The 57,671-nt window shown below is 55.5% G+C and carries 29 protein-coding genes and 1 tRNA gene (2 of these 30 only partly in view); 18 read left to right on the top strand and 12 right to left on the bottom strand.

What is annotated here, in order from left to right; all coding sequences use genetic code 11:
• The 3 genes in view from ACR3ZL_RS27200 to ACR3ZL_RS27190 are tightly spaced (at most 21 nt apart) and all read right to left on the bottom strand, a layout consistent with a single transcriptional unit that may run on beyond the window.
• On the bottom strand, window positions 1–1,280 hold the 5' portion of the coding sequence (locus tag ACR3ZL_RS27200) for a hypothetical protein (RefSeq protein ID WP_473653444.1). The gene continues 940 nt to the left of window position 1, outside the view; the window shows 1,280 of its 2,220 coding nt (coding positions 1–1,280); its start codon is at window positions 1,278–1,280; the stop codon falls past the left edge of the window.
• A gap of 21 nt (window positions 1,281–1,301) precedes the next feature.
• Entirely contained in the window at window positions 1,302–2,471 is a 1,170-nt protein-coding gene (locus tag ACR3ZL_RS27195; protein ID WP_473649950.1) for a PDZ domain-containing protein, read from the bottom strand.
• Window positions 2,458–3,738: a S1C family serine protease gene (locus tag ACR3ZL_RS27190; protein ID WP_473649951.1), complete on the bottom strand. Its 1,281-nt coding sequence runs from the start codon at window positions 3,736–3,738 to the stop codon at window positions 2,458–2,460. Before ACR3ZL_RS27190 ends, ACR3ZL_RS27195 begins: the two co-directional genes overlap by 14 nt.
• A 370-nt stretch (window positions 3,739–4,108) precedes the next feature.
• Between ACR3ZL_RS27190 and ACR3ZL_RS27185 the strand changes: the two genes are divergently transcribed.
• Both ACR3ZL_RS27185 and uvrB read left to right on the top strand, forming a co-directional pair.
• Window positions 4,109–5,068: an SDR family oxidoreductase gene (locus ACR3ZL_RS27185; protein WP_473649952.1), complete on the top strand. Its 960-nt coding sequence runs from the start codon at window positions 4,109–4,111 to the stop codon at window positions 5,066–5,068.
• A gap of 118 nt (window positions 5,069–5,186) precedes the next feature.
• Window positions 5,187–7,313 (top strand): excinuclease ABC subunit UvrB, encoded by a 2,127-nt coding sequence (uvrB, locus tag ACR3ZL_RS27180; protein WP_473649953.1) that lies wholly within the window; start codon window positions 5,187–5,189, stop codon window positions 7,311–7,313.
• A 46-nt stretch (window positions 7,314–7,359) separates the two neighbouring features.
• Here uvrB and ACR3ZL_RS27175 read toward each other — a convergent pair whose 3' ends face one another.
• Window positions 7,360–8,760: a tRNA modification GTPase gene (locus ACR3ZL_RS27175; RefSeq protein WP_473649954.1), complete on the bottom strand. Its 1,401-nt coding sequence runs from the start codon at window positions 8,758–8,760 to the stop codon at window positions 7,360–7,362.
• Window positions 8,761–8,801: 41 nt separating this feature from the next.
• Between ACR3ZL_RS27175 and ACR3ZL_RS27170 the strand changes: the two genes are divergently transcribed.
• From ACR3ZL_RS27170 to ACR3ZL_RS27155, 4 genes are all read left to right on the top strand, one after another.
• Window positions 8,802–9,611 carry a ThuA domain-containing protein gene (locus ACR3ZL_RS27170; RefSeq protein ID WP_473649955.1) on the top strand — a complete coding sequence of 270 codons (810 nt, stop codon included), beginning with the start codon at window positions 8,802–8,804 and terminating at the stop codon, window positions 9,609–9,611.
• Between the two features lie 48 nt (window positions 9,612–9,659).
• Window positions 9,660–9,744: transfer RNA gene (locus tag ACR3ZL_RS27165), tRNA-Leu, on the top strand.
• 738 nt (window positions 9,745–10,482) lie between these two features.
• Window positions 10,483–11,694 (top strand): cellulase family glycosylhydrolase, encoded by a 1,212-nt coding sequence (locus tag ACR3ZL_RS27160; protein ID WP_473649956.1) that lies wholly within the window; start codon window positions 10,483–10,485, stop codon window positions 11,692–11,694.
• A 443-nt stretch (window positions 11,695–12,137) separates the two neighbouring features.
• Window positions 12,138–12,821 carry a rhamnogalacturonan acetylesterase gene (locus ACR3ZL_RS27155; RefSeq protein ID WP_486173121.1) on the top strand — a complete coding sequence of 228 codons (684 nt, stop codon included), beginning with the start codon at window positions 12,138–12,140 and terminating at the stop codon, window positions 12,819–12,821.
• Window positions 12,822–12,851: 30 nt separating this feature from the next.
• On the opposite strand, the gene ACR3ZL_RS27150 is transcribed toward ACR3ZL_RS27155, so the two are convergent.
• Window positions 12,852–13,466, bottom strand: a complete 615-nt coding sequence (locus ACR3ZL_RS27150) for a uracil-DNA glycosylase family protein (protein ID WP_473649958.1) — start codon at window positions 13,464–13,466, stop codon at window positions 12,852–12,854.
• A 48-nt stretch (window positions 13,467–13,514) separates the two neighbouring features.
• Complete coding sequence (locus ACR3ZL_RS27145; RefSeq protein ID WP_486173120.1) at window positions 13,515–15,998, bottom strand: excinuclease ABC subunit UvrA; 2,484 nt, start codon at window positions 15,996–15,998, stop codon at window positions 13,515–13,517.
• 468 nt (window positions 15,999–16,466) lie between these two features.
• Between ACR3ZL_RS27145 and ACR3ZL_RS27140 the strand changes: the two genes are divergently transcribed.
• Window positions 16,467–16,994 carry a hypothetical protein gene (locus ACR3ZL_RS27140; RefSeq protein ID WP_473649961.1) on the top strand — a complete coding sequence of 176 codons (528 nt, stop codon included), beginning with the start codon at window positions 16,467–16,469 and terminating at the stop codon, window positions 16,992–16,994.
• Between the two features lie 342 nt (window positions 16,995–17,336).
• Here the strand turns inward: ACR3ZL_RS27140 and ACR3ZL_RS27135 are convergent, their stop codons facing one another.
• Window positions 17,337–38,078 carry a pre-peptidase C-terminal domain-containing protein gene (locus tag ACR3ZL_RS27135; protein WP_486173119.1) on the bottom strand — a complete coding sequence of 6,914 codons (20,742 nt, stop codon included), beginning with the start codon at window positions 38,076–38,078 and terminating at the stop codon, window positions 17,337–17,339.
• Between the two features lie 297 nt (window positions 38,079–38,375).
• Here ACR3ZL_RS27135 and ACR3ZL_RS27130 point away from each other — a divergent pair, with 297 nt between their 5' ends.
• A complete protein-coding gene (locus ACR3ZL_RS27130) occupies window positions 38,376–39,722 on the top strand; it encodes an Lpg1974 family pore-forming outer membrane protein (RefSeq protein WP_473649964.1) in 1,347 nt (448 codons plus the stop codon).
• A gap of 53 nt (window positions 39,723–39,775) precedes the next feature.
• Here ACR3ZL_RS27130 and ACR3ZL_RS27125 read toward each other — a convergent pair whose 3' ends face one another.
• On the bottom strand, window positions 39,776–40,834 hold the full coding sequence (locus ACR3ZL_RS27125; RefSeq protein WP_473649965.1) for a hypothetical protein: 1,059 nt from the start codon (window positions 40,832–40,834) through the stop codon (window positions 39,776–39,778).
• Window positions 40,835–41,050: 216 nt separating this feature from the next.
• On the opposite strand from ACR3ZL_RS27125, the gene ACR3ZL_RS27120 reads away from it, so the two are divergent.
• Window positions 41,051–41,812: an NAD(P)H-binding protein gene (locus ACR3ZL_RS27120; protein WP_486173118.1), complete on the top strand. Its 762-nt coding sequence runs from the start codon at window positions 41,051–41,053 to the stop codon at window positions 41,810–41,812.
• A 181-nt stretch (window positions 41,813–41,993) separates the two neighbouring features.
• On the opposite strand, the gene ACR3ZL_RS27115 is transcribed toward ACR3ZL_RS27120, so the two are convergent.
• The 4 genes from ACR3ZL_RS27115 to ACR3ZL_RS27100 form a co-directional block, all read right to left on the bottom strand.
• Window positions 41,994–44,126: a right-handed parallel beta-helix repeat-containing protein gene (locus tag ACR3ZL_RS27115; RefSeq protein ID WP_486173117.1), complete on the bottom strand. Its 2,133-nt coding sequence runs from the start codon at window positions 44,124–44,126 to the stop codon at window positions 41,994–41,996.
• Window positions 44,127–44,245: 119 nt separating this feature from the next.
• On the bottom strand, window positions 44,246–46,243 hold the full coding sequence (locus ACR3ZL_RS27110) for a glycoside hydrolase family 97 protein (RefSeq protein WP_473649968.1): 1,998 nt from the start codon (window positions 46,241–46,243) through the stop codon (window positions 44,246–44,248).
• Between the two features lie 246 nt (window positions 46,244–46,489).
• Complete coding sequence (locus ACR3ZL_RS27105) at window positions 46,490–47,698, bottom strand: aminotransferase class V-fold PLP-dependent enzyme (RefSeq protein ID WP_486173116.1); 1,209 nt, start codon at window positions 47,696–47,698, stop codon at window positions 46,490–46,492.
• 6 nt (window positions 47,699–47,704) lie between these two features.
• Window positions 47,705–47,851, bottom strand: a complete 147-nt coding sequence (locus ACR3ZL_RS27100) for a hypothetical protein (protein ID WP_473649971.1) — start codon at window positions 47,849–47,851, stop codon at window positions 47,705–47,707.
• Window positions 47,852–47,862: 11 nt separating this feature from the next.
• Here ACR3ZL_RS27100 and ACR3ZL_RS27095 point away from each other — a divergent pair, with 11 nt between their 5' ends.
• The 9 genes from ACR3ZL_RS27095 to ACR3ZL_RS27055 all read left to right on the top strand — a co-directional run.
• Window positions 47,863–48,837, top strand: a complete 975-nt coding sequence (locus ACR3ZL_RS27095; RefSeq protein ID WP_473649972.1) for a phosphotransferase — start codon at window positions 47,863–47,865, stop codon at window positions 48,835–48,837.
• Between the two features lie 250 nt (window positions 48,838–49,087).
• Window positions 49,088–49,402 carry a TMEM14 family protein gene (locus ACR3ZL_RS27090; protein WP_473649973.1) on the top strand — a complete coding sequence of 105 codons (315 nt, stop codon included), beginning with the start codon at window positions 49,088–49,090 and terminating at the stop codon, window positions 49,400–49,402.
• A 251-nt stretch (window positions 49,403–49,653) separates the two neighbouring features.
• Complete coding sequence (locus ACR3ZL_RS27085) at window positions 49,654–50,793, top strand: Re/Si-specific NAD(P)(+) transhydrogenase subunit alpha (RefSeq protein ID WP_486173115.1); 1,140 nt, start codon at window positions 49,654–49,656, stop codon at window positions 50,791–50,793.
• Window positions 50,793–51,092: an NAD(P) transhydrogenase subunit alpha part 2 gene (locus ACR3ZL_RS27080; protein ID WP_473649975.1), complete on the top strand. Its 300-nt coding sequence runs from the start codon at window positions 50,793–50,795 to the stop codon at window positions 51,090–51,092. The genes ACR3ZL_RS27085 and ACR3ZL_RS27080 overlap by 1 nt, the downstream gene beginning before the upstream one ends.
• Window positions 51,089–52,465 carry an NAD(P)(+) transhydrogenase (Re/Si-specific) subunit beta gene (locus ACR3ZL_RS27075; RefSeq protein WP_473649976.1) on the top strand — a complete coding sequence of 459 codons (1,377 nt, stop codon included), beginning with the start codon at window positions 51,089–51,091 and terminating at the stop codon, window positions 52,463–52,465. Before ACR3ZL_RS27080 ends, ACR3ZL_RS27075 begins: the two co-directional genes overlap by 4 nt.
• Window positions 52,466–52,696: 231 nt before the next feature.
• Window positions 52,697–53,578: an RAD55 family ATPase gene (locus ACR3ZL_RS27070; protein WP_473649977.1), complete on the top strand. Its 882-nt coding sequence runs from the start codon at window positions 52,697–52,699 to the stop codon at window positions 53,576–53,578.
• 238 nt (window positions 53,579–53,816) lie between these two features.
• A complete protein-coding gene (locus ACR3ZL_RS27065) occupies window positions 53,817–54,353 on the top strand; it encodes a hypothetical protein (protein ID WP_473649978.1) in 537 nt (178 codons plus the stop codon).
• A gap of 77 nt (window positions 54,354–54,430) precedes the next feature.
• Window positions 54,431–56,110, top strand: coding sequence for a type II secretion system protein GspD (locus ACR3ZL_RS27060; RefSeq protein WP_473649979.1), 1,680 nt, complete (start codon window positions 54,431–54,433; stop codon window positions 56,108–56,110).
• A gap of 11 nt (window positions 56,111–56,121) precedes the next feature.
• Window positions 56,122–57,671, top strand: the 5' portion of a protein-coding gene (locus tag ACR3ZL_RS27055; RefSeq protein ID WP_486173114.1) for a COG1470 family protein. It continues 31 nt past the right edge of the window; only the first 1,550 of its 1,581 coding nucleotides appear in the window; the start codon lies at window positions 56,122–56,124; its stop codon lies off the right edge, out of view.

Raw genomic sequence — 57,671 nt, 5'->3', positions numbered from 1 at the left:
AAGAAATCGGCAAGCGGGTAACCGTCGGATTGAATCGCGACACGAAATTTCAATGCGTTGGGGATGTTCACCTTCTGAGGCGGCGTGGCCAAAATCATGGGGTCGATCATCGCATCGGCAGCCTGGTCGACACGAAGGTCTTCCACGTTGGCATCGGATGGTTGCACAGGCGGCGCGTCAGGAGCATTGCCAGGAACATCGAGTAAACGAGTGAAGGCTTCCAGTTCTGGAGGTAGGCCCATCAGCGGATCGGCGACGGTGTCTTCACCGCCATCGCGTATGACTTGCTGGTCGTTTGGTTTTTCTTCTTCACTATCACGCAGTGGATCGATGGGCAGCAACCCGCTTGGGATCATCGGGGCTGGATCAGTCGCCGATGACGTCGTTTTGTCCGGTGCAGATTCTGGTTGCGTTAACTTGGGTGTCGTTGGAGAAGCGTTCGGATCGTCCGGCGTGATCGCAGGGACGGTTTCGTTATCGGTTGATTCGGTGTCCGAAGTTGCGTCGATCGATGCGAGCGATGGGGCCGGCGTCGGCGCAGGGTCTGGCGTAGTCGCCGGATCTGTCGTGGGTGGTGGTTCAGTCGTGGGTGGTGGTTCAGTCGTGGGCTGCGGATCGATCGTTTCCGCTAGCTGAGTCGGTGTCGAAGATTCAGTGCTGCCGAACAGCCACATGGCTAAGATGCCCAGAACAACGATGGCGCCCAGACTGATTGCACCGATCATCAACCGTTGTCGTGAACGGCGTGCTGGTTCAGCCAACCATTTCAATTGGTCTGCGACTTCAGCATTCGAATCGGTCGTGGACTGATCAAGAGCAGAATCGGCAGCATCCGCGATCGGTGGTTCGGTGCCCATCGACTGAACCGATCCAGACTCCTGTGACGAGGGGGATAACGGATCGCCAGCCGATGACTGCGGAAACGGTGGTGGCCCGGCGTGTGGGAATTCGGCTTGCGAGAAGTCGTCTCGCGTCATTTCCTGGCTGTCAACGTTCTCATCACCAGCCACCATCGGAGTGGAACGCGGTGGGGCAGCGGATTGGGGACTAGGCGGCGAACCGGATTGAGAATTGGGTTGCGAACCTGGTACCGAACCCGATGGCGAACTTGGGGGAGGTTTCAGGGAAGCGACCGGTTCGGTCTGGTCAGGGGCGGTCGCTGGTTCGTCGATTTGAACCATCGATCCACAACGAGGGCAGGCGACAATCGTGCCGACGATCGATTCGTCCGTGACGCGCAATCGGCCATGACAACTGACGCACTGAACGGCAAACGGCACAGCCAAGAGGGTTAACCTGAATTACTTTCCGCCGGCTTCGGCGATCATGCTGGAAACTTCCGACGCCACCAAGGAAGCTGGCAACGCGTAACTGACCACGCGTCCGGCGCGGGCGATGTTCAGACCAATGACACGGCTCTCGGTATCAAGAATCGGGCCGCCACATTGTTCTGGATTCAGTACCATATCGTGCTGGATCGCTTGCTCGAACCCCGACAGTCGAATGTTGCGAGCACCGTTGACGCGGGCGTCGTTCTCGGACTCCTGCATCACGGCGAGTTCACCCATCCGAGCGGGGATATCAACGGTGCTGCCATCACGTTCAATGGTCAACTGAACGACTTCACCGGGGAACATGCCGTTCAGCGTGCTGACGACTTGGCGGACATCGTTTTGGTTACGACCGTCAATGGCGATGATTCGATCGCCCCGTTCTAGGCCCGCTTCGTCGGCGCCACTGTCGGGAATGATGTTGCGAACACGAGCACCCGCTTGGCTGATGCGTTCGAGTTCGATGCCCAGTCGTCCTTTGTGAGAAACCTTACGGGGTGCCGCGCCAACGACACCCAAGCCGATCACACGTCCGGTTCGATCGGGGCTAATCAGAAAGCTCCCGATCAGCGGAACGTATCGATCAAACCGCACAGGTTTCAACGATTGAATTTTTGTGGCTTGATCGACCTGGGCGACAAGTAGAGCCAAGTCACTGCGTCGCCGAACGGCGGCCACACGCGCCGGGATCAGACGACCGTCGGCAAGACGGATGCGGATTGGATCGCCGGAAAGTTCGCTGCGTTTGGTGACGATGTATGCGTCTTGCAAAAGCGATGGATCAGATGAGGTCGCTGCGGGTGAACTGGGGGAGGAACGCTCGCTTGACGAGTCGCTGGATACGACGGTGCCCAACGCGACCGGACGCCCGCCACTGATGACCTCAACGACGCTGGCTTCCGATTCTTCCGCGATCGGGTTCATCAATCGCATCATTTCGTTGCTATCGCGACGATGCAGAACGCGATCCACCAATCGCTGTTTCAGCCAGTCCGGAATGGGCGAATCGTCTTGTGCCCAAACCGTTGTTTGGCAACACGTCAACAAAGCCAACGCCATCGCGAGGCACTGTGACGCTTGAAAACACTGTGGAAATTGAATTGAACGGTTGTTAATGCGGTTGTCTTTAACGAAGGTCATTGGCTCTTCCAATCTCTACAACGACTTGAACCAAGTTGCCTTGACGGCGAACCCAAACTTTAACGCGTTCGCCAGGCATGGTGTCGGACACCGCCTTCTTCAGCGATTCGAATCCCGTGATCTGAATGTCACCAAACCGTTCGACCACGTCGCCCGGTTCGATGCCAGCGTCTTCGGCCGGCGAACCTGCCGTGACTTCTTTAACGGACGCTTTTACGTCGGAACTGTTACCGCGGACGCCCAAGGCCGGCTTGAATCCCGGCAGGAATCCCCACGATTCGCCTTGGTCCATCCGGCTCCAAGAGTCGTCGTAGTGGTTGATCGGCACGTGTAAGTTGTCGGCGACATCGTTGCCAATGCGGCTGTGAACGGCGATCAAGCGACCGGAAAGATCAAACAGCGGGCCACCTGAATCGCCGCCGATCAACGCACAATCAGTGACTAGCGAACCGGGGCGTACGTCCAAAATTCGGCCCACGCGGGTCACCATTCCGCGGCCTCGGTCGTAGCCACCGGGGTGGCCGGTGGCGATGCACCACATGCCAGTTTTTAAATTCGAGCTGGAGCCGAGCGTAGCGTGCGGCCAAGGCTTGCCGCTGTTTTGGTTGGAATCAATTTTCATCAGTCCGGCGTCAACGTTGCGGTCCATGCCACGCGTGGTCGCGGTGACCGTGCGGCCGTCGGCCAGCGTGAGAACCGCGGACTTACCAGGCCGCATGGCAACGTGAGCGGCGGTCAAGACGTAGCCGGTGGGAGTGATGATCACGCCACAACCTTGCGCCGGGCCGATCTGAACGCTGACCGTGCATTCCGCAGCCCGTGCGGCAATCATTTGCTGTTGTCGCTGAAGCAGTCGCAGCGTCACCAAAGAATCTGGCACGCCGCCATGATTCAGAAGGCTCAATAACGCCGGCGGCGGTTCCACCCAGGTGTCTCCCTTGGGCACGCGGCGGACGCGGTCAACTTGCGTGGCGTCTTGTTCTTGGTCGCCGAGCGGATTTTGCTGGGTCGTATTGGATGACGAGCGCGGAAGCGTTTGAGATCCGGAAATCACCACGCCGTTGTTTCCCGAATTGGGAACCACTTGGCCCGAATTGGGAACCACTTGGTTCGGGATGACCTGGTTAGGATAAGGTTGTCCCTGGATCACTTGCCCCGGAAAGATAGTTCCCTGAGCGACAACTTCGGGGGCTGTTTTCCAAAAGGAAACGTGAGCAACGCCCAGAGCGACGGCCAGAAAAGCCACAAGCCGGGTCGATCGGTTCATGGATTGGCTGAAAAACGTCAAATCAGGTGTTCCCGCTCGCAAGAGAAGCAATTCGAAGAAGCTGTTCGATCGTGAATGTTGGGCGACAGCCACACACGCTCTCGGTCGGAGCTTGCCCACCATTGTAGCCAGTAGAGAACCACTGGCCCATTGTGCAGTCCCCCCGTTTTCGCGTTGACGGCGGTCGAGGAAGATCAATGGTTCGGTTATTCGTGTCAGCTCGGTTATTCGAGCTCACACGCTTCTTCGCATTATTGTACCGGAATTGCCTTCGATGCCAAATTCTTCACCGGGGTCTGTGATAACGGAGTCCGAAATACCAGAACCTGTGTCACCAGGGGCTGTGCCGTCCATCGCTAGCGGGTCTGGCGTGACTGCCGAACCGGACTCGCCCAGTTTGTTGGTGGTTGGGTGTGGATATCTGGGCCAGCGAGTCGCTCGTCAGGCGATTTCGGCTGGTTGGAAGGTTGCCGCGACGACCCGCAGTCCGAATTCTGGCACACGAGGGGGCAAGTTCGACGAGCTCTGTCAGGCTGGGCTCAAGCTGATTCGCTTTGACTGGAACGACTCCCGCGATTTGAGCCGGCTGCAGGAGGCGATGGCGGCGTATCAAATTGACCGGGTGCTCGTCGCCGTCAGCCATGACCGCAACGGTCCGTACGACCGATACGCGTCTCAGGTTGATGGTTTTGCCCGATTGTTGGGCGTGGTGCGGCAAGCGGGCCAATTGCATGGGACGGTTGCCCCGGATGTCGCCTATATCAGCACCACGGGGGTCTATCATCAAACCGGCGGTTTATGGGTGGACGAGGCTTCACCGACCCAACCAACGCGTGAAGGCGGGAAGGCTCACTTGCAAGCCGAAGCGAAATTGCGAGTTCATTTGCCCGATTCCCCTTGGTGCATTTTGCGGCTTTCAGGCATATACGGTCCCGGTCGCGTCCCTCGCGCGGCCGACGTGCGGGCGGGGCGTCCGATTGCCTCACCGCCGACTGGACACTTGAATCTGATCCATGTTGACGATGCTGCTGCGGCCGTGATTTCGGCTTTGTCTTGGTCAACCCAGTTTCCAACAGCGAACCGCCGGAAGCTGTACGTCGTCAGTGATGATGAGCCGGTGGTTCGTCGCGAGTTCTATCAGCAGATCGCTCGTCAGACGCGTTCGCCGCTTCCCAGCTTCATTGATCCGGCGAAGGATTCGGGCGTCCGTTTTCGCAGCGAGACCGATAAACGAATTTGGAACCGCCGTTTGAAGCGAGACCTGTTACCAAAGTTGAACTATCCCACCTATCGCGAAGGCTTGGCCCAAATTCTCGTCGCGACTTCCTGAGCCCGGCACCGCGTGACCCCCTGTGTGATCCTTGCACGGCATGATTCTCGCACAATGTGATTCTTGCCCAGTGTGATTCTTACGCGGCAAACATCGACACGAACGCTACACTACTTGCATGACCAATACCAAATCGCCTGCCGACGTTTTTGATCTGAACCAGCCGTTCGCCCCATCGGGCGATCAGCCGCACGCGATTGAACAATTGACCAAAGGGTTCCTTGCCGGCAAGACGGCGCAAACCCTGCTTGGTGCGACGGGTACGGGCAAGACGTACACGATGGCCAACGTAATCGCCAACCTGGGCCGACCCGCGTTAATCTTGAGTCATAACAAGACCTTGGCGGCGCAGTTGTACGGTGAGTTTAAAGAGTTCTTTCCAAACAACGCGGTTCATTACTTCGTTAGCTATTACGACTACTACCAACCCGAAGCCTACATCCCGCAGCGAGACGTTTACATCGAAAAGGACTCTTCGATCAATGAAGAGATTGACCGATTGCGGTTAGCAACAACCAGTTCGCTAGTGAGCCGGCGAGATGTCGTGATCGTTGCGTCGGTCAGCAGTATCTATGGTCTGGGCTCACCGGAGGACTACAAACAACTGGTGATCGATGTCCATGTTGGCGAGCAAACTCGCCGCGATCATTTGCTGCTCAAGTTGGTTGACGTGCAGTACGACCGAAACGACTTTTCATTCGAACGTGGCAAGTTTCGTGTACGCGGTGACTCGATCGAAATCTGGCCAACGTACGAAGAGTTCGCCTATCGCATCGAAATGTGGGGTGATGAAATCGAGAGGATCTCGCTGATCAAGCCGGTCAGTGGCGAGACCATCAAAACGGTCCAGGATCTATACATCTATCCGGCAAAGCACTTCGTGATGCCCGAAGATCGTATCCAGCGAGCATTGAAGATGCTGCGGCAAGAGCTTGCCGATCAACTGGAGGTTTTTCAAAGTCGCGGCAAGTTGCTGGAAGCACAGCGGTTGTCGGCACGCACCAAGTTCGATCTCGAGATGCTTGCTGAGGTAGGGCATTGCCCCGGCATTGAAAACTATTCGCGACCGTTGTCGGGAAAACCGCCTGGTGCGACGCCTGACACGCTGTACGAGTTTTTCCCGAAGGACATGGTCACGTTTGTTGACGAGTCGCACGTCACCGTGCCTCAGGTTCGCGCCATGTATGCGGGCGACCGCAGTCGCAAGATGACTTTGGTCGAACACGGTTTTCGCTTGCCTAGTGCGTTGGATAACCGGCCGCTGAAGTTTGAAGAATGGGTGGAGCGAACCGGGCAAATTTGCTTCGTCAGTGCCACGCCGAGTGATTACGAATTGGAACGAACCGGTGGTGAAGTCACCGAGCAAATCATTCGTCCCACCGGGTTGCTCGATCCGATCGTCGAGGTTGTGTCGGCGCGAGGGCAGGTCAATCACCTGCTTGGCGAAATTCGCTTGCGTGCTGAACGGAACGAGCGTGTCTTGGTGACGGCGTTGACCAAGCGGCTTGCCGAAGATTTGGCGAACTACTTCCAAGAACAGGCCGTGCGTTGCCGCTGGTTGCACAGCGAACTGAATGCATTCGAACGTGTCGATTTGTTGCAAGAATTGCGGACCGGGCAGTTCGATTGTTTGATCGGCGTTAACCTGTTGCGAGAAGGCTTGGACCTTCCCGAGGTATCGTTGGTCGCCATCCTCGATGCAGACAAAGAAGGCTTCCTGCGTAGTGAAACGAGTTTGATCCAAACGATCGGTCGTGCAGCTCGGAACGCGAATTCGCGAGTCTTTCTATATGCCGATCGAATCACTGACTCGATGCAGATGGCGATGGACGAGACCGAACGCCGCCGTGCGATTCAGATCGCGTACAACAAAGAACACGGCATTGTCCCCAAGACAATCTTCAAGAAACTGCGTGCCGGAATCGAGTCCGACGCGGCCAAGCATCGCGAGGCGGAGCGCAAGGCAAACGAAGAGAGTGCGATCACGTACATCACGCTAGAATACGTCGAAGCGTTAGAACGTGAAATGCTGTCCGCAGCCGAAGACTTGGAATTCGAACGGGCTGCGAAACTTCGTGACCGGGTGACGCAGTTGAAGGAGCATATCGGCAAACCGCTCTCGGATATTGAAATTTCCGATTCCAAAGCGACCTCGGGCGGACAAGGCCGTGGACGCCGTGGTGGTAAGAAAGCTAAGGGTCTGAACCCAAATCGAACCAAGATTCCTCGGCCCAACCGTGGGTAATGGTGAGGCCCTTTTTAATAGCTGAACGGCGGTTGCCTCGCGTTCTTTATTTTCCGATGCAAAAGCGGCTGAAGACCCGATCCAAAATGTCGTCGGTGTAGACCTCACCGGTGACTTCGCCGAGTTGTTCGACGGCCAGTCGCATTTCAGCGGCCACGATCTCGTGACCGATTTGGTTTTCGGTCGCGTCGATCGCGGTCGCCAAGTGGTCGATCGATTGTCGTAAGGAATCGCGACATCGGGCGGCCGTGCCCATCACGCCACCTGTTTCATTGCTGTCGTGTTGTTGAGCGATGGTAAAAAGCATGTTCCATAGCTCATCGATCCCTTCGCCCGAAACCGAACTAACGGTGAGGCTGGGCGTGGAGCCTGTCCACATCGGCGGTGAATCCAAAAGATCGGCCTTCGTCAGCACGACTCGGTCCGTTGCGGTCCGTTTGCGGCCATCCGAGAGTGACGGGATAGTCGGTTGGTCGGATGTCGCGGACGAGTCGCTCGCGTCGATGCACCATAAACAAACATCGGCAAGTTGAACGGCACGGTTAGCCTGTGACTGCGCCTGGGACATGACTTGCCAGTCCGGCTCGTCTTGGCCGCGGTGTTCTAAGCCAGCGGTGTCGGTCAGTGTGAAGGCGTGATCTTCGTACTCCACTTCCACGGTGATCAGGTCGCGCGTTGTGCCTGCCTCGTCGGCCACGATAGCCGCGTCAATTTCAGAGAGCCGATTTAAAAGACAGCTTTTTCCCGCGTTGGGTAGTCCTCGCAGGACGACGTTCAAAGTGGCGTGCTGTGCGTTGCGTTCACGTAATTGGTCGGCGGCTTGGCCGAGCTCGAGTCGGAGCTCAGTTAAGCGTTCGATCAATGCACTGTCTTCGATGAATTCAATGTCTTCGTCAACGAAATCAAGCCCGGCTTCGACATCGGCAAGCATATTCAGCAGCGAGTCCCGAGCGTGTTGCAGTGGACGAGAAAGATTCCCGGCCAGTTGTGACAACGCACGCTCCAGCGTGCTCGCGTCCTCGGCATCGATTACGCCCAACACCGCCTCGGCTTGGGTTAGATCCAAGCGTCCAGCCAAGAACGCCCGCATCGTGAATTCGCCTGGACGAGCGGGACGTGCTCCCGCTTCGATCATGTTGGCGACGACCGCATCCAGAATGGGTAGCGAGCCGATTAGGTGTAATTCGGCTGACGGTTGCCCGGTGTAACTCCGCTTGGTTGGCCACACCAGAACACTAACGTCGACCTCGCCGAGAGATTGCCCTAAGTCCAGTGTGGTCTCGATTCGCCGTGTCGTCTGGGGCCCGCCGTTTGTTTCGATCAGTCCCCGGCTCTCGAGAATCTGCATCACTTGGTCGCCCGACATCCGCACAATTCCGCGTTGCGCCGGCGCTAGCGGAGACGCAATCGCTACGATGGTGTCGTCGGCAGTAATGATGTCGGACAAAGTGGTGCTTTCTATCGAGCCGTTAAAGAGAACGTAGGGTCATGAAGTTGAATCGTGATGGGGTAATATTTGTTGTTGTCAGTATGCTGGGCGTGTTCAGTAGCGTGAAAGTTTGCGACGCCGTGGAGCCTTTGGAGCGTCCTGTTTTGGCAATGCTAATCGGCGAAGTGGAGTACGAAACCGCGGTGACACTGCCGCGGTTTGCGGCCCAGCACCTCGGTGATGATTACCGCGTCATCACAATCCTTGAAGACCCCGAACGTGAAAACCATTTTCCAGGGATCGCACAGATTGACGATGCTGATGTTTTGTTGGTCAGCACCCGCCGGAAAACGCTACCCACCGATCAGCTCGATCATGTCCGTCAGTTCGTTCGAGAGGGAAAGCCAGTCGTGGGCATTCGCACGGCCAGTCATGCCTTTTGTCTGCGGAAAAAATCTCCACCAGCCGGTCTCGATGCCTGGCCTGAATTCGATGCCGCGGTTCTAGGTGGCCACTATACCAACCATCACTCCAATGAGTTGAGCTCGATTGTCCAGGCGAATCCCAAAGCAATCGGACATCCCATCTTGAGTGGTCCCGTTTTGAATGATTCAGGCGTCAACGGATCAACCGGAATCACGTTTCCGCAGGGTGGCTCGCTATACAAAACGTCGCCTTTGGCCGCCGGAACCGAACTGTTGTTGATGGGAGTCGCCAGCGGGGTCGATCCTGAGCCGGTCGCTTGGACTTTTTGCCGATCTGACGGTGGAGTCACGTTTTACACCTCGCTGGGGCATCCACGGGACTTCGCGAACACGAAATTCGTCACATTGCTGCGCCAAGGGATTGCTTGGGCAGCAAGCCAATGATGCGGCTTGCCGAAGGTCCCTGCAGCGGATATCTTCACCCGTCCACATGCGGATGTGGCGGAATTGGCAGACGCGCTAGACTCAGGATCTAGTGTCCGATAAGGACGTGGAGGTTCGAATCCTCTCATCCGTACTATGTTTTCCCGGTGATTTAGCGGGGAAACGACGCTCAAACAAAACGCCGACGGCTCACCGCTGCTGGCGTTTTTTCGTTCCTGGGCCACAAATGATGCTGATCGCCGGCAAAAGGTAGGGCGAACCAGTTCCGTTTGGTGATTCTTGTAGCTAGAGCGACGGGGAAGACTGACACTTCGGCGGAAGCAGCGACTTCATCGGCTCGTTTTCGCGGTGTCGGGTGGTCCAGTGGTTTGAGTGCGACTTTCAAGCTCAACGACCACCGCCGGTGTATGGCTGTCCCTTCTTATACCTTTCGCCGATCACACATCTGCGAATGAATTGGAAGTGTTGCCGTTGATACATTCCGAACGAGTAACCCCGCCCGACGAAGTTGGGAGAGGGCGAGCAGAGCCGTTCAGGCAAATGGGAGTGAGGGGGGGACAAGCACGGCAAACCCGCTCAAGAAGAAGCGATCCCATTTGCAAGTTCTAAGATCGTGCTCCACTCAATTCATTATCCCTGAATCCACCCGTCAAGGTTCGCCATCTAAAAAGTCCTTCAAACACCTTGTTGCGGAGTCGCCTGTTCGAGCCATCCCAAGCAATTGTGTAGCGTTAGATGGCTCCAGCAGAAACTAAAAACGAGGTAGAAAGATGAGGCAGGAAAACAGGCTCTTACTGGGGGCGTGGCACCGATCACCGCGTGTAAAGCGTATCGCAACGAGGCCAGTCAACATCGTAGGAAAGTGTTTCCAATGGATTTGAATCTCCGCACAACCACTTTACGATTCCGCATGATTGCGGCGGTCGTGTTGCCAGTTCTATCGCTAGTCGCGATGACCAACGCTCGCGTGGCCACGGCGGCGGATGAATCATCCATGCTGCGCGTGCGGATTGCCGACGATGGTCGACACTTTGTATTCGCCGACTCAGGCAAGACGTTTACGCCTTGGGGGGTTAATTACCTCGGCAAGTTTGGTGAATTGGTTGAGGAGTCGTGGGGCGAGGATTGGCAGCGCGTCGAGCGTGATTTTCGTGAGATGCAGAAACTGGGGGCGAACGTCGTACGCGTCCACCTGCAGTTCGGCACCTACATGACAGGGCCGGACCAGTTTGATCAAGCCGAGCTCGATCGATTGAAGAAGATGCTCGATCTGGCCCAGGAAGTCGGTCTGTACCTGGATATCACCGGCCTAAGTTGTTATCGACTCAATCAGATCCCGCAGTGGTACGACGCCATGGACGAAGGCCAGCGATGGGATACCCAGGCGAGATGGTGGAAGAGAATCTCGCAAGTCTGCGCCGGCCATCCCGCTGTCTTTTGCTACGACTTGATGAATGAACCCATCGTCGGTGGAACACCCAAGCCAGGCGAGCCGAAATGGGTTGGTGGCGAACTGGGCGGCTTCTACTTTGTCCAGCGACTCTCACATCAGCCGCGCGGTCGGTCGAGTCACGAGATCGCCGCAGCCTGGGTTAAAAAATTGACCACAGCGATCCGTAGCGAAGATTCTCAGACACCCATCACGGTCGGTGTGATCCCGTGGGCGCCGGTGTGGCCCAATGCCAAGCCACTGTTCTACTCACCCGACATCGCCAAACACTTTGACTTTGTCAGCATTCATGCCTACCCCGGTGCAGACAAGGTGGAAGCCGCGATCGCCGCACTAGCTATATACGACATCGGCAAACCAATGCTGGTTGAAGAGACGTTCCCACTGACCTACACGCTCCAAGAGATGGACGAATTCATTGAGGGCGGGAAGGACCGTGTGGACGGTTGGATCAGCCACTATTTCGGCTACACGATCCAACAGCATGCCGATGGTGCCCAGCCGACCGCCTCGACGCCGGACACACCCTTCAAGCCAGCCGTCGCCGAATTCCTCCAATACTGGAGTGACAAAGGAAGGGCGATCCAATCCAATCAACAGCCCGCTACCGAAAAGAGCCCCAGTCCAAAATGACGGCCATCGATAGGTGTGATTGGCCCTACGACGAGTACCGAAAAGCGGAAGGAAATCTGTTCGGTGCCATCCAATGAGTGGCACGAATCGAATCACTCGCCTGATTCGACAGTGCGTTAGAATTCTTCTCCAGCTTGTCATCCTCCGTCATCGATTCGTCTCTCTATTCTCGCCAAGGCACTTTTATCCAAGACGATCGATCACGAGATCGCTAGTCTGCCTGAGCTGCGTATCGACGACACTCGTGTTTACACCGATGTGAACCAGTGCAAAAACGGGACGACCGAAATGTTGTTCAGGGTATTGGAACAACTCGACATCCAGATCGCTGAGGCGTTGGCGGATCACCGCCGATAAGTTGTGTATGATTTCGCTGGTTCAACACCCGTTAAAGTGTTTCCTGTCGAATTCCGTCGCCCCCTCTGCCATGGCCGAGCTGTCCGATGTTCCAAAAACTCACCCTACTGATCTGCTCCTTGCCCTTCGTTTGCGTTCTGCCGACGACATCGATGGCCAGCGACGCGTTGACGATTGGCCTGATCGGCGACTCCACTGTCGCGGACACGTACGGCTGGGGGCCCGCAATTGAAAAGCGTTTCAATTCCGATACCACGGTTCTCAATTTCGCCAAGAACGGAGCCACCTTAGACTCACTTTCCAATCGGCTGGACGAACTGCTGAAGCTGGCCCCGGATTATGTGTTCATCCAATTTGGGCACAACGATCAAAAACGCTATGGCACAACCGAATACCAGCAAAAGCTGACATCGTACATTCAGCGTATTCGCAAGGCGGGATCCAAGGCCGTCGTCTTCAGTTCGGTGACTCGCCGCCATTTCGGGAAGGACGGTAAAATATTACCTCGCGAATCGGGCTTGAAAGCTAGCTTAGTGGTGTTCGCTAGTGCCGCCCAAGCGGTCGCGAAAGAACAAAACGTCGCGTTCATCAATCTGTATCAGATCAGTGTTGAGCACCACAATGCGATCGGCCCCCAAGCTAGCGCGGCCTACAATTTCGACGAAAACGACCGAACTCATTTCAGCCCCAGTGGTGCCGATGCGATTGCCAACCTGATTGCTGAACAATTGAAATCAGTCGACGCTTCGATCGCCAAGCACCTAATCTGATAAACGCGTGGCCCAACTCAGTGATTTTGCCTACGGCTCAACCGTGATCAGGTCAACTGTTGCTTGTCGCAGTGTGGGCAGCAGGTCGCTTGCGAACCAGGGATTGCGTTTCAACCATCCGTTGTTTCTCGGACTGGGATGTGGGAGCGGCAGAATCGCGGGCGCGTAGGTTCGCCAGTTCTTGACGTTGGTGGTCAGTGGGTTGCTTCGCTCGTCAGGCAAGTATTGCGATTGTGCGTAGCTGCCGATCAACAACGTCAGCTCAATCGACGTGAGCTGTTCCAAAAGCGGTTGATGCCACAGTCGGGCGCATTCTTTTCGGGGCGGTAAGTCGCCAGAGGCTCCGCTACCTGGATAACAAAACCCCATTGGCATGATGGCGACGCGCTTCGGATCATAAAACGAGTCACGACCGATGCCCATCCAGTCTCGCAGACGATCACCGCTGGCATCGCCCCAGGGGATCCCTGATTGATGGACACGACGACCGGGAGCTTGCCCGATGATCAGGATTCTCGCACCCGATGCGGCCTGCACGACTGGCCTGGGTCCCGCCGGAAGATGTGCTTCACATTCTCGGCACTGGCGAATTTGCTTCAGCAACACGGGAAGTTCCATCGATGGGGGTCCGCTCAGTCTGTTCATGCGATCTCCTGCCGTGGCTTGCTTATCTCGGGTGCGACGAAAATCGACTTAGGTCAACAAGAACGGAGCGGTTCGGCTGCGTTTGGACTTGACGACTTTGGCAGGTGGCCCTTGGACGACGATTCGTCCGCCTTCATCGCCCGCGCCGGGTCCAATGTCGATGATCCAGTCGCTGCTACTGGCGACCTGCATGTCGTGTTCCACCATGATGACGGTGTTGCCGGCCTCGACGAGTCCATTCAATTGCGACATCAACATCGACACGTCCGCGGGGTGCAGACCCGTGGTGGGTTCATCCAGGACATACAGCGTGTCACCTCGCTGCGCACGCTGAAGCTCGGTTGCCAATTTGATTCGCTGGGCTTCGCCACCGGACAACTCGGTCGCCGGCTGACCAAGTCGCAGGTAGCCGAGTCCCACTTGCAGCAACGCATCCAACGCACGCTGAACCGGAAGTTCTGCGGCGAAAAATGCGTGTGCGGATTCGACGGTCAAGTCGAGTACTTCGGCGATGTTCTTGTCTCGGTAGGTGATTTCGAGCGTCTTGTCGTTGTAACGCTGACCGCGACAGACCGGACACGGCGTGTAGACGCTGGGCAGAAACAGCAACTCGACGCTGACAAAGCCCGCGCCCTCGCAGTTGGGGCAGCGTCCTTTGGCAACATTAAACGAAAACCGACCGGCATCGTAACGGCGTGTCTTCGCTTTACGAGTCGACGCGAACAGCTTACGAACGTGGTCGAACAGCCCGGTGTAGGTGGCCAGGTTCGATCGCGGTGTGCGACCGATTGGCTTCTGGTCAACGGTTACCAATCGCCGCACCTGATTCATGCCGGCAACGATCCGCCCTCCCGTCGACGTCTCGAGCTCTCGTTCCAGCAGATCGGCTTCGCCACTCGGGGCATCCACCTCCTTCTTCTGGCCCCGTGACTCGCCGACGAGTTCGACTAGGGCCTGACTGACCAGACTTGATTTACCCGAACCCGAAACGCCGGTCACGGTCGTCATGACGCCGAGCGGAAACTCGGCGTCGAGACCTCGAAGATTGTTTCGTTCGATTTGCTGCAACTTCAGCCAACCCGTCGGCTGTCGCGGCGTGTGTTCGGCTGCGGGATTGTTCGAGAACAGATATCTCGCCGTTTGTGATTTCTTGACGTGACGCAAACCGTCCAGTGGCCCGCTGTAAACCACTTCGCCGCCATGGGTTCCCGCGTCCGGCCCGATGTCCACGATCCAGTCGGCATGTCGGATCACACTGACATCGTGCTCGACGACAAATAACGAGTTGCCGGATTGTTTCAATTCATCCAACGCACCTAGTAGTGCTTGGGTGTCGGCAGGATGCAGGCCCGCCGAGGGTTCGTCGAGGACGTAGACGACGCCGAACAGCTGAGAGCGAATCTGCGTGGCCAATCTCAACCGCTGCAGTTCGCCCGGTGACAAAGTCGGCGTGCTGCGTTCGAGTGACAGGTACCCCAAACCAAGCGTCGTTAATGCTTCGACTCGGGCCAGAATGTCGCTGGCGATTCGCTGAGCAACGATCGCTTTTTCGCGATGCCGATCACTCGCGACCGGTTTCGCATGGGCAGCTTCCCGTAGTCGCCCTGCAAGTTCGGTCAACGTCAACTGTGCCAACTCGCCAATGTCCAGTCCCGCAAACTTGACAGATAGCGATTCACGTTTCAGCTTTTTCCCATCACAGTCCGGGCACTGCGAAATCTGCATGAACTGGGACACCCGTTTCTTGGTACGGTGACTTTGCGTCGTCGTGAAGGAGTGCAGCACGTAGCGCCGGGCGCTCGCGAACGTCCCCATGTACCTGGGCGATGCATCCTGTTCCTTCGCCTGACTCTCTTTCGCCAGCCCCGCTTCGTTCAGCCCCGACCTTGTATAAACCGGGACAACGGGTGTCTCATCGGTAAACAGAATCCAGTCGCGAGTCTTCTTGGGCAGCTTCTTCCACGGCTTGTCGATGTCGTGTCCGAGTGAAACAAGAATGTCGCGAAGGTTCTGGCCTTGCCACGCTGGCGGCCAGGCCGCGACGGCTCCTTCTCGAATTGTTTTGGTGCCATCGGGCACCAGCAACTTTTCAGTCACTTCGAATACGCGACCGATACCGTGGCATCGCGGGCAGGCTCCCTCGGGAGTGTTTGGCGAAAACGAATCCGCATACAACAATTTCTGGCCACGCGGATACTGCCCGGCACGCGAATACAGCATACGAAGGCCGTTGGAAATCGTGGTGACGCTGCCCACCGATGACCGCGCCGACGGCGTTCCCCGCTGCTGTTGAAGTGCGACGGCGGGCGGCAGTCCATCAATCGCATCGACGTCCGGCTCGCCCACCTGGTCAATCAATCGCCGCGCGTAGGGCGACACCGAATCGAGATAGCGACGCTGCGATTCGGCAAACAGTGTCCCGAAGGCCAACGAAGATTTTCCGGATCCAGAGATACCTGTAAATACGACCAACGCGTTGCGAGGCAGATCGACGTCGATGTTCTTTAAATTGTGGACGCGTGCTCCCCGCACTTGAATGCAGTGGTCGGGGTCGCACAGAACGTTCTTCGATTTTTTAGGAGCGATGATTGAGACTTTTCTTGAGTGGGTTGGTCGCGATCACATGATCGCCACCTTGGTTCCGCGGCAATCTTCTTGGCGCAGCCGGGACAGCAAATGTAAATCGCCTTGCTATGGTGCATAGAGTGCTTTAGGTGTCATGCATCTGCTGTCGCGGTTGATGACGCAAAGATTGGTCCAGAGATTCTCTTGGGATGGAGGATGGCAGTGACTTGGACTTCGCGGCAGGTATCACTTCGAGTCGAGGTCCAAGTTCGGGGGATGAAAACAGTCCTCGGCCCTAAAATAACGTCGCTTAGAAGGCCAGCAATTGCGATCCAGTTCGAAAAACTGGGTGTCGCTGCTGAAGATGCATTATCGTAGTGATTGTTGAACCCGCCCGCCGGATCGTTGCTTAACCTACAGTCGAGATCCATTTCGATGCGAAATCCAATAGGTCCAGGATCGTTGATGATTTTCGCGGTTTTGTTAAGCCTGATCGGGTGCAGCAATCAAGTCAGCCAACGAGAAACGGGATCCGACGCGCCCGCCCAAACCGATCGACCTCGTTTGCGTTGGACCCCGCATACCGTTGGCATGGTCGACGCAACTGTGGCCCAATATGAGATTGCCATCGTCAACTTTGGATCGGAAGACGGTCCAGGCAAACCGAATCAGGGATACGCTCGCAACGAAGCGCTCCTCCAGCAGCCTGACCTGCAAGAATTCTTTCGTGATCACCACGTCCAGTTATTCCATGGCCAGGAAAGCTACCTGACTCCGCCAAGAGGTCTTAGCGTGGACGACTACAACGCGGGTGACGACAAGGCCACGATCGCTTTGTACTCGGCACGAACCCCGTACAAGCCAACCATCCTTTCGCCCACAACCAAAGACGAGATCATCCAAGCTGTTGAAGGTCTGCAAGAATGGCTTGATTACAACCGACCGAAGACCGCAGCCGAATGATGTCGCCGGATGGCGTTGAAAGGACCCGGTTGGTCGGCGGGAACACCAGGAATGCATTGTTGCACGACTTCCGAACCAAGGTGCCCCCCAAAAAAGAACGCCTCACTGGTACCGACCAGCATGCATCGTCGCTTAATCAAGCCAATGACACCACGCCCTATTGATCGCTACGTTCCAAGCCGTATTCGCATGGACGCTGGCCCTGCGTTCGTGATTTTAGGGACGTCAGACAGATCGATCTCTTCGGACATGTCACCATAGCCGCACGCCAACTTTGAGGGGCACTTCACTGACACCGTGGCGGAGAAAAATGCGGGGTTTGGTCGGCCAGGTAATGCTCGGTTAGAACAGCGTGACTAGGTCGGTTTCTCGGCGGTCTTTTCGGAGGTTATCGGTGGACTGACTGAAGTACCAATCGACGCCGCCGTCTCCGTCGAGGGTGTCGGTGGATCCGTCGCCTCGAATGGATGCCGAAAGATCGCCGATGAGGTCGAGCATTCGATCCGCTGGGGAGTCTTCGGAATGGGACCAACGGGCCAGCAGGGAATCGGCGTCGGTGAGGTTGTCTTGAGGCGTGAACGCTTCGCCGATCAGCAAATCGTCTCCGTCGCCACCGTTCATGCGGTCTTCGCCCCATCCACCGATCAGGATGTCATCACCCAGTTGACCATTCAGGCGATCGTCGCCAGTTCCGCCATCGATGTAGTCGCTCGCCGCTCCACCTCTTAGGTCATCATTGCCCGCCCCGCCGTACAGATGAAGTGGGATCAATAGTCGACGGTCGGCGTTCACTTCGTCATCACCCTCGCCACCATGGACTTCAACACGACTGATGTTTTCGTAGTTGATGCGAGACCAGTTTCCGCGGCTGATCAGTTGTCGAATCTCAACTGAGTTGGGCTCGTTGCGCACGTCGAATAGACGGAAGTGATCGTCTTGATCGGTGCCACCCATTATCAAGATCGACATGCCAGGGTGATCCGGATCCGGAATTAGGCGTCGATCAAGCACTTCAAGACTGGACGATTGCGTTCCTAAACCGTTATCGCTGTCACGCGTGGTGACTTGCACCGTGTAGGATCCGGTCGACGCGACGGTTACCTCAAATTGTTGGCCGGTTCCTACGGCAATTACGACGCCATCGGAATTGGTCACTTCCCACAAGAACAAGACCGTTGCATCGGTGGGCAACTGATCCACTTCGGCGGCGAAGGATATCGATTGCCCGCTGACGATTTGGACCGGTTGGCTATCGACGAGTTGCTGAGGGGCGGTGAAGACGACCGTTCTTTCCGTCGGTGTTGCTGGTGCATCTGGATCCCCGTTACCAGCGTCGGTACCGGAGTTGGTTGCGTCGCCAGGCCAGACGAGCGGTGCATCGGCGCCGGCGGCGGCATCCAACAACAACTGCGTCGTGATCGATGTGCGAGCCTCAAAGACCGCCTCGCCCATTGCCTCGTGAACATCCAGGTTCGCGTAATCGCCACCGTCACGGCGAACGTTGTCGTCGCCGCTTCCACCATCAAGAATGTCGGCACCGTTGCCACCTAAGACAATATCGTCACCAGCACCGCCTTCGATTTCGTCGTCACCGACACTACCCATCAAAATATCGTCGTCGATCCCGCCATCAATGGTATCGCCCCGCAATTGCACGTCCACATCATCCAAAGTGGAGTCTTTCAAAAGCGAACGCATAGAAAGGTCGAGAAACGCGGTCGAGTAGTCGGATCGACGCAGCGATATGTATTGATCCGGATCGCTCGTCATGACGGGTGAAACGATCGCCACATGATCTCCCATGACGATGTCGTTTCCGCTATCGGTTTGGATGTTGTCTTCACCGATAGACCATGTTCCGCCAATGGACTGATGCCGTGTTGCAGGCGACATCGCATCGGTCACTGAGCTCGCCAGCGTTTCTCGGCCGATGCTGCGGTCGTAGCTGGTGGGGACGTAGGGGCGATCACCATCGGCAATTTCGTCTAACAGCATCTCGACATACGCATCCAAGTCATCAATCTCTACTGAGTTCGTCGGCGTGGTGAGTACCAGCGGTGTTGCCAGAACGCTAAAGTCGCCTGCGACTAAGTCGTTGCCTGCATCGCCGGTGATCAAGTCTTGATCCAAAATGCGATCCAGTGAGGGGACATAGGCGATCCGGTCCAGCGGAGTGCGGCGAGACAGTTCTTGTTCCACCCTCACCACTCGAGATTCGCGTCGAGCGTCGAGAGATTGGCCCTCGATTCGAGCTTGTTCATAAAGCAACAATTCAAGTGCTTCCAACTGATCAGTGTCCAAACCAACCACGCCGTAAGAGACGGGGAAGTCGCTCAGGTTGCCTGTCACGATTGGGGCGATCAAGGTTGCATCCCCACCAAGCAAAGTATCGTTGTCTTCGTTGCCGTGGATCTCGTCACTACCCAGATTCAATTCGTGGTATTGCACATACTGAATGCTATCGCCAGAGATGGCTGGCAAGCTCGGGCGAGTAGTTGCAGCATCGTTTAGCAATGTGTCAATCACGTCCAAGTGCACACGAGATAACAAGCCAGTGGCATCGTCCGCGACGGCTTGTAGGAGCGTTAGGTATTCCTGGAACGCGGTTGCGTTTTCAGTGATCGTTGATTCGCCTGGGATTTGGCGTGTGAAGGGCAGTTCGAACGTGCCTGTGTCGCCGATGATCGTATCACTTCCCGAACCACCATTGATGATGTCGTGGCCGATCACGATTTCGCGAATAGGTGTGGGCGATCCGTCAATTTCGTAGCGAACCACATCGCGGTCCAACGCCAACGCTTCAAACGCGTGCATCAGCCCGGCAACCGATCCCGTCGCTTTGTCAATTGCCTCATGAATCGGTGTGACCCCAGTCTGCAAATCGCTGGTTACGATCCAGTTGTCACCGAACAATAAATCGTCTCCACCTTCACCGTGGATCGTGTCGTTGCCTTGCAATGAATCGTTATGGCCCACAAACCGAGGCGTCAAAACGATGGAAGCCGACAGTCGCAGGTCATCATCGGTCACCAACAAGTCTTGATTGGCGATTTCCGACAACGTTGTGTTTACGCCGGTGACGCGATCCCAGCGAGGCCGCTCCGCTACCAATTCGCCTGGCTCGGCAACCAGTTCCGGAACGATCACCTTCCCGAAGCCGGGTAAGTTCAACTGGATGTCCGACAGATCGTCATAGCCTGCCTCGACGCCGATCAGCCTCCAGGCATCAATCATTTGCGGAAGATCGGTTTCCATCGGAGCGACGTTGACGCCATGATCCCCAATCAACGTGTCGTCGCCGTCGTCACCATGCAGTGTGTCATCGCCACGTTGGCCTAGGGCGATGTCGTTACCCAAGCCGCCGTAAATGGTGTCATTATCGGCTTCCACCAAGTCCAATAAGATGGCAACGGTTTGAGTGAACCCACCTGAATCGGGGATCCCGAATCCGGATGGAAGGTGCATGCTTGCCAACAGGATTTGGTCGGCATCAAGCAGTCGATCTGCTAGATCGGCCGGAAGGTCGAGCAAGCCCGAGGGCCCCGTCGGAATGATGTCAATGACATGAGCGATTCGCTCCGTGATCAGGTCTCGGTGCCAGGTTCCGTCAGTGTTTATTTGCGGCGTGCCGTCTTCATTGAAGTCACGCAGGATGTTACCCGCGTCGGCCAGTATGAAGTCATTGCCCGCGTCACCGTAGATCGTGTCGCTTCCCAGTCCGCCCATCAATTCATCGTCGTCATCGCCACCATGGATCTCGTCGTCACCGCGTTGGCCGCGGATGATGTCCATGGCTTCATCACCGTACAGAATGTCGTCGCCGGCGATGAGATCACGATCATCAAACGGTTGGACTTCACGAATGACGATCGCATCAAACGGAGCCAGGTAGTTTTCCCACGTACCCAGTTCGGTGCTGAGCAGCGTCCGGGTGATGATGCCGTTATCACCTAAGATGACGTCCTCATCTTCATTGCCATGAATCGTGTCATTGCCGTCGGCACCAAACGGAACGTTATGTCCGCCTACGAGATCGTCCTGGCCTACACCGCCGTTGATTGTGTCATCACCTTGGCCGCCAAAGACGAAGTCGTCGCCTGCATCGCCGTCAATCTTGTCGTTACCACCGCCGTCAGCAACGGTGATGTACCGACTGACGACACGTTTATCGACTGGACGTCGGAAGTCGACTTCGCCGTGATCACCTAACAGGATGTCGTGATCATCACCGCCGTGGAGTTCGTCATCCGTCGCACCACCGATCAGGATGTCATTGCCTGCTTCGCCCCAGATTTTGTCTTTACCGCCGATGGTGGGATCGATCGTGATGATTTGATCGAGCGTCGTTGGATCATCATCGAGGGTGTAGTCAATCCGCCCACTATCACCAAATAGCGTGTCGAGTCCCGCGCCGCCATGGATGGTATCGCCCATTGCCCCGCCCAGGACAACGTCATTGCCGCCGCCTGAGTTGATTGTGTCGATCCCGCCGATCGCGGTGTCAGTGGATTCAATGAAGATCAGTTCTCCGGCATCATCGAATGTCGCGCGACCGTTGTCGCCCAAGATGACATCACGAGCATCACCGCCCGTAATATTGTCTCCGGCAGCTCCACCGAACAATACGTTGGATGCATTTCCGGCGGTGATCGTGTCCGAGCCACCTTCGTCAGGATGCGCTGTGTCAATCGTGATGCGAATGCCGGTGACTGAATCAAAATCCGCGATGCCCTCATCGCCAATAATAATGTCGGCCTCGGAGTCGCCACCGGCCAGAAGTTGATCGTCGCCAGCCCCGCCGAAGATCGTCTTTTGTCCTTCACCGGCGGTGATGTGATCATTGCCTCCGAATTCGTAAGACTTGGTCCGTACTAGATCCAGCACGCTGTTGACGGTGCGAGCGGTGGGATCCGACACGATCGCTGCTCGATCAATCACCCCACCATCACCCAGGATAATGTCATTGCCAGTATCACCGTGGATGGTGTCTACACCGACACCGCCAAGAATTTGATCGCTGCCAGCACCGCCGTGAATTTCGTCATCGTCACCCGCTTCATCATTGATGGTCAGAATCAGGTTGGCGCCTCGGACGAATCCATCGGTTTGATTCTCCGGCGCGGTCGAGATGCGATATTCGCTGGTCCCATCCAGCATCTCGCTGAATTCCGGCCAAGCTGTTAGCGTCGTCGCGGTGTTGCCGGTGATCAAACGAGGCTTTTGCAAGAAGCCGGTGCCGTTGTTGATGTCAACGTACAAGCCACGCAGTCCCGTGTCTGTGTCGCTGGGCAGCGGGAAGTCGGCGGCCGCATCAAGCAGGTTTCCTGAATCCGTAAAGTCTCCTGTCACGGAACCACGAATCGGATCAATAACGGTACCCAAGCGTGTGACCACCGGATGATTGCCTGCACCGTCGTCGTTACCGTAGTAGTCCACACGGCCTTGATCGCCCAACAGGATGTCGTCGCCCGCACCGCCGGTCAGCGTGTCGCGACCGAGACCACCGAAGGCGACGATGCCTAGGGTGGAAGCGGACGCATCCACCGTGTCGTTGCCACCTTGAGTATTGACGGCAAAGGCACCGTCTTGCGGGTTAGTGATTTCGTAGCTGTCGCCCAATACGGGCAACTCGACCCAAATCCCGTCTACCGAAACGGAGGTGTTCGTATTGCCAAGAATGGTTTTCGTTTGTTTCGTGCCTAACGCGTTGACCGTGGTCAGTTGATAACCTTTCAGTGAGTCCACGGCACCAAACGAGGCCGTGGAGTCCACCAGTTCCGTGAAGCGGGTGTTGGTGACATTGGTAGCCGACGTTGCGGTTCCGGTCGCCACGGTGACATCCGCTGCGTCTAACGCGACATCGACAGCGTCGCCCATGCGGTCGGTCGCAGGCCAATAGATATCGTCGCCGGTGTTCAGGAAAGTCCAGGTTTGATAGGTCTCGTCGATGGACGTGCTGGGGTCATCCCGCCGGGTATGCGTTCCCAGAACTTGGAAGTCATTGTTGCCAACGCCCAAGTCGATTTGCAGTACTTCAAGATTGCCGTACGACACACCGCCAGCTTGTAGTCGGCCACCGATGGAAATGTCGGGGCCCATGTTTAGGCCACCGATTCGGTTGGCCGTCAAGAAGCCGCTGCTATCAGCTGGGCTGTCTTCATCGTGCAGGAACAGGTAGTCGACCGATTGAGTTTCATCGACGAAGAAGTTCAAGCTCTCCGAGGTCAACGCATAGCTTTTGATGACGTCATCAGCGACACCGAAATCGTCATTGAGCGTGACCACAATCTTGCCTGCAACCACGGTAGCGTCGGTGATCAGACGGAATTTGCCGACAACCGGATCAGCAGGGTTGCCTGTCGTAGCATCGGGGTAGGCCGCCAGCCAATCCGCGGAGGGATGAATCGCGACGACTTCGAGGGTTTTGTCGATCAGTTCAGCGACGTCGGAAAGATCATCCTCCAGGCCCAGTAGTTCAAGTTGTAAGGACGTCAACGTTTGCAGGGTGATGACGTTCCCGACGACGGAGTCCACATCGCCGGTTTTCGCTTTCACATTCGTTTCAACTGGAAGCTTTTCCGGATCCCCGAGACCTTCGAGCGAGCCTTCACCGCCGGCACCATCGACCACGACTGGCCCCAGGATGCGGCTGACCGTGTTGGCTCCGTTGGCAAACTGTTTCGTATCGCCACCGTCGACCTGGTCATCATCGATCGCCCGCACCCCGATGCGAATCGGTTCGTCCCAATTGTCTTCATCAAAGGTGATGATCAGGTTCTCGCCGTCGACGCGGACGCGTTCCACAGGCAGCCCATCGAGACTGTAGATTTCCACTTGTTGGGCGTCGGTACGGATCCCGCCGGTGCGAGTGGTTTTGGTGATTTCCGGCGTGATCGTCACTTCGACCTCACCCTTGTCCGCGGATCCGCGTTCGGGTTGAGCGGTCAGCACCACTTCGTAGCTATCCGTTTGCAGTGACTGAATGTCGGCGCGGACCACGTCTAAGATCAGTGGCTCTACCGAGGTTGTGAAACGGTAGGTACCCATGGAACCTGAAACGCCTTCAGCCGAAAGGTAGTAAGTGCCTGTCTCGGTCGGGATAAACGTGATCTGCGAGTTGTTGCCGGTTCCCGAATCTTCATCGCTTTCGATCTCGGTTCCATTCGCATCCAGCAATCTCAGTTTCGGATTGGCAAGCGTACCGTTGCCGGTGGAACTGCCTTCCAGGTCGAAGGTGTAGGTGTTTCCAACCGCCATCTGCACGGCGAACCAATCTTGATCCGAGCCGGAATCAATCTCGCTGCTTGCCGAACCCGGTGCGAACACCTTCGCGGGCGTCGATGTTGAATCAAAAATGTCGTCACGGAATTGGGCCGTCAGAGTATACGAGCCAAACCGCGAACTGTAGCCGCCCGCTAACAACGTATATGGACCGGAGATCGAAGGGGTAAACTCGATCCAAGAGTTCAGGCCAGCACCGCCGTCATCGTTGTGAGCAACCAGACGGCCCAGCGGATCATGTACCCACAAGTAGGGATCGGGGTTGGGGGTGCCATCGGTTGCCGAGCCTTCCAAGCTAAACGTGTAGGCCACGCCGGCAACGAGCGAGAATACATGCGATTGACGCGAATAGGGGCTCGGCATCGTGCCTTCGACGGTGCCCAGAGAAGAACTGCCACCGACGACATCGTTGGAGATTGTGAACTGAGTCGTTTCGTCGGGGGTGGTGTCCCAAAGGCGGTCCAGCGTTAGCGAGTTGGATTCACTATCCAGGATTACGGCGGTTTGCCCGATGCCGGTGCCAGCGACCACTTCGATGGTGCGTGAGGTCAACGCACTGGCCAATCCCGCATCACCAGAATACTCAATCCGTGTGAACTCAGCGGCACCTTCAATGACGTCGGTGGAGCCACCTGATTCGCGTATCAGTACCGATGGTGCATCGGCGTCGCTGATCCGGACCAAGACCGGTTGACGGAAGACGTCATGGAAACCGATATCCAGATAGTCGTAGTCAATTTCCAGCGTGTTGCCGACCACGCTCGTGGGCTTGCCATCAGCCAGGAACACAATCTGATTGCCTACCCACTGCCAAGCTGGCATCGAAGACGTTCCGGGGTTGGTAAGTTCGTCGTACGCCAACAGATTTTGTTGGTTGTAAGTCACTGTGTTGATGGCAGTCGCTTGCCGTGACATGCCGACTAACGTGACAGGAGCCGAAGGTGAAATCGTGAACTGGTCGGTTTGGTTGCGTGTGACATCCACATTGTCCGAAGTGATCTCGAACTGGATTTGGCGAGTATGGAAGCCTTCTCGCTTGCCGTCTTGCAATGCAACGATTCGCACCTCTTGGTAGTCATTCCAGTTCGTTGCATCGAAGGTGAGCGTGTTACCTGCGATGGGTGTGCCATCGATTTGGGCGATGCTCAGGTGCTCGTCCAACGAAACCAGTGCAACCTGGACGGAATCGATTGGGTTGCGTGATAACTTCACCCGTATCAAATCCTGTTCTCCGAGATGATCGCCATCGCCGCCTTCGATCACGGATGTGATGGTGTTGCCATCGATCATCGCTGGTGTTGTCGCAGAAGTATCGAGTCCATAGGTTTGGTCGACGATCACGCCTGCTTCGTCATTGTCGTTAATTGCCACGGCAACACTGACTACGGCGAGTCCGTCGTAACGGCGAATGCGGTACAAGGACTCACCCGGTACCGGTTCGGTGTTCCAACCACCATTGAGAATCAATGTGTGTGTGTCCAGCGTGCCCAGGACTAATCGGAGTTGCCCCGCACCGGGACCGCCCACAATTTCCAAGGTCGCCCCACGTAGCCCTTCGGGACCGAATTGGGAATCGTCGAATGTGGCTTCCGCGTCGGAGAACGTTGTGCGGGTATCCAGTTCGTCGGGAAAGCTTTCGTCATCCGGCAATCCGGCGGGTGAAACGTCCACTGCCGTCATCTTGCCAATCAGGGAATCGTCGACCCGAATTTGGTAGGTGCTGTTACTGTCCGGGACATCGCTTGCTTGCCAACCGCGGTCGAGTGTCAGTTTCAAATCACCGAGGATGTCTTTCTGGAAAGAGGTGTCCGCCGCGTCAACGGTGAACTCCAGTTCCATCTCGATCGATGAGGTGGGATAGGCATCGCCAAAGTCATTGACGTCAGAACTCGGCGTGAACTCAATGCTCAGTTCGCCGTCTTCCAGGAACCCTTGCATTTGAGTTTGGGTCAATTCCACCACCGCCGTGGTGGACTGATAAAGTCGGCCTAGGTTTCCGTCATAGAGCGTTGTGATGTAGGTGCCGTTGATCGTGACATCGAGGTTTTCATAGGAACTATCAAAGTCACCAACGGCATGAACTCGAAGTGTGGCTCCCGATGTCACGCTGACACGTTCCACGCCTTCGGTTAGATCAAATTGGAAAGTCGAGGTGTTGGGACCGAATACATTCGTATCACGACCGGACAGTCCGACGATGGCTTGCGCACCGGTGATGAAGCGACTTTGGCCGGTGCCAGCACCGTCGACAATGCTGACTTGGCGACCTAGTAAGTCGTCAACGCTGTCAAGGAACGGGTTGAAGGCATCGAGCGGTTCGGGCACGGTGAAGATGGGGTTTGCCGCGAACAGTGGACTGGTCGTCAACACCTCGTCGTCCAATGCGATCTTAACCGTGCTATCGGTATCGGGGACGCCAGCCCCATGTAACCATGCACGATCGACGGTCAATTGCATGTTGCCGTCGACCAGTCGAGCCGAGTCGATGCGGCGGGTTTGAACGGTGACACCATCGGCCAACGTGACTTCAATAGTCTTGCCGGTGAACTCATAGAATGGGCGATTGGTCGCGATCGTTAGCGTGGCCTGTGCCACGACGCCAATTGGCGTTCCTTGGACGGATGCGGCGGTGGAGGTCACCAGGTGATTGATGCTGGCGGATTGTTCGCCTTCCAGAGCGTCGTCGTTGTACGTGAACTCCGCCACCGTTGTTGGATCGATCGCTGGCAATAGATCCGACCGTGTGAACACGCCGCCGGTGTCGTACTGCGTCACGCTGTCGGCGCGGATTTCGACTCGCTGAGGAATTTGCCAGTTGTCCGCAGTAAAGCGAAGCGTGACTGCGGAGCCGTCCTGTTTTTCTTCTGCGCCGATCGCTGGACTGCTTAGCCGGAACGCGAGTGCGCCCAAGTTGCGTCGGTCGGGGCTAGGAAGCGGAGCCAACGCTTTCACCAGGACGTCGAAGCCGATCAAAGGTGCTCGCGTGAGTACGACGTCGTAGTAGTCGAACAATGAGGAATCGTTATCGCTCGTCTCCGACACTATGCTCGATCCTCCGCTGGGCAGGATGACAACAAAAGGTTCGTCATTATCAGCCACGTTGGCCGAGATGCCCTCGACCTTCATGTCCTCGTAGCGAACGTCGGTGCTGTGTGTGACGCCGTGGGCGACAATCCCGCTGTGTCCCTTCAGGTCGTTGCTAACGACCGGAGGCGTATCGCCGGACAGATTGAAAGTGTCTTCCCCAAGTCCACCAAACAGTTCCGTCAAGAACGTCTCGCTGGTGCTCTTCACATAGAAGCGATCGTTCCCCTCGGCACCATCGATTCGTAACGATTCAATGCGAGTGAAGTTGATGGTCAGACCCGCGCCGAAGACGCCGTTTTCAGTCACGACAAAGTCATCGCCAAACTCGGTGCCGATGACCGTCAGGACATCAAAGCCGTCGCCGCCGTTGATGCTGACGGGCGCGTTGACGGCGTACTGAACCAAGTCGGCCCCAGCACCGCCGGTGATGTCGGTGCGTTGACGTTCCGGTTCTCGTGATCCAACCAACGCGAATGCACGAACTTCAAATTGGTCATCGCCGGCGTCGCCATTGAGCGACAAGACCGCCTTGTTATGGAAGACGACAAATCGATCGTTGCCGAGCCCGCCATTGATCGTCATCGGGGAGCTGATTCCGTTGGAAAGGAATCCTCGAGTCGTCTCGATGGTCGCAAAAATGTCATCGACCGAAACATTGGCTTCTTCTTCGTTTCGTTCGGATCGGAACAACTGGCCGATTTGGAACGAATCATCGCCGCCCTCGCCATTGATTGTGATTTCCGCAGCGGAATCATCGACGGCGAAGTGATCGTTCCCCAGTCCGCCTTGGACCACAATTCGTTCGACGCCAGAATAGTTGACGCGTTGGACGGCTGGATCGTAGCCCGCTTCGGTGGGCGCGTGATCGGGATCGTTCAGCAACGCCACAAACGCGTTGGAACCACTGATGCTGGCCCGCAACAGGAATTGATCCGGTGATATTGTTCCCACCGCAATGAACACATCGGTGTCTTCGGAAGGTCCACTGTCGAGCACTTTGATCAGCGAGTTCGCTTTGCCGTCAACGTAGACCACATGGAAGGTATCATCGCCACGATTGCCGTTCAGGACATCATTGCCGTCTAACGACAGGATCTTGTCGTCACCATCGCCCCCGGACAATCGATCGCTCGCCAACCCGCCGTCAACGGTGTCGTCACCGAGTCCGCCGTCGATCGTGTCGTTGTGTTGTTCGCCATAGAGGCCATCTTGGCCGTCGTCGCCCTGGATCGTATCGTTGCCGTAACCGCCCCAGATCAGGTCGTCGCCCGACCCACCTTCGATCGAGTCAGCATCGTAACCACCCTCTATGCGATCATCATCGTCACCGCCTCGCATGACATCTCGGCCCAGTCCACCGAGTAGATGATCGGATCCAGCGTCGCCATCGATGGTATCAACGCCGGTGCCGCCATCGATTAGGTCATCGCCGCCGTCGCCGTGGATTTGGTCGTCATCACGCCAACCCCGGATCACGTCGCGACCACCGCCACCAAAGATCACGTCGTTTCCTACGCCGCCGAATAGAATGTCTAGGCCACTTAGTGTGCGGGCTTCGTCATCGCCGTATAGAGTGTCGTTCCCCACTCGTCCGGACACGTAATCGTTTCCGGTACCACCGACCAAATAGTCATCGCCACTGCCGCCGATGATAACGTCATCGCCTGCACCGCCATGGATCGTGACGGGCACAAAGACATTCAGCATGACGTAGATCGAATCGTTGCCGCTGCCGGCCGTTCCTGAGATCGAATCCACGGCGGTGAAGTACTGGAAGATGCCTCCACTTGAAACGACGATGTTCTGTCGATTCTGGTCATCGGGTGCGCTGGTGGCACCGATGTAGACTTGGTTGTCGGCGGTACTCGAAAGCACCAAGTCCAATGTGCCGTTGATGGGCTGGCTTCGGTTAGGCAGTCCCAGGAAAGTGGGCCAGCCACCAACAGGTGTACCAAGGTCAGCAGGCGAATAGCTTTCCGACGAGATGGGAATAGTGAACCCGATCGTCACCAGATTGATCCGAGCGGTGAAAATGTTGAATGAGATTTTCAGCCCGAAGATGGGTGATCGCTGGGTTAGGAAAATTCCGACAACGATGTTTGCGAACACATCGGCTCGAACCTCCAACCGGATCCCATCATCAAATGCATCCTTGCCGTCAGCCGAGTTCTCGCCGGTTGACGTATCCACGCTGAAGTCAGTGAGCCCGTCAAATTCATAGGCACGCACCCGGCCGTCGCCATCGGGATCGTTGAAGTTCAAGTCTTGGCCAACAAAGAACGACAACTCAAAACCGACTTGTGCCTTGATGAATTCCCGTAGTTTGCCACCTGCCAAATTCCGGAACGGATCGATGAAGACACCCGCGCCGATACCGCCCAAGATGCGAATTTGGGGTTCATCACTTCGTGTGCTTGCGGCGCCAAAGCCTGTTGAAGCCCCTGACTGACTTCCGGCACCTACGTTGAGATTCCCCACCGCACTCGGGGCTGGATTGATTCCGTTGAAATCGTCGAAGAAGAATCCATTGAGGATGTCGTCTGGATTGCCGGTGTACCCAAATCGTTGCAGACCAGTCGTGTCGAAAGCCATCGCGTATTTAGCGCGAGCCTCAAACGCTACTGAAACGAATGGGAACATATACTTTGCATTGTCCAATGGACGTCCAACGAGCGTTCCCACCAATGGGTGAATGAGTGTGCTTAAAGTGGATTGCCATTCCAGCGGAATCATCTTGTACAGCAAGTAAGACAATTCCGGCGTTTGGTAAGTCAGCAGGTAGCTGTCTTCTTCCGCGTTGCCGTCCAATGCGGTCTGACCCAGCAACAACTCAAAAGAGTGCGACAGGATAGGCAAGCCGATCGGTTGGATGGAGCCATCTTGAACGGTGCGAATGGCTCTTTGCGCTACCGGGGGAAGGATGTCGCCCAGGAAGCCAAGACGGGTCACGCCAGGCAACATTTGAGTGGTGATGAAGCTCAATGCGGCATTTTGTGCTTCGCTGGAGCCGTCGCGAGCGACGGCTAAGATTTGGCCCAGGATCGTGCCGGATTCGGGTGAATCTTTGAGCGTGCCCAGAGCACGCTCTTGGTTTTCTTCGCTATTGAATAGTTCGCCACTGCCACCACGGGCGACGGCACCGTCGACGGAGAAATTCCCTAAGTCAATCCACTCTTGTCCCGTCAGCAACGCGATCGGGATGAGGTCGATGTTGTCGAATTCGCCGCTTCCGAACAGATCCGAACCTGTCTCGGTAATGAAGTCTCGTTCGAAAGGACTTCCGCCACGTGCTAACGCACGAATCGCGACTGCCGCTCCGACGAAGTTGCCTTCTTCAGTCGTCCCGCCGAATGCGGAGGGCGTTTGTGAGTAGGATTTGCGTCCGAAGATCAGCGATAGGATCGGCATCGCTTCACTTTCCAGGAACTTCAGAATCGCGTCAGCCGCGTCCAAGGATTCACTTAGTCGAGTGATCGCGGGGCCCATGAAGTCGCGAGTGAATCCGACCAGGTCGAACTGCACGTCGTTGAATTCAATGGTTGGCACTTGCGTTTGCACGACCAGTGAATCGTTGACCGTCCAGTCCCAATTGCTGACATCCAAGGTCAAACGATAGGGGGCAAAGGCCGCCGACTTGGGCAGGTCCGTTTCAATGGTCAATGAAAGCGGATTGAGCTGCAGCGGATCGGTTGCCGATTCAGTGATACTTAACAGGTTCGGCAGCGGGGAGTTGGTGAACCCTCGAATTGGTTCGATCGGGAATGGTGATTCCGCCGTCAAATCGTTCACCGCCAAGCGATGATTCCCACCAACAACTTGGGGATCGTGGAGATCGATGACGAATGTGCCAGTCAGCTTGGATTGGCCAGGGGTCGCGTCCCAGATTCGGACGGGCAGCACGCCCAAGCGACCACTCATCGTTGTCGATTGAGAGCGTTTAACCGTTGCGTCGCTGGTTGTTTCTTGGACTAGCGGGGCACCCGGCGATTGGGTTGGCTCCACCGTGAGAACCCGCGCGGATTCACTAATCTCGAAGATCCGATAAGTTCCATCATTGGAACCTGATCCTGAAACGATGATTAAGTCGCCTTCGTTGAACCCGTCGGTGCGCCAGTTTCCGCTGTCTCGAGTAATCGAGTCGTACACATCGACGGTGGTTACGGATCCGAATGGGCCCGTAATGCTTCGTGTTTCATCGTGGAAAGTCAACGCGGGCATGCCCGTGGCGGTGACTTCGGTCACGGTCACGCTGATGCCCGATGTGGGGCCTTCTTGAATGACACGGTCGTTCGAATTGTTGGTTCGTTCCAACGATGCATTGGTTGGCTTCAGCTTGATCTCTAGACCGTCGCTAGTGATTTCCTCGATCAGATAGGAACCATCGTTGCTGGTCGAATTGGCGACTGAGATGATCTGGCCGGTTTTGAAACCGTCGAGGATCCAGTTGCCACGATCCCGCTGAATGCTGGGAGCTGTGGACGTTGTGTTGACAAACGTCAGTTGGGGATCAGCTGCCATCGTGACCGCATGGGTGGGCAATCCAATGTCGAGCTGGATCTCTAGATCGCTGGTCGATGAAACATCCAAGTACACACCGTCCGCGATGCTCACGCCGACCTTCATTGGGAAGTGGAACCCGAAGTTGACGTCCGCGAGGGCATCCGTTTCCAGGCCCAACCCAGGTAACAACAGATCCAGGTCGACCGGCGTTTCTAGCGACTGGGTCGCCATTTCGAGGTCCAGTTCAAACTCCACGCCCACAACGAGCGTGTTCCCATCGACTTCGATGGTATCCGTTTTTACTTGCACATCGTCGATGTTGACGACGCTGTCACCGGACGCTGGTAGATTCTGTAGCCAATCAAAACCACCAGGCCCAAACGCGTCGAACAGGCCCTGACGCACCGACTCGATTGACGTCTCCGCTCCGTAGAACTCCAGGTTGTCGACCACGGAATCGCGGATTTGCAGCAAGAATTCCGCCGCGTCGCCCAGTTGTCTTCCGACAAGCGGTAATTCACGTCCCAACAGCGATGTGTCTAACGCGTTATCCAGGTGAGTGAACAGTTCATGGAACCCAAGTCGGAACCCGTCCATCGAATTCGCCAACGAGAAGTTCTGCGTGAGCGTTTCGAATTTCGGCCAGTTTCCCACGCCGCCAATCAGGTTGGTGGTGAGGGTTGATGAATCGGTGGGTGAATCAATGTCCCCGATGGTCAGCTGAATGCTGGGACGCGTTTGAGGCGCGTCATTGGGCACGATCTGTTCAGGAAATGCCAAGTGGAAATCAGCGTCCATTTTACCGGTCAAGGAAACCGGTGTCTCACTAGCGCTCGCTGCCGTTTCGACTTCGGATAGATCGGAAATGCTGGCGTCGGAAGTTAGGTCGGCATGGAAGGTGGCGGATGCGGTGGAAACGCCATCACCGTCTTGGTCCAACACGAAGTAACCCGTCAAGACTTCCGTGGGCACACTGCCGAATAGGGTCGTGAAGCTGAACGCATCCACGTTGCTAGCGGCAACCTCGAAAGCAGCCTCGGTGCCGCTGCCAATCCCAGCATTTCCGATCAGCATAGGAGTCGGTGAATTGGGATCGGACAGGTCAATCGCCAGTCCGATGTCAACGCTGCCGTCCGCGATCACCGTGGCCGGGCTTTGACGCAGTGAATCATTGATCGCCGCGACTTTCTGGAACCCTAATGCGTCTCGGTCTAAACCCAGATTGGTCAGGTTGAACGCCATCGGCACGCTGGCGTGGATCGCATCCAGGTCCAGTTGTATGTCCAATGACAGTTGTTGCTCGGCTTCGGAAAAACTGAGCACCACGTTCAGGTCGCCGCCTTCGAGTCGTGACGACAATTGGGATGCTAATTCCTGGATCGACTTCGGTTGCAGTTCCGTTGGAAGTTCTTTCAACGCTTCTAGGTGCGTACGAAAGTGGTCACCAAAGGGAAACAATTCGGACAGGCTGGCGGCCAAGCCCGGTAGGTTGTCCGCCAGTTGCGATTGGTTTTGGAGGGTTAATAGGTAGTCGGCAACCGAGTCGAGATAGTCGTACATGTCATCGATGGTTACATGTTCGGTAGCCACCAGCATGGCCTGCGCGACGCCATTTCCTGGCAACGAAGGAACCACCGTTTCGCTGCCGCTGCGGACGTCATAGAGATTGACGGCATCGACAAGGAAGTCGGTCTTGGTGGCGGCATCCACCCCGGTGATTGAAGGCTCTGGCCGCAGTTTCATCGACAGGTCAAGCGGATGGCTGAACTCCACTTCGCCGCCTTGCAACCATGTGAACGGATCGCTTAGTCCGTTCCATAACTGACTGACCGAGGCCGTTTCGAGTGTCAATGCGGCGGCTGTGTGAGACGACGCTTTGTCGATGGTTAGGTCAGATATTTCAACGCTGGTCGCTCCAAACAACGCGGTCCCGGTGCCTCCGGTTGCATCTGTATCGACGGCAACTGAAATTGTTGGTGTCGCCGATTGGATCAGCTGGAAATGTCCTGCGGCGGTGTCGCCATGAAGTGGGGAACCGCCCAAAAGTCGCGTAGGCGATTTGAGTTCGATGACGAATTCTGGATCCAGTTCGTTGTCCACGGGAGAGGTGAAGTCCACGTTTTCGGACGAACCCGTCGATAGCCCCAGGTCGGTTGCCGCAAGGCTGGACGCCCCCACGTTGGCTGCCGTAAACGAGGTCACTGTGCCTGCCTGGCTGCGATCGATTAGGAAGTATGCCTGCTTGCCTTCGTGATAGAAGACCTCGAACTGCGCCGACGAGTACCCACCGGCGACCGCGGCGCGGGAAATTCGTTCCACGACATCAGCGATCGTGCCAGGCGATTCCAGTTGGCCGGTGTCGGGGTTCGTGTCCAAGTCAACGGAGAACGATCCGGTGGCACCGCTTAACGTGATCGTCAGGTCAGCGGCGGATGATCCATTGGTCCGGATTCCGAGTCCCTCGAATCCTTGAAACAGTTTCGTGTCGGGGTGGGTTGCTTGACCTTTGGCATCGGTGCCCAGCCCTAAACCAATGCGTGCACCGGAGGAATTCAGGGCGGCAACAATCAAGCCGTTGGGGATCTCGTATTGGGAGGTCGCGTCGGGTGGCGTTGACCATGCCGCTTCCAGGGTGAGAGTGCTGGACGTGTTACCTGTGATCATCAGGCTTTCACCTGCACCGGTGCCCGCCGTGATGGTGACCACACGACCGATCAGTTCGTCATCAGCTACACCTGGGAACGTACCGGCTATTGTAAGTTCATCGCTGGTTTCGCCTGAGGGGACGTTGATGGCAACCGCCGTTCCGGTCAAAGCCGCGGCTTCCTCGGTTCGGTCGACTAGGACAATCCCGTCGCCTGTGATTTGAACATCAAAGTCCCAGTCTTCGTTGTAAGCTCCGGTGTCAGGGGTTACCCGAGGCGCGGGCAGATTCAGACCGGCGGAATTGGCAGCGGTTTTGATTGCACTGATGTAATCGTTGACCGTGACCAGAGAATCTTCGATGACGTAAAGTTCGGTGCCGGTTGTGTTTTGATACTTTGCCGTTCCCGCCAAGCCCAACGCAAGTGATGCATCTTGGGCCGTTCCATCGCCAGTCACGGCAAAGGTTGGTGCACCGGCGGGACTGGTCATGTCCGTCAGTGTCAACGTTCCTCGACGGGTGTCTAGCCTCGCGAAGCCGTTGCGAGTGCTTTCCACGGTGAAGGCTTCACCGGTTCCAGGCACGGTTTGGAAGCTCTCGGCGAGGGTTAGCGTATCGGCCGTGTTGGAGATGATTTGTTTGGTTTCGCTGCCAATGGTCAGTGACCGACCGACCAGCGAATCATCGGCTCCAAACGGTGACGAATTGTCGATGATGGATGAACGAGTGCTGCCGCTCGACACGGTACCGGTTAGCTCGGAATCTTGATCGGCGGCCGCCTGAATGGCTTCCACGATTTCGCCAAGCGTCGTCGGCGCAGCACCCGACGATTGAACGTTCGCGTCCAGGTCGACGGTAAAGCTGCTGCCGTCGTTCAACGTGATTGTCAGGTCGGCGACCCCGAGTCCATTGGCGGTTAGACCCGCACCGTCGTTGATGTCTTCTAATGGAATGTCGCTTAGGGATTGATCAAAGTTGACGGGGAACGAGGTCCCGTCGGCGAGATGGATACGGATGTCATCGAGGCCATCGGCAATCGGCACACCCTTACTGTCGTTTAGATCCGCCACGACCGTTGCGGTTGAGAATTCACCTGCGAAACCGATCTCGCTGAGGTCGATCTCGATGGGCAAGTGCAGCGAGAGCGTCGGGTCGTCCAGTTTCAACGTCCCGCTGGCATCCACGCTGACTAGCGATCCGAACTCGGGGATTTGGATTTCATCGGTTTGGGAATCATACGTCTTTGCGAGATCAATGTTGAACGCGAACGTGGAATTTGCGGCATCGAAGGTCATTGCCCCAATCGTCGTCAACGGTGCACCATCGGAGTTCGCCGTGGGCAGCGATAACATCTCTTGCAAGGTCAGGAAATTGGCGCCGATGTTGGGCGCCAATACAATCACGTGTTCGGGGTCACCGCCGACAACGACATCTTGTTCCTTGGCGGCAGCGGTCAGCCCAAGATTGGCTGCCACAGCATAGTCGTCCCCGGAAGGGTCCTTCTTGGGGGTGATTGTGAACGTGTTGCCCTCCACCGATTCCGCTGTCTTGTCGACTAGCTGGATTAGCCCGTCTTCGGCGGTGATGATCTCGAACTGGTCGGTCGTCACGCCGGCTGATATCGCTGCGGCAGAGATTGCCGAAGCGACTCCGCCGAGCGTACTGGGCGTTCCGACATTGACATCAAAACTCTTTGAACTGTCGCGCAACGTGATGGTCATCTCGGCTTCAGTGCCAACGCTGTTTCCCAAAGCCTCCGCTAGCGTTTGGTTATCTTCGACTTCGACGATGTCGCTTAGTGGAGTTGAAGCGATGAATGGTGGTAACTCGATGCGACGCAGGAATTCGTCTTGATACAAACCCGCCACATCGACCAAGTCTCCATATGTTTTCGCTTCGCCCAAGAGGATCCGTTCGCTATCGATCGCTTTCAGGCTGAGCGTGTCCAGGTAGGTGCCGATTTGCTGCATCACCTGCAGCACGGAATCGCGATCCATGTTGAAGAACGCATCAATCGGCAGGTCAGTCAAGTTTTGGCTGAAGGCGGCATCATCGGTGCCCCAGCCGTCTTGGCTAAAGGTGATAGTGGCCGTTTCGGTGTCAGTGATTCCAGAAACGTCCTTTGCCAAAGCGTAGAGTGCGAGATCGACCTCCGCGGAAGCCGTAGTGTCATGCGAAAAGCCGCTTAGACGTGAACTCACCTGCAACTCAGAGCGGCTCAAAACGCTATCGCCACCGGCTAGGTTATTTAGCGCCGACGTATCGAGTGTTGTACTGGCATCTAGCGAGATGAAACTGTTGCTGTTGCCCGGTCCATTGGAACCGACTTCCAAGCCGAGTAGTCCGGCGACAATTCGGAAATCTGCATCGTCCATGTCCACGCGGGCCTGTGCGTCCAGGTCCGAGCCGAAGTCAGCGAAGAAGAACGTGGTGCCTGTGGCATCGATCCCGAATGAAAAATCCCAATCAAAACTGGTGATCAGGTCCGCCGTTAGATCGGGGGTCGTGAGGTTCGTGTCAAGTTGATCGTCCAACGACAAGATCTGTTGGTCTAAGGACAGAGGCTCGTCCGCATGGGTTACCGTGACCTGCATGCTGAGGGAAACTTCCAGCGAATCATCGACGAAATTAACGCTAGCGACTGTGTCAACGGACAGGCTTCCCGGTCCACCGTAGTTGCTAACGTCCACGTCTTCGATGGCGGCGATCAGCCCAAACACATCAGAGTTGCTTCCAGTCAGATAATCGTTGACCGGATTGGTCAGTGTGGAATCCAGGATATCGCCGATCGGAAGCACCGCACCGAACTTCTGGCCGTTGAACAAAGGCAGTTCACGCCCCATCGCATCGAACGTGCTGAGGTCATCGCCCAATCCCGAAATCTCGCTCAACCCCGCATTCAATTCAGTCTCGTTGGACGATTGATGCAAAAGCGAATCAGCGAGTCGAATGCCTGCGGTTTTCGCAAACTGGATTTGGTCTCCACTGCTATTTTCAACAATGATGTCGCCAGCGGACAATGACGCGGTTAGTTCGCCGCTGACCCCAGATAGGTCCAACTCACCGCCATCGGTATCCACAATGTGGGCGTGGTGCCATCCGTTGTTGATGTGATAGACATCATTGCCTTCACTGCCGTAGAGCCCAATGGAGACGTCATTGAGCTCACCAACGGTGATGCTGTCGTTTCCACTTGCCGCGGAAACCAAAATAGTCGTAACTCCATCGGCCGGTAGTTCGATGCCGTTCTTGTTCGCGTCCGCGTCGCTGAAGTTCGTAGCGACGAGTTCATTGATATTGGAGACTTTGATGGAGCCAGCTTCAATTTTGATTTCAAATTCATCATCAACCCCACTCCAATCGTAAATCGACAGGGTGCTACCACTTAGTGTCACGTCGGCGGTAAGCAGTCGTCGTGATTCGAGATTTTGGAACTGAGACCGACGGAACTTGCGTTGCAACCGGCCAGCCTTGCGTTGCAAACGGCCAGCACGGTTTGCTGGGGAAGCCGAACGCTTACGAAGATTGCGTGTGCGGCTACGAAGTTGCTCTAGCAGGAAATCGATGTTCATCACAGAAGGTCCCAAATCCATTCGGGTTGGCTAACATCTCGAAAGATGGCGGCGATCTTCAGACAGGCAATCTGGCAGTTGCTTTTGTCCACGAGTCACCAAGCACCGACAATTCATTTGTCAGTGTCGTCAACTTGTAGTCGGTTGTGAAACTCGCCGCCAGTGAGTTTCACGCCATTAATTCGGGTGAGCTCAAAATGACACATTGGACTGTCAATTTATCCAGGATGTTGATAACCGAAGGGCTCCTGAATCAGCTTGCAAGATTGCTCGTTTCCGCCCGTACCGGCATTTTCGATGAACTCATCTACATTAAGTAAACGTTTGTTTCCTGGCGAAAACGCCCTTTCAGGAAGCGGAATAACCCGGTTCTCGAGCAAGTCGAAGCGACGTTTTGATTTCAGCCGGTGTTTGACAATCGTCGTCGCTTGCGGCTTGTTGATGGGGATGTTTGCGTTGGAGGCGCGGACGCATGCGGAGGATCAAATCAACAACATCCCCGCGTCTTGGCAATCCGAAGCCGCCGCTGTCACCACACTATCGCTGCAGCAAGATTCGGATCTCCCCGAAGACACGATTCAGCAAACATCGATCGAATACACCCTTGACGAACCAGTCAATGAATTAGGTGCGGGGATGGATGTTCAAGCAAGCCTTCGTTCTATGCAAACGCAGTTGGCTCAACAGGAAAGGAAAATCCGGCAATTGAAGTCTGGTTCGGCCTTGATGAAAGCGGCTAGCGAAGGCGACGGACGAATCTTTGCAACCTTTGAAAGCGTTTTGGTGCAGCCGGTTCAGTCCAATGGTACCGGTGTAATTGTGGAAACGGACGATGGCTATTCGCACGTCGCGTTCCCTTGGGCCATCACACACAGTCCACGAGTTCAATTGGGACGGGAATCCAGTCCAGACTCGCTTGGCTGGAGGCTTCGAATGTGGGAGTTTCGCCACTCGCAAGGCTTCAGCGCCAATGACAGCAATGGTTTGATTCCCATCGGTAACGAGGCAACGGCTGGTTACTTCATTGAAAACGGTGACATGCTGACGGGGGTTTCGTTGCTAACCGAGGGCAGTTTTGTCAGTGCGATTCGAACCAACGTCATCGACATGGAACTTCAAAAACAGGTCACCGCGCCGTTCGATATCTACGCCGGTCTACGTTACGCCAAAGTGGCACAAAGCTACCGCGCGGCCACGGACGAAGGAAACGTGAATGCACAATCCGAGTTCCGAGGGATCGGTCCCACCGTCGCGATGCGAATCACGCACCGATTGCCACTGGAACGACTGGAGCTATTTTCCAACTTGCGTGGCTCAATGTTATTCGGTGCGAAGGATTTCTCCGCGACCGATGATGTTCCCGGGAACGTCGGACAATTTTCTGGAGAACTTGATCTTCGTTCTGGTGACGACTTCGCGGATTCCTTGGTTACCAATGCGGAACTTCAAATTGGCATTCGTTACATGATTTGTAAGTACTACACGTTATCAGTTGCGATGGAAGCACAGCACTTCGGTAACGTCGGTGGCCCAAACCCAACAGCCGCATTTGCTGGCGTCGACGGCGGGATTACCGGCGACAGTCCGCTTGACGATAGCCTAAGTTTTCTTGGGCTAAGCGTGCAGTCGGAATTCCTTTGGTAGCCACTTGCCGCCTCGTGTGAACCACACGCTGGAGGCTTCCTTGTCAGACCTGTTTAGATCAGGATGTAGATCTGAGCGTCGGCGATATCGCGGCTGCCGAGTTCAGCGAAGATGCTATCGAGTTCCGCGTGAACGAGGCATAGTGACGTCTCTTCCGGAGCGGACTCAGCTTCGTCTTCAGTGACGACTACGACATCATCGGTGGCCGTGTCTTCCGTGCCCGAGTCATCACTGCTGGTGTCCTCTAGGGTTGTATCGTCCGTCGTTGCATCATCGACGATGGTTGAGTCATCAACCACATCGTCATCGTCGGTCACAACGGCGTCTTCGTCCACTGTTGTATTGGTGACCAGAGTCACGTCATCGACCGATTCGGCTTCATCCACGGTATCGTCGATCACCCCAAGGTCACTGTCGTCGACTTCCACAATCGAATCGACCTCATCGTCTTGCTCATCCAAGCCAGACTCGGCATCCGACACCAGTGCTGATTCAGTGTCGTCACTGGTTTCATCGGACGACAGATCTTCGTCCTCGTGACATTCGTAATCGCAATCTTGCGCGGTGCTATCGGTATCGCCGGCCAATGTTTCGGACTCCTCCAGGTCATCTTCTGTGTCCGTCTCGGTTGTGGTGTCCGTTTCAGTAGCGGTCGTTTCGCTATCTGCAACGTCGTCGGATTCGTCACACGTTGTTCCTTCACCGATTGTTTCGTTGCCGGTAGCCGCGCCTGCTAACATTTCAGGGGACGGGCCAGGGTGATGACCGCCATCGCCTGGATGGGGTGGACGGCCGGAACCGTTTTCGTGCCGCGGCGGCATGATCCCTTCATCGCTTGCTTCCTCGCCACTGACTTCATCGGTTGATGTGGCGTCTTCTGCATCGGTGATATCCGTCTCGCTATCGGCTGTGCTTGTGGTGGCGTCTTCGGCGATTTCAAACGCGTCGGTTGTTTCGGTGGTGCTGCCAGCAACAACGGAAGCCACTTCGGCGACTTCTTCGGTCGGAAGTACGTCGGTAGCCGCCTCTACACCCATGCATCCCGCTAGCACGCGACGGGTTTCGAGACTTTGAACGGAAAGGCGTCGACGGTTGGGGGAGCGACGTTTCATGACGGGGTCCTTGGTTGATCAGGAATCAAGTGTTCGGACGATCGAGCGAATCGTTTGATCGCTCGCTCGTCATCTTCATAGGGACCGTCCGGCAATCGGATGTCACAGCAAAATATTTTCAGATCGTTCTTTGAAAAGGTTTCGTGGCATTGCTTTCTGGTAATCGTCCTAGTGGTGTAGTCAACGTTGTCCCTGAATCAGGTCGGAGTCATTGGCATGGTTTCCTTCGCTCGCTTTCCTCGTGCGGTCACTCAATCCACCCAGTCCATGCATGCTCGCTATCGCGCAAATGGAGAGATGGTTGGAACCGAAACGGTTTGTATTCTTGGAGCCGATGGTGCGATCGGTCGACGAACGATTGAGATTGCAATTAATTGCGGTTACCAGGTTCAAGCGTTGACCCACGAGCCACTCGATTATTCCCATCCACAATTGAGAGTTCGGAAGGGATCGCCACTCAATGCACGTGATTTGCGGACGGTCATCACTGGCAGTTCATGCGTCATGAATTTGTTGAACTTAGACGCGGGGCGGGTGACTTCATCGGTTTCTCTCCCGCCTCATTACAGTACTGAAGTCACCAAAATGACGATGTCGGCAATGCAGCGGCAACAAATTTCTCGGTACTTATTGGTCTCTCATCCGAGCGTCGTGATGCCCGCCGATCGACGCCAAACACCACAAGGAATCACTTTGAAATACTTGTGGCCCCTCGTGAACCGTCGTCGCTGGCGTGATCTGCAAACCGAAGCGGATTTGCTCAGTCGCACGACGTTGGCATGGACACTGATACGATGCCCGAAACTGAAGGACGTCGATGGATATGGACCGGTCGACGTGGACCGCCATTGTCCCAACGGAACGATGGTCAGCCTTGATCGATTGGCGAGATTCTTGGTCTACCAAAAAGATTGTGATAGCTATCTAGGCGATAGCGTCTTTGTTGCCAGTCGGCTGAGACGATCAAGGTGCTTCTAATCTCAGTGTCACTTGATCGAGGATGCAATGGCGTGCATCGGTCGAGACGGTGAAGTCACGGTTGTTAAATCGAGGCGATCGCCATGGTTTTGGTGAAACGAGATAGCCGCTGCGTTGTTTGGCACACGCCAGGTATCGGAATTCGGTCGCTGACCCAACGTGGCGTGGATTGCTTTTCTTCTTAACGCCGCGTGTTGGCAACCGCTTCGGGAAGACTGCCGGGTTCCAGCAGTGGTAGTCCATTCCAAATCCTGAATTGATTGACGCCTTGTTTCAGGTTTTGAAAGGGGCCAGGTATTGCTTGGCCATCGTTCGGAAGTGGCTGTCCAAAGAAGTCCTTGCGAATGGATTCGCGGTCTGTTGATCCGACGGACGAGAGTGAACCGGGGACCGTCAAGGTGAGGTGCTGTTGTTCCGGATCGTACGAAACTAACATTCCTTGCAGCAAGACACTGTTGGCATCATTAGGAAGATCATGGGCGAGCCAAAACGCCTTCCATTGATCAAACGTGAGGTTCGCTTTGGTCTCACCATCAATGGAGTCAGTTCCAGTGGACGAATCACCGAGGTCATGATCGACCATCTTGATGAACTCAGTTGGCGTCCAAGGTGACGGTTTGTCGCTGGCGCTGTTGATGCGGAAGACACGCTGTTGCGGAGTTGCATCATAGACGTTGTGATCCAAACGCTGAGGGCCACTTCGATGCGACGGATAGTTGATGTCCATCATCGCGTTGTGTTGAATGAATAAATTGTTGAACAGCGAATGCTGATAGGTTCGGGTGCGGGCGGTAACCTGATAGATGTAGGCTCCTTGCCCTCTGTTCTCGTTGACCGGACTGTTGGCAAACAGGTTGTGCATCGCCGTCGATCCCGACGCATCATGAACATAGAATTGGTGCAGTTTGTTGCCGATGGCGATGTTGTGATCCACGAAGGCGGAATCCCAATCATGGTCGCTCATTTCCAAGAAGATTCCTTTAACGCCGTTGTTAATGACAAGGTTCCCGGTAATGCGAGTGCCAGGAAATTGGTTGTCCAGCCAGATGCCATCGTTGCGTGGATTGTCGGCGACATAGTTTCGGGCAACCAAACCATCGCGGATGCCGTGGCACTTGATTCCGGCATGTTCGTAGCGTTTGTTGCCGATGAAGCCGAGCGTGTTGTTGCGCATAATCACGTTGTCTGAAATGACGACGCGTAGGCTGCCTGAACCGATCAATCCGGCCGCGCCGTTGTCGATGAAGTAGTTAGCTTCGATGCGATTATCGTTCCCCGATAGACTATCTTGGGCTGAGTTGAGATCTTTTGCGGATTGGGCGTCGGACTTGAATGCCCGTTCGTTGTCGCCGCCTTTGAAACCGATGTCGATTGCCATGGTGTTGGCGTATCGAATCATATTGTTGCGGACGATCCAGTGGTGGCCCCCACGTAAGCCCATCGCACCTGCTTGGGCCCATTTGGGAGTGTTCCAAAAATTGGTCGGGTAGTTGTTGCCGCAGTGTTCCATCACAAAACCTTCCACGGTGATGTATCCCAGCCCTAGTTGATGGGGTGCGAAGATTCGTTGGCGGGTTGTGATTTCGATGGATTGCTTGGCCGGCAGTTGATCGCCAAAGTTGACGTACACTCGTCCTGACTTCGCGTCGAAATGCCATGATTCGGCTTTCTGGCTGACTTCTTCGAAAAATGGAACTTGCGTGTACAGTTCGCCGTTAACGATGAACTGACCGCAGTTGTAAAACAGGTCCGGATTGCCATAGCCGAAACGTTCTTTTTCGGGCTTGCCTTGGCGGTTGTAAGGAGTGGAGGCGAGTTCAATTCGGAATGGGTTGGAGCCGCCGAGGTACGCGTCGTCGGTGAACATTGATTCGTCTAAGACGGCGTAATGCACGGATCCGGAATGTTGGGTCCAAGTGGGGGTCCATGGATCCGATCCTTTGATCACCACCTTGCCCCAAGTTTCGCCTCGGTAAGTGATCGGCTTGCCAGGTTGGCCACCGCGGGGTGGTGCAACTCGTTCGCGATACACGCCCTCGCGTACGAGAATCGTGTCACCCGGCATCGCCAGTTCGGCAGCATGGCTGATCGTTCGAAAGGGGTGTTCGGCGGTGCCTGTCGCGTCGTCATCGCCAAAGGTGGAAACCACCCAGGTTTCGGCGATGAGCGTGTTTGAAGTCGACCCCAACACCAAGAAGCTAAACGCAACGAAGCACAGTAACGCAAGGTTTTGTGTGAGTTCCGTTGGTAACAAGAGCAAGCGTGAAGCTGAACGCAACGAAGTGCGCGAAGCACTCAAGTAGGGAGGCTGCATGATCGTGAGGGCAGGGTTTCAGAGGAAGGATGTTCGGAGGGAGCCAGCGAGAAGCCAGGCGGCAGGTGGCCTATCAAGGCGATAGGAAAGGGCGGGAGCGGTCTCGACTCGCGGGGCGGCTACGGCCTCGGTACGATTCGGATCGCTTGACCACCTTGAGCGGATAAAGACATTTCCAAGACGGAGGTTTGGCTTACCGGATCCCGTGAGATGCCGACTCGCGTTCGAGTTTTGACGGTTGGGTCGTCAAAATAACGATTGGCGATGTAGGTTTGGTCGGCCGATAAGAAATCCAACGGCAGACGAATTTTGCGTTTGGTGCCACTGTTCATGGCTCCGATGAACCACTGGTCTCCACTACGCCGCGCGATCACGGCGTATTTTCCAATCTCGCCATCAAGCACGCGGGTTTCATCCCAGACCGTTGGCAACGCATCGTAAAACTCCAATTCGGGTTCATCGCCGATAACTTGATCACCGCCGCCAGCACCACCGACTTGGCCAGCCTTCGCTGGGCGATCGTACCAATACAGGAACTGCCATGGGCTGTAGAAGCAAACTGCCTTGGCAAGTTGATAAGCGTGGGTCGCGTTGTCGTCGACGCGTTTGGAGTAGTAGCACACGGTGTGGTCGGTGGGTCCGCAAATGGACCGGCTAAAGAGCAACATCATTGTGTGTTCATTGGTGGGTGATGTTTCGTCGCCTGCGTTGCCTTCAGATGTCATTAGGTTGGGATAGGTTCGTTCGTATCCCGTTGGGCGATATTCGTCATGGACATCGACCATCAATTGATGATCCGCTGCCTTGCGAATGGCATCGTGCAACCACGTCGTCCATTTCTGCGAACCGACGTGAACGAATCCGAATTTAACGCCGGCAACTCCCCAGGACTGGTAAAGGGGCAGGATCTCGTCCAATTGAGATTCCAATGCACGGTGGTTCACATACAAGAGCACGCCGACGCCGCGTTCTTTGGCATAGGCAATGACTTCTTGTAGCGCGAGCGGACCAGGGGAACGATTCGGGTCAACGGTTACGGTAGATGCATCCGAGGCATTGTCGTATTCGTTCCCATACCAACCTGCATCAAAATGGATGTACTCCATCTGATGCTCGACAGCGAAATCGACGGCCGCTTTGCCTCCGGTGGTCGTTAGCGTGACTTCACGCAGCACCTTTCCAGGCTTGATCCAAGAGGTGTCCTGAATCGCGCAGGGCTCGTTGAGGTTAGCGACTAGAAAGTTGTTCTCGATCAACTCACCCGGTCGGTTCGCCACCATGATGAATCGCCATGGTGTATCGCACGGTAAGCTAGCCTTTACTTTTCCAGTCAGTTGGCTGACCAGCGTGACGGGACCGTTTGATTGGTGTGTCGTCGCCTTGTTATCCGCCGATGGTTTTGTAATTGCCGACGTTTTGATAGGCCCGAGTTTCATTCTCGCGTAGTCGACCAGTCCCGCTTCACCCAGTGCTACGTACAGGTCATTGGCGGCCTGGATCGCTAACGGACGTTCGCAGCCATCGGCTACCTCGCTGAGTTTGGCTTTCTCGTAATCCGCCTGAGCTCGATAGGCGACCCACGTGTTGTGGTTGGCGGGGAATTGGAATTCGCTTAGCTCGCGATCGATATCGATACGGTCCAATCCAGCTTGCTTGGGGATTGTGTATCGAAAGGCGAGGCCCTCATTGAAGGCGCGGAAGGTCACTTCGATCGTGATCGGTCGCTTGGCGAGCGTTCGCAGCGTGAGGGTTGTTTCATTGTAGTGATCTCGAATGACACTTCGTTCGCCACAGACCGGTTTCCAAGTTTGATCATGGGAACGATTTTTTACCGAATGGGTGCGCACCCCTTTCGTCGTTGCTTGAGAGCCGACATCCAATCCAAGACTGGATGGGGCGACGATGGGGCGTCTTTGCCATGTGACGGAATAGCTAAGCAGGTCGGCGAGGTCACCGGTTTGGTTCACCTCGATTTTTGCGAGCAACTTTCCGTCGGGGGATGTCAATTCGACCGCTTGGGCAGGGTTCGAGCTGGCAAGCAGGATTCCGGAGACGACTGCGCAATGCGATAGCAGAGCAACCGACTGGCGAAATGCCAGAAAGGTGGATGGATTCATAGGGGTGGGGTCTGAGGTGGGAATCTTGAAAGATTTTGAGAGCAGCATTTGTTGGCACATCGAGTTCGGTGCCCGGTTTGCCTCGCTGTGGGACTACTTGCGTATCTGATCGCATCCGAATCAGAGAACGCTCCTGTTCTCTACTGCCGTAAGGCCGCAAATCGGCTTGGGAATTTGGAAAAATGCTTGATCTTGAGTCGTTGGGGTTTGACCAAATCAGCTAATGGGACCGAATTGGCTTCGAGATCACCATGATGTGTCGGCCAGGATATTTGCCAATCTTTCGTACTGTTCGAGCGAGTTGTAGGCCTGGGCGGAGATCCTGAGGCAGCCAAGATTCTCGTTAAGCCGAAACACTGGCATCTCGAAACGGTGCTTCGATCGGATCAACTGGCTAATCGCGTCGATTGCTTCCCTGGTTCGACCTTTCCATGCCGGGATGGGAATCGTCGCGATACTTCCTAGCATGGATTCGGGGGCAGGCTCGTCCAGTTGCAGTCGATCGAGGATGGCGCGGCGACCGGCAACAACAAGTTCGTGGTTGGATCGCATCAGAGCCGCCAAGCCGTCATCGATTGGCTGGCCAGACGGCGACGGATGAGGTAACAGTGTCGCCAGAAAATCCAGCGCTGTGGGCAACGCAAGAATGGGAGATGGATCAAACGTGCCGGGCCAATTGAAGTTTGCTTGAAAACGAGAATCGCCAAAGCCATCGGTATTGGCTCCGTGACTGATCACGGTCGGCTGCACTTCGTCTTGCCAATCTTGGCGGACGTACAGAAATCCCGACGCTTTGGGGCCGCACCACCACTTATGGTGGTTGGCGGTGTAGTAATCCGGTTGGAGTTGATGCAAGTTGACTGGGATCATACCGGGCGCATGCGCCCCATCGATCATCACCCGAATGCCGCGGGCGTGTGCGAGTTGCACAATTTCGCCAACGGGAAGAATGATTCCGGTTGGGCTGGTGACATGATCGATCAGTATCCAGCGTGTCCGCGAAGTCAGGCTGGCTGCGATCGCGTTAACAACTTGGGAAGGATCGTTGATAGGGAACGGCAGATCCGCAGTGATCACCGTAGCGCCGCAACGATCCGCGGCGTAGCGGACTGCATTGGTGCATGCTTTGTACCCATGGTTGGTGACGAGTAATTCGTCACCTGCTTGAAGCGGTAACGAGCGTACAACCGCGTTGACTGCATCGGTCGCGTTGCGGACGAAGACGATGTCGCGCGCAGCGGCGTCAACCAGATTGGCGACCCGATTTCGCACTCGATCAAGTTTGGGCAGCAAAGTTCGCTCAGGTGCCAAAAACTCAATAGGTTCCGTTTCAAGCTGGGCGATCCATTCTTGTTGGGCCGCCAGAACACAACGTGGAGTGGCGCCAAATGACCCGTGGTTCAAATAGTCGACGTCAGGGTGGAGCAGCCAGTGATCTTTAAGCGATTTCGACAATTGGTTTCACTTCGGTTGGTGCGTGCTGGTCAGGGAAAGGGATGTCGATAACATGAACGGCTTGGTTGCGATCGACGGCATTTGGATGTCTAGCGGTAACGCTTGTGGATCGCCCGTGCCGGTTTGGCGAAAGCGACCGTTTAGAGTTTGCAAGAGTATCAATCATGGACTTGTTTTCGGATGTTCACCAATGGCTGCTCGAAACACTGTCCGCCAAGAATGTAACGAACGTTCGCAATCTGCAAACGTTATGGAGTGGTTACGGTGCGATCCTGCGTGTCGGTCTTTCGGGTGGGCCGGCGTCGTCGGTGATTGTCAAACAGGTTTCACCGCCGACGCAAAACAATCATCCTCGCGGTTGGAACACCGATTTATCGCATGAGCGTAAGCTTCGTTCGTATGAAGTCGAATCGAATTGGTATTCCAGTTTTAGCGATCGCTGTGACGCGGCTTGCCGAGTTGCGAAATGTTTTGCGGTCGGTGAAGTTGCTAGCGGGCAAGTGATCGTGCTGGAGGATCTTGATGCAGCGGGGTTTGCGAATCGTCGTCACCAGCTCGATGCCGAAGGAGTTTCGTCGGGCTTGCAGTGGTTGGCGGCCTTTCACGCCAAGTTTTTGGGTGTGGATCCTGAAGGACTTTGGCCGGTCGGAACTTACTGGCATTTGGGCACTCGCCCGGACGAGTGGTCAGCGATGGGGGAAGGGAACCTGAAACGGTTCGCATCCCAGATCGATCAGCGACTGCTTGCGGCCCGCTTCCAAACGCTGGTTCACGGGGATGCGAAGGTGGCCAATTTTTGCTTTTCCAATGACGCGACAGCGTTGCCCGCCGCGGTGGACTTTCAATACGTCGGCGGCGGTTGTGGAATGAAGGACGTGGCGTACTTCTTAGGCAGTTGTTTAGACGAGGCACAATGCGAACGCGACGAATCGTGGCATTTGCAGATCTACTTTGACGCCTTGCGGAAAAGTCTTGCTAACCAAAACGTGGATGCTGCCATGGTGGAGTCCGAGTGGCGGGAGTTGTACCCGTTTGCGTGGGCCGACTTTGTGCGTTTTTTGGAAGGCTGGTGTCCTGGGCATGCCAAGCTTCATCGCTATTCGCGAAAGATGGTCGAGACTGTCCTGTCTCAGATCTAGGATGATCCGCTTTAGCCTTCGTTCATGGGTGGTGATTACCGTTGTTCAATTGATCTCGTTCAATTAATTACCATGAATTGATCTCGATGAATGGTGATGCCGTTGAGACTCGATGCCGATAGAAGCTGGCACCTTGGAGCATGCAGGTGAGTCACTACAATCCAGCCAAAGGCAGCTAGGGGTATCGGATCTGTGTTGGAATCCGCCTCACGCATGTTGCCAAAACATTGCTATTTGAAAAGTAAACGAGATGGGCTTTCCAGAAATCGTGACGGGGATATTCGGAGCATTTGTCATTTTTGGAGGCGTGATGGGCTACGTGAAAGCTGGCAGTAAGGCGTCCTTGATCGCTGGTGGAATCACGGGCGGACTGCTTCTGGTCTCGGCGTTTCTGATCTCAAGAGAGATTGCCGCAGGAACAATTTTGGGAATTGTGGTTTCGTTGCTGTTGATTGGTCAGTTTGGACCGTCTTTGTTTAAGAAGTTCAAAGTGATGCCCAATCTGTTGGTTGCGATCTTGGGATTGATTACCGTCGTGACGCTTGTCGTTCGCCTTTTTCAATAGGTCCCATTCCTGATAAGGATGTTTTGGCAAGCCGGTCTTTGAGAATGCGGGTCTGAACCGGTTTCATGAAAGTCGGCTGCGGCGCTCGTAGTCATTTGACCGCGTGGGATGGGATAGCGGTATCGTGGCTTTATTCCATCGCAAAGTCTTGTTTTTCGCCGCTGCCGTCACATGACCCCCGCGGGAATTGGCTAGACTCAAACGGACAGTCGTTTGAAAACATGGACCTTTGATCTGGGGAACACACCGCGATGCGAATTGCCGTACCCAAAGAAACCTGGCCGGGTGAACTTCGAACCGCGATGGTGCCAGCCAACGCGAAACGGTTGGTGAAGGCGGGATTTTCAATCAGCGTCGAGTCTGGGCTGGGCCTTGCGGCGGGCTTCTCGGACGATGCGTTTGAGCAGGCCGGGGCGACGGTGGTTGCGGACCGGACCGCGTTGTTCGGCCAAGCTGAATTGGTCCTGCGAGTACGCAAACCCGAGTTGGCTGAAGTCGCGGGGATTCCGGCTAACGCCGTCCATGTCAGCTTCTTGGATCCCTTCAACGAGCGAGAGTTGGTTGAGGCGTTGGCGACGCAGGGTGTGACGTCGCTATCGATGGAAATGATCCCGCGTAGTACTCGCGCCCAAAAGATGGACGCATTGTCGTCGCAAGCAAACTTAGCCGGATACGTCACGGTGATCGAAGCGGCGCATTTATGCCCGCAAGCATTCCCAATGATGATGACGCCGTCGGGCACAATTCGGCCGGCACGAGTGTTTGTAATCGGTGCGGGTGTGGCAGGCTTGCAGGCGATCGCGACCGCAAAACGACTGGGAGCGCGGGTGGAGGCGTTTGACACTCGACCCGTTGTCGCCGAACAGGTTCGCTCGTTGGGAGCCAAGTTCGTTGAAATCGATTTGGGCGAAGTGGGCCAAACCGAACAGGGGTACGCCAAAGCGTTAACGCCCGAACAGATTGAGCTGCAACGCGAAGGCCAGAAAAAGGTTGTGGCGGAATCGAATGTGGTGATCACGACCGCTCAATTGTTTGGCCGGCCCGCGCCACGTATCGTCACAATGGACATGATCCAGCAAATGCAGCCAGGCAGTGTGCTAGTCGATATGGCCGTGGAAACCGGCGGTAACGTGGAAGGCTCGGTGCTTGATCAAGTGGTCGATATCGACGGTGTGAAGATCATTGGGCGTGGCAATTTGCCGTCCCAGGTCAGCCGCAGTGCTAGTGAAATGTATTCCAACAACTTGGTTAATTTGATCGAAGAGTTTTGGGACGCCGAATCGAAGCAGCTTCAGTTGGACGCGAGCGATGAGATCGTCCAAGCCGCCGTGGTGACCCGCGATGGGGCGCTCGTGAATGAAACTATCCGCAACGCATACGGAGAATCGTGATGGAACTTGTCTATCTTGGATTTGTTTTGATGTTGTCGATCTTTCTGGGATTTGAACTGATCTCCAAAGTGCCTGCGACACTGCATACGCCGCTCATGTCGGGGGCTAACGCGATTTCGGGGATCACCGTCGTCGGTGCGATCACGTCGGCGGGTGCCGGGCTGGAAGGGTGGGCCACTCTGTTAGGAGCACTCGCGGTTTTCTTTGCGACCGTCAACGTCGTTGGTGGGTACATGGTGACTGACCGCATGTTGGGCATGTTTAAGAAGAAGAAAGATCAAACGGGAGACACACCATGAGTACTGAAGTCATTGGTGCCGGCTACATCATTGCCGCCATCCTGTTTGTGTTTGGATTGAAACGGATGAGTTCGCCGGCGACGGCGGTCCGTGGCAATGTTCTGTCGTCGATTGGCATGTTGATAGCCGTCGTGGTGACGTTGACGTCACGCGATATCATCGATTTTAAATGGATCTTGGTGTCCGCCATACTTGGCAGCATCGTCGGGATCATCGCGGCCAAACGCGTGGCCATGACGGGCATGCCCGAGATGGTCGCGTTGCTAAACGGTTCTGGTGGCGTCGCCAGTTTGTTGTTGGGCTGGGCCGCGTTGCAGGCTGCGGAATTGCAAGGCGACGACCTGTCTGCCTTCACGATGGTGACCATTCTGTTGTCGATCCTGATTGGCGGTGTGACCTTTACCGGAAGTCTGGTGGCCTGGGCGAAATTGTCTGAAGCGATCAGCAGCGGGGCGATGAATTTTCCCGGCCAGCGGTTCTTGAACGTGCTGATATTGCTTGCCCTATTGGCATGCAGCGTGATGTTGGTGATGGGGCAGGGGCCGCCGACGGTATTACTGGCTGTCGTGATTGTCTTGACGCTGGTATTGGGCGTGATGGCGGTCATTCCCATCGGTGGCGCTGATATGCCCGTCGTGATCTCGTTATTGAATAGCTATTCAGGATTGGCGGCGTGTGCGGCGGGACTCGCGATTGACAATACGATCTTGATTGTGGCTGGTTCTCTGGTGGGTGCGGCAGGAATCATTTTGACCAACATCATGTGTAAGTCGATGAATCGTTCGCTTACCAATGTGCTGTTTTCAGGGTTTGCTGCTCCGCAGGCCGCAACGAAGGTGGAAGGTGAGGTCAAGCCGATCACTGCTGAGGATGCGTATCTGATCTTGGAAGCGGCGACCAACGTAACGATGGTTCCCGGCTATGGTATGGCGGTCGCTCAGGCGCAGCATGTGGTTCGCGAACTTGGGGAGCTGTTGGAAGCCAATGGGGCGGAGGTCACCTACGCGATCCATCCGGTCGCGGGCCGAATGCCAGGGCACATGAACGTGTTGTTGGCCGAAGCAAATGTTCCTTACGACCAATTGGTTGAAATGGAGGACATCAACCGGCGGATCGAAAACATCGATGTGGCGGTCGTGATTGGTGCCAACGATGTGGTGAATCCAGCCGCTCGGGAAGACGAGAATAGCCCAATCTACGGAATGCCGATCATCAACGTGGATCAGGCTCGGACGGTGTTCGTGTTGAAACGATCGATGGCGTCGGGCTTTTCGGGCGTTGAAAACCCGCTGTTCTTCAAAGAGAACACTCGCATGCTGTTTGGCGATGCGAAGCAATCTCTTTCTACCATTATCAGCGAATTTAAGAACTGATAGCCGTTTTCAGGTGCAGCGATTGGCGTGCGTCGATTGTTATCGAGACGCCGCAATCGCTTGTGGAAATGGGGATGTGTAAAGGTATCTCGGCTCAGCACCAACCAACCCAATGGCTATTGGTCCATGAGCCAATGAAGGTGGTGTCGTGCGCCAGGGCCTCTTTGATAGAATGCCGGCGAAATCGAAATTGATATCGTATTTACCACAACCATCTGAGAATGACGCTCCGTGAACCATCGACTGAAAACTGGGATTGAAGGCCTCGACGCACTGCTGGGGGGCGGGTTGCTGCCTGGGAAGTTGACGGTGGTCTTAGGAGCAACCGGGATTGGGAAAACGCAACTCGGTGTCTCGTTTGCAGATTATGGTCGGCAACAAGAGGGCCAGCGCGGTGTGGTTTTTGATCTGACATCGCGTGGGGATGCGCAGAACCACTTTGAATATGCCGCCAGTCAGCGAGATTGGGAGATGGCGGTTTACTCAGCGGTCGGCCGAGTTGATCCGGACCTGATTTGGGATCCGGTAAAGGCTCGTCAAGATTATCTGCATCTGTTTGAACATTCCGGACGACGGGTCACCGCCGGCGACTTGGACTCGGAAGGTTGGCGGCAATGGAAGGCGGAACAAACCCGCAAACTGGATCACACGATTGCGTTTTTGTATGGCAACTTCGTCCATGGAGTTCGTCGTTTGGTGGTCGATGGTGTTGAGCCGGTTGAACGCGCAGCAGAATCCATTCAGTTTGAAATGTTCGAATATGTCTATCATCAAATCTTGATGAAGGAACACGATTGGGTTGCCCGAGACCTGTTCCGAGTTGGGTATCGTGCCAATGAAGATCAGGTGACGAAACACGCTTACGATCGAAACGACTTAGGTTGCTTGCTGCTCGCTACGAGTCATGAGGTGATGTTGGATGACCTCATATCGCGACCAATCGAAAGCGGCGATGTGATGTCCGGTGCCAACACCATCGTCTTGATGGGAAAGACTCGGGATGGCAATCGAATGGGGCGAGCACTGTATGTCGCTAAGCATCGCGGCAGCGCTTGCGAAGAATCCATCGTGCCGTATGAGATCGACGACAATGGCATTCGCCTTCTTGCATAGGACTGCGCGACTGATGTGGTCACCGAATAATTTGCGTTGTTCCGGCGTGTTTTTTCGAAAAAAGACATGATCAACCTGCTCAAAATGTGCTGTTTTTCATTGGTGTAGTCCCGGGGGAGAAACCGATGAACCTAGGCAGGGGGGGCTGTTTGGCGCGGTAGGGCACATTTGCCGCTTCGACACTCTCACCTCATATGGCAGAGAGTTTCGTTGGATAGCAAGATCCTAGGGGCAAATTATGAAGAAGATCGCGACTGCATTGTTGGTGTTTGGATTCGCACTGTGCGTGAGTTCAAAGTCCCAAGCACAGACCTCTGTTTCGACAGATTTTTGTGTTCAAGTTCAGAGTTCGCTGGCGATCTTGGCACCCAATGGCCCGGTTGCGTTGATTCACGATGGCACGATTGGAATCAAAACCTTTCAGCCTCAAACGTTTACCGTCGTCAATAATGATTCGGACGGGGCGACGGTAACGTTCGCCACAACGACGGGGTTTGTGCATGGCACACTGCCACTGCTCTTCCGCGACGTCGAGCTTTCCCTCGCAGTCGGATCAGCTGACGCCGGATCCAACTGGACGGTCGATACAGCAACCGATCAAACGGATGTGTTCAGTGTTCTGACTCCCGACTTTTCAGCAGAAGTTCAGGCAAGTTCTTCTGCGGCCGGAAACGCGGAATTGGATTTGACCGTGGCGATGGATAGCGGGTTGTTGTCAACGCTTGTCCCAGGAACTTACTGCACCACGGTATTGGCTACGATTACGGCAAACTGATCGTAACGGAAGACAGAGGTTGTCGCTAAACGATGTCCTCACTTCTATCCACTTCCGCTAACGCAAGGAACAAATGCATGCGATTGAGCAACATGCTTTGCTATGTTTGCATGATTTGTCTGTTGGCGGGCGCCGGCTGCAAACAGCTTTCCAGTCAGGTGCAGGAAGAGTCTTCAATGAGTCCGTTGCTAACGGATTCCTTTTTTGAAGTGTCAAAAGAAGCTGGTTTAGCGAGAGTGCAGTCGTTCGAGAAGTCGGCGACAAGTGAAGTTCTTCCAGAACCGATTGCGAAACCCAAGCAGGAACTTGCGTCACGAATTACATCGTTGGGACCAACGATCGAGCTGGATCAACCGGGCCAGTTGCACGCACCGAACTGGTCTCAAACGCAAGAGACACCGGTTGCGAAAGTGCCTAAGAATAGAAACGCCAACCCGCCCTTTCGAGCGGCTGCCTATCGTTTGCCATCCACCAGACAAGACGCCCGAACCCGTGCCGATTCGGTCGTTTTCCGTGGTCAGCATCAGGGAGCGCCACCGGCCTCGGTCGCTGCAGTGGGTTACGAGTTTGAGCATTTGTTGGCCCAGCCTGATGTGCAGCAGACGATTGGCGGAGAGGTGCTGTTGAGTGATGCGTTTGTGGAAACGGATGTTCGACAAGCGATTCATTCATTGTCGGAGCAGGCTGGGTTGTCGGTGATCATTGACGATCAAGTCCGCGGTTCGGTGACGGCGGTCATTGAGGACGAGACCTTCGAACGGGCGCTGCGTAAGATGCTGCTGCCGTTGGGTTATACCTGGCGGCAAGACGGTGCCGACTTCTATGTTGGGTTAGCTGACCCCGCATCCGCTTTGTTCCCGTATCTGGCAGAGCGGTATGTCTATGAGGCTTGCCATCGGACGCCGGAAAGTTTGAGATCGCAGTTGCCGGTTCGTCACTTGCCGTTTGTACGGGTGGTTGAACAGGGCGGAAAGCTTGCGATCGAAGCGCCGCCCATCACCGCACAACAAGTGCTGCGAGAACTCGAAGAGATTGACGTTAGCGTCCCTCAAGTGACGCTTGAAGCAGTCGTTTGTGTATACAGTCCCGAAACCAATTTTCGATTTGGTTTCGATGTGCAACAAGGTGTGACACTGGATGGTTGCAATACCAGCATGTTGTCGCTCGATAGCCTGGGCATTTCAGGTCAATACGGACCGGCTGGTTTTAATTCCCAGTTGAACAACTTTGAATACACCAGCATGTTTCTACGTGCACTGGAGCAGAAGGGGTATGTGAAGATCCGGGCTGCTCCTCGCGTGACAACTGAAGACGGAAAGAAGGCGGAAATCCACATTGGACGCGAATCGTTTTTCAGTGTGCAACCAACGGGAGCCGGGGTGGTTTATCGCCAAGACGTTCAGAAGGTGGACTCCGGTATCATGCTTGAGCTGACCCCTGAAATTCGAGCGCCTAACGTCACCATTCACATCGAACGAGCCGAAGTCAGCGAAGACATTCGCAGTGATGAAACCCAAGCCAATGCCTACGACATGTTTCCGGTAATCAACCGTCGGCGGGTTTCGACATCGGTACATGTTCAGGATGGCCAAACGATCGTGATCGGCGGGCTGACCCAAAGTCAGAAAGTGGATCAAGTCAACAAGTTGCCATTGTTGGGCGACGTTCCTTATCTGGGGCGACTCTTTCAACGCATCGAGCAGCGTGAACAAGAGGCGGAAGTGGCCATCTTTATCTCACCCACAATCGTTTATTAAGTGCGATGAAAATGAAGTTCAATCGTAGCGTCTCGATGTTGCTTGTCACGATTTCGATGGCGTTCATGGCCGTGCCCATTCAGGGACAGTCGCCCGCATCGCGTTCGGGAATGACGGAGATCGATGGGCAGTTTCGGCCGACGTTTCGCATCGACCCATTGGTCTTTGAGTGCCAGGCGAGACCAGGGCAAACGGTGCGTTTCAAATTTCAATTGCACAGTAGCACCAAGCCAGTGGACCTGCTTGTGCAACCGGTGTCGCTGAAGCAGCATCGTGACGGCAAAATTACTGCGGCGGACACCCTTGATCGCAATGATTCGGTACGTTTGCAGACGCAATCGCGAATCCGTTTGCGAGCCGGTGAACAGCGAGAAATCGAAGGCACTTGGACACTGGCTCGAGACCGGGGGCAGTTTGTCAGTGTTGGTCTGTTGATCACCGACTTGGCCGAGCAGCCGTTGCCTCGTCAGAGCGGCGAACGAACGGTTGGAATCCGATTCGTAACCCGGTATCTATTGCGTCTTGAAGCCGACATTCGTCAGCCCAATGCCGTGACGGGAGATCTACGTCTGACTTCGGCTAGACTCATCGATCGCAATGGCTTTGCGGAGGTCAATGCTTTGTTGTGGAACACCCATGATGCAGGGCGTCGATTGCAGGCAAAGGCTCGGCTGTTGGATGAAACGGGGAACATCGTGGTGGACGATGTACCGTTGGGCGTTCCTGCTCGCATGAACCAGCCTGAGCCGAAACGGACCGAAGTCGTCTTGCTTCCGCAAAGTCAGGTAACGCTGACGACTCGTGTTCCTGATCCAGTGTATCCCGGCAAGTATCAACTGCAGATCGTCGTACTGGATGGTCGGTCAGTCGTTCATGATGAGTCCGTTCCGATCACGGTCGGTGAGTACGACTTTCAGGCTCAACGGAGTGTGACGGCGAGAATCTTGAAGTCCATTCGGGTTGAACCGTCGGCGGTTGAATTATCCACCTTGCGTGGTGGCAATCGTATCGTCCCCTTATCGCTTCAGAATCACGGCGGGGATGTCGTGACCATGCACTTGGTTGCGCAGGATCAAGGTGGGAAACCGGCGTCTTGGTTGAAGATTCGGCCGGCCCAGATCACTCTCGCCGCGGGTGCGAAACGCAACGTCATGGTGATGATGAACGGCAGGTCCAAGAACGAGGGCAACCAATATGGCGAGCTCCGTTTGGTCGCAAAATCCGATGCGATTGCGACATCGGCAACGTTGCGATTGCCCGTTGCGATGCTAAATCAGGATCGGCCGGAAGCCGCGGAAATTTCCCTCGGCGAGCTTCAGTGGGACGAAACCGCGACCGGCGTTCTGCAGATCCCCGTTCATAATGAGGGGACACAACATGTTGCGCCGCACTTGTCCTTAAGCGTTTCACGAGGGAATGAGGTTCCGGTCGTCCGGGAAGCGGGATTCCACACTTGGTTGTTGCCAGGAGAATCACGGACATTGCGTTTTCATGTACCCAATCTTTCGGCGGGCGAATACCAGGCGACAATTGACTATCTAGCGGAACGCGGCGCTAACCC

The sequence above is a fragment of the Rhodopirellula sp. J20-39 genome (genome assembly GCF_057365095.1).
Note: the sequence above shows the minus strand (reverse complement) of the source record. Positions and strands in the feature narration are given on the sequence as shown.

Bases quoted from the DNA above. Each gene is read 5' to 3' on its own strand.
- ACR3ZL_RS27060 (WP_473649979.1), top strand. From the start codon at position 54,431: ATGCGATTGAGCAACATGCTTTGCTATGTTTGCATGATTTGTCTGTTG.
- ACR3ZL_RS27110 (WP_473649968.1), bottom strand. From the start codon at position 46,243: ATGAATCCATCCACCTTTCTGGCATTTCGCCAGTCGGTTGCTCTGCTA.
- ACR3ZL_RS27160 (WP_473649956.1), top strand. From the start codon at position 10,483: ATGGATTTGAATCTCCGCACAACCACTTTACGATTCCGCATGATTGCG.
- ACR3ZL_RS27120 (WP_486173118.1), top strand. From the start codon at position 41,051: ATGGTTTCCTTCGCTCGCTTTCCTCGTGCGGTCACTCAATCCACCCAG.
- ACR3ZL_RS27130 (WP_473649964.1), top strand. From the start codon at position 38,376: ATGAACTCATCTACATTAAGTAAACGTTTGTTTCCTGGCGAAAACGCC.
- ACR3ZL_RS27135 (WP_486173119.1), bottom strand. From the start codon at position 38,078: ATGAACATCGATTTCCTGCTAGAGCAACTTCGTAGCCGCACACGCAAT.
- ACR3ZL_RS27085 (WP_486173115.1), top strand. From the start codon at position 49,654: ATGCGAATTGCCGTACCCAAAGAAACCTGGCCGGGTGAACTTCGAACC.
- ACR3ZL_RS27150 (WP_473649958.1), bottom strand. From the start codon at position 13,466: ATGAACAGACTGAGCGGACCCCCATCGATGGAACTTCCCGTGTTGCTG.
- ACR3ZL_RS27125 (WP_473649965.1), bottom strand. From the start codon at position 40,834: ATGAAACGTCGCTCCCCCAACCGTCGACGCCTTTCCGTTCAAAGTCTC.
- ACR3ZL_RS27065 (WP_473649978.1), top strand. From the start codon at position 53,817: ATGAAGAAGATCGCGACTGCATTGTTGGTGTTTGGATTCGCACTGTGC.
- ACR3ZL_RS27195 (WP_473649950.1), bottom strand. From the start codon at position 2,471: ATGACCTTCGTTAAAGACAACCGCATTAACAACCGTTCAATTCAATTT.
- ACR3ZL_RS27075 (WP_473649976.1), top strand. From the start codon at position 51,089: ATGAGTACTGAAGTCATTGGTGCCGGCTACATCATTGCCGCCATCCTG.
- ACR3ZL_RS27190 (WP_473649951.1), bottom strand. From the start codon at position 3,738: ATGAACCGATCGACCCGGCTTGTGGCTTTTCTGGCCGTCGCTCTGGGC.
- ACR3ZL_RS27140 (WP_473649961.1), top strand. From the start codon at position 16,467: ATGCGAAATCCAATAGGTCCAGGATCGTTGATGATTTTCGCGGTTTTG.
- ACR3ZL_RS27115 (WP_486173117.1), bottom strand. From the start codon at position 44,126: ATGCAGCCTCCCTACTTGAGTGCTTCGCGCACTTCGTTGCGTTCAGCT.
- ACR3ZL_RS27080 (WP_473649975.1), top strand. From the start codon at position 50,793: ATGGAACTTGTCTATCTTGGATTTGTTTTGATGTTGTCGATCTTTCTG.
- ACR3ZL_RS27095 (WP_473649972.1), top strand. From the start codon at position 47,863: ATGGACTTGTTTTCGGATGTTCACCAATGGCTGCTCGAAACACTGTCC.
- ACR3ZL_RS27090 (WP_473649973.1), top strand. From the start codon at position 49,088: ATGGGCTTTCCAGAAATCGTGACGGGGATATTCGGAGCATTTGTCATT.
- ACR3ZL_RS27170 (WP_473649955.1), top strand. From the start codon at position 8,802: ATGAAGTTGAATCGTGATGGGGTAATATTTGTTGTTGTCAGTATGCTG.
- uvrB (WP_473649953.1), top strand. From the start codon at position 5,187: ATGACCAATACCAAATCGCCTGCCGACGTTTTTGATCTGAACCAGCCG.
- ACR3ZL_RS27155 (WP_486173121.1), top strand. From the start codon at position 12,138: ATGTTCCAAAAACTCACCCTACTGATCTGCTCCTTGCCCTTCGTTTGC.